We start from the raw sequence: 57,671 nt of genomic DNA, 5'->3' as shown, positions 1-57,671 counted from the left end.
AACGCATTTTCCAGTCACCCAAACGCAACTACTCACTCCCTTTCTACGACATCATCGTCCGCAATGGATACAGCCGCAGCGAGAAAATAGCCATCTCCTACTACAGAAGATTTCTCATTTTGAGAGACTTGGATACGAGCGGAGCAGGCAACGAAGCCTTATGCCAACTGATTGAATACTTGCCTATTCTGCCTGATTCCCTGAGGCTCGATGCCTATTATCGCATTCTTACTTACTACAATGTCATGGAAAATTGGGCAAAGCTGCTCCAGTATGCCAAGGAACTGCGTGCGATTGCGTTTGAGGAAGGACAAGATGATTACATTGCCGAGAGCTGGTTGTACGAGTCTGTCGCATTAATGGGAATGAAAAACTTTGAAGGCGCACTGCAAGTCACTCAGCAATATGCCGTTTATGGTGATCATTACGCGTGGCTCTCCAAGCTGAATGAGCGTTATATATACATTGAAATGAAGCAAACCGAGCCAATTGAAGAGCTCATGAGCCTCTTAAAGGATCACCAGTTTCTGATTGTTTTGCCTGTTGCACTAGAAAGCTATGTCAGTAACAGCCTGTTCCAAGACGCGGCCCGATTCCTCGAGAAATACAACAATCACGTCGACGATTTATTATCCAGAAAAGACCCTTTCCACGTGAAGCACAAATTACGCCTTTCACAAGCACTGGCACATTACTATTTCAAAACATCGCAGCACGAATTCGGGTTTGACTACAATGCCTTAACATTGGAATTAGCCCTTAAACTCAAAAATATGTCGTATGTCGGGATGGCTGTACTCACCTTTCAAGAGCATGAGAAGGACGCATCAATGGAGCAGAGGGATCGATTTACCAACATCCTATTAAATGAGGTGGATTCAAATGAAAAAAGTATTAATCACGATGTCTATGGCTCTTTTCTTGTTCGGTTCTACCGTTCCGTCTTTGGCAACGAGTTCGGATAATGCCGACTCAGGTTGGCAGATCAGCAACATTGGCACGGGGTGGTCCAAAACAAGCAATGATGCGGAAGCCGGCTATCTGCTGAGCAATATCGGAACAGGCTGGTCACCGAAGAGCAATATTGGCACAGGGTGGCAAGTGAGCAACATCGGCACGGGATGGAGCCCGTCAAGCGGCGATGTAGAAGTATAGTAAAGGTGTATAGATTCAAGGCAATACAGGAAAGCGACTCTTGAGTTCAAGGGTCGCTATTCTCTTTCGTTTAAGTGATCAAAGGTAATGTAGGAAAGAAAATAAACGCCTGAGGCCTTGTTATCGCGAACTGCGGCGTTTATGATAATCTCTTCATCAAACGAAGCTCCAATAACCTCTGCCACTTTGAATTACAGACAGAGAGAAACTTAAGTGGGAAAAATGACACCTAATATATAACCATCCTTCGTTTGGATAACAACTAGAAATTTATCGCCATCCTTTACCCTGAATATTTTATCGCCTTTGCGAATTTCATAGGTACGAGTGGCCTCTGGATACACCACATCTCCATCAGTTACGGGCTTCTCAACGATTTCATGAACCTCACCGATTTGTTCGCCTAAATTCTCTTTCGGGAAATTATCTCTGGTTTTAAGACTGTAGAGCCTATCGTCTATATATAAATAACCAATAACCTCATCAAATACCTTTGTAAAATCTACTCCTTCCACAGCATCTTTTTTAGAACAACTAATAAGTAATGTGCATAAAAGCATGATGATGAGAAGTTTTACTGACTTCATACATAGCCCTCCTTGATTAAATATCGAAATTCACTAAATAACTCAATTTTGGGATCTTTTATGATTTTAACAAATAGTTACATAAAACAATATCTTTCTGTTAGTTTTACTTAATTAACTCAAAACAAGCAACCCCCTCAAGCTTACGGATAAAGAGTTCAGCTTGAGAACTTTTTATCTCTATACTAAAAGAGGGGGGAAGGCTTAATTGCTTGCTATTCAATTAAAAAGTCTTTGATATCAGCAACTTCATTGTTGTAATCCATTCGAATATAATCTAGAATTTCAAACTGACCATCAATTTGTTCAACGGTAAACTTTAAGTCAATAACATCTCCTGGCTTAAATAATTGAGTCAAATCACCTTTAAACGGCCAAAAAACATTCTCGAATTTCGATGATTTAAACTCTAAATTCGTTACATCTTTCTCGGAATTATAATGAGCAGCTACTAAACTATCTTTGAAATGAACCGTATCTCCAACACCCAACCTTTTAAATTCATACACAAAATCGCCTAGTTGCTCATCCCATAATTCATCAAAAAGCTCATCTAATGTATAATAAGGTTTAACATTGAATGAATGTAACTCCTGCTTATGTGAATTTGAAGGTTTTATATACTTTTTATCATTAACATTTACGAATTCAATTGGTGCAATGCTTTGCCCAGGAAGCTGCTTATATCTATGACGATATGTGAAGAACAAATTCCATGAATTAGATTCTGTATTAGTCCATTTTATATACCAGCTTCCCATATCATTGGGATCAAATTGGAGCTGTGCTAGAGGTTCTAGTACTTTCTCTGCCTCTGTCTTATTAGTTTTTTGATTGATTATCTCAACAGCGATTTTCCCTGTGAACAACGGCGCCCTTGACCCCCATATCCAAGCGTCTTGGCCCGCATATTCGTCAAAAATCAAATCCTTTCTTACATATGTAGGCCCTCTGTCCTCTGTATTAAATTTAATTGTCCCCGAGCTTACAGTTGTTGTTCTTTCATGTTCTTCAATAATTGGATCCCTGTTAAAAACAAGCCAATCCCACGGAGCTGCCTTAAATGCATATTGAAACGCTTTTTTCACCCAGTTTACAACTGACAACTCTTGATAGTTTTCTGTCAATTCCTCGACGTTATTCTCACTGATAGGGTCTGCACTCGCGTTTTGGACAACTGGTGCTGTTGAGAGTAATAGCAGGGTACATGCAAAAATCAAAAAAAGCCTCTTTGCGAACACTTTGCATTCCTCCTTATAGTTGATTTCATTACATATGTTACCACATTAAAATATATTATCCATTATTTTCATTTTATTGGGAATTAATTACTATATAATTGAACCATTTTACCTATAATTTAAAATAAATTATTCATGTCCCCCCTTGAAGTTTCGATAAATTACTATATTGACGTAGAAAATTAGGCAAAGCTGCTCCAGTATGCCAAGGAATTGCGAGCTGTTGCGTTTAAGGAAGGGCAAAACAACTTCGTGGCAGAAGGCTGGTTGTATGAATCTTTTGCACTTAAGGGAATGAAAAACTTTGAAGGCGCTATAAAAGCAACACAGCAATATGCCTCATGTGGAGATCATTATGCATGGCTGTCTCAGTGTAACCGTCTATTGAAATGAAGCAAGAAGAGTCTATTGAGAAGCTCATGGCTATGCTCGAAGGTGACCACTGCTTCTTGTACTTTTGCCAAAATGAATTAGGCTTTGACTGCAATGCATTATCGTTGGAACTGGCAATTTCACTTTCTGAAGAACAAAACGTCGTTTCACACACATTCTATTAAATGAGGTGGATTCAAATGAAAAAAGTATTAATCACGATGTCCATGGCTCTTTTCTTGTTCGGTTCTACCGGAGCATCTTCGGCAGCGAATCTAGCTGACATCGGTTCGGGATGGTTTGTTAGCAACATTGGATCGGGGTGGTCTAAAACAAGCAGTGATACTGAATCAGGTTACCATGTGAGCAATATCGGTTCGGGATGGTCACCGAAGAGCAATATTGGTACAGGTTGGTCTCCATCAAACAGTGACATTGGCTCTGGATGGTCACCTTTGAGTAGCGATATTGGGACAGGGTGGAAAGTGAGTAACATCGGCTCTGGATGGAGTGCGTTGAGTAGTGATGTGCAAATTAATGAAAATGTATAGGTTCAAAACATACAGATAGCGACTCTTGAGTTCAAGGGTCGCTTTCTTAATTAGGATAATATCCAAAATATCAAGAGTATCTAGGGATTAGAATCCATCCAACGGAATAGCCGCATGGCATATCATCTTACTACAACAATTGGAACATCATCGTCATCGCTGAGAACGAATTGGCCAATCCGTGCATCATCCAGCTTGGAATAATCGACCCTCCTGCTAATTTCTCGTTTATGTATCCCATAAACCAGCCAATTAAAGCAGTAAATAACGTTATGATAACAGCATTGATAACTCTGGTTCTTGAAAAAAACATAACTCCGTGCAAACAACCAAACAAAAACGCCTGAACCGTGTTCCCTGTTGCAAATCCAAACGCAGAATTCAATCTTTTCCCGATAAAACCTCTAAATAATATTTCTTCAGATAAACCGGTTTGTATAAAAGCATACAGCAAAGCCGCGGCTATACCTGAAACGCCTACTCCATAAAATTACGAAGCAGCAACGTCAGCGTCATTGGTAAAAAACAACGTAATTATCAGCCCCAGAGATACGAACGAGAGAAGCGCTAAGAAGAACAGGATGAAAAAGCTGTTTCTTTTCTCGATAACAGGAAGTTTACATCCAATCCATTCAAAAAAAGACTGCTTCTTTCTGGCGAATAGGAACCAGCATACCAGAGGAATTACACTAAATAGAATTACTTGTATAAGGGATGAAACCAACATGGGAATAGTCATCTCTTATTACTCCTCTCTCTTGTACTCTAAAATGTCGCCAGGCTGGCAATCAAGCACTCTACAAATCGCATCAAGCGTAGAGAAACGAATCGCACTTATTTTCCCCGTTTTTATATTTGAGAGATTAACATTTGATATTCCTACCTTCTCCGCAAGCTCGTTCAGCGATATCTTACGGTCTGCCATCACACGGTCCAGCCTCAAAACAATAGCCATAATACACACATCCTTACAGAGTTTCATCGGATTGCTGTTGCAGCATTCTGCCATAATCGAATATTTGAGCTAGGCAAAAGAATACGACCGCAACAAAAATATAAAACAGCTCAAACGACACATTTACTTTGGCTGCTGGGGTGACCATTTATATCATTGCTATTTCAACAAACCCAGGAATAATGGCCATGCCGGCTATGAGCAAGGAGATCCGCTTCAATCGCTTCATATGCTTGGCAACAAACGGTGTATAGTCCTTACTAATATCCTTAAATATCCCCCCGGCAATAAATAGTATCACCATGATTAGACACAGCCTCACTACATCCCCAATGAATGTAATAATCAGATCGGATTTGGCGTAATCACTATGGTCGGTATGTAACAATATAGAGCTCATCGTGTTTATTGCTGCTGGAATTTCATCCCCTGACACCTGAGCAAGCCATAGGATTGCGACAATCTCCACAATCGTTACTAGCAACAGCATGATACACAGCATTTGCAAAGAAACAGCCAATATTTTGCTCGTTTTCTGAATTTTAAGGGTGCTCATATGATTACTGCTCCTTTATTATGATGACTAGAGCATAACAGGAAAATATATGTATTTCAATAATAAGTTAATGTTTATCATTAAATTATTAACGATAAATATCTGATCTAGATTTACCAGGTCTCAAATTAAACTAATTCTCTCGATACTATTTTCATTTCATTTGATGTCATAAAAACAAAAACCGCTTACGCGGTTTCTACTGTTGTATTGTATATCAAAGAGTGGATGTAATTAACGTAACACCATCTGGTTCTGACCTATATTTCATGTGTCTATTACAGACTCACTATAATTATTTTCAAGTCATTCTTTAACCACGATTAACTATCCTCTGTTATCACCCTATTTTTTGTGAACTAAACAAGGAGCAGATCATCCTCTAATGACTAGCTGCTCCTAAAAAAAATCTACTGAAAACACCCCAAATAATCAAACAGGCCAATATATTTTCTTTAAAGGTACCAATGCTCGCGTCTCCGAATCAAATTGATCATAGTATTGATTCACGAGCTTAACTAAAAAATCCAGATCTATTAAAGACAAAGGATGATTCGATCTATCCGCTTCATATTTAGCTTCTTTAGAAAAACCACCTGTAGAAACATAAATACCGCGATCTCCCGAACGAAGTCCTCCAGTAAAGCTGCGTATCTCATGTGAACCCATTTGACCCGTGCGGTGCTTCACCTCAACGATAATTCTCGGTTCTTCTAATCCTAAGCCATCTGGTGAGGCTAGAATATCTCTCCCTCGATCCGGGCCTTTGGGAGAAATATTCGTCTTATACCCCATTCCCCTAAGTATACCAGCGACTAACTCTTGCATCTCTTCCCAATCAAGGTTAACGATCTTATCCTTGATGAACTCTTTCGATTTCTCAATAACATCTTCTTTAATGAGATCCAATTCAGCTGCTTCTTCTTCCTTTCCCTCTTCCTGTGGACTCGGCTTCTTACCTAACTGATTGTATATCTCATTTCTCACTGTATCAGGTATCGCGAAAATCGTCATAATAGATCCTAGTGTGTTTCTAGCACTAGCAGATAATGAGTCCCGTGATACAGTACTTTGCCAAATGACTTTACGAACATGAGGTTTATCTGTAATAGTTCCTGAGTTATAGATATAATCTGATGTAATATCACCTACATAATAAAGACGCTCGTCAGGGTTGTAGGTAATTACCTCATCATTTATCTGAAACTCAGAGACAAATCTATAAATTTGCCCTGCTGTAATATTAATCTTACCGTCTTTATATTCTGGATAGTTAGATTTCAGCAACGTCTTGATGTCTTGAAGCGAGGTTACATTGCTAATATCCTTTAATTCCCCCCATCCAATCGCTACAGCTTGTTTGTCCTTGAATTCATTAATCAGATAGGCCCCCTCACCAGCACGAACCAACCACATTTTCTTAGTCATTTGTCACCTCTATGAATGGAGTAGTATATTTCTATATTGAAGTAATAAACAATATGATGGCCTCACCCAATTACAGTAATCGTGTTCTCCTTAACCCGAGTAACAACTTGTACAAGCTGCCTCAGCCTTGTTCCATCGAACAATTTGATGAAGCTTTGCGGTTTATCAAAGTCTCTAAATCGTACATGATACTATTACATCTTACGATCTCTGAATTAGCTACATCTAAGAATCCAATTAAGTCGTTGTAGGAACGGCACTTGCTGCCTCCTGCATACCAGATACGATTACTTTTATGCCCTCACGAGCAGCCTGATTTTGTTCAGCTTTATTTGCAGACTCTGTTACATTCCCCATCATCATTTCATAATGTCCATAATGATTAGTTTTAACAAATATCTCTCTAAATACTTCTTTATATCTATCTAGTGCCTCACCGTTACTTTCAATATATAGATCCTCATTAATAGAATGTGATCCATCATGTAACCATGACAATAATGAGCGGTATATTACTTTTTGCTCCATCTCAAAATATTTTTCTAAATCATTTATGTCCATGTTTCCAAAAAAATTGAAGTAATTCTCAAGAATTCTTCTCATTATATTTTGAATGGAAATTATATTTCGATTATGGGGATTTTTCAGTTCTTTCCACAGCAATTCATATGATGTTTTAATGGGATTCTTCGGGTACGGTTGGATAGATGTTACATTGTTAACCTTTCTTAATATCCAATATGTATCATCACCCAAATTCTTCTTATTCGGACTAAACGATACTTCCTTATGGAAATATATATTGTGCGTGAGAATAAATAGTTGTTTAATATCCGATTTGTTTTCTTTGCAATCAAACATTATTTCCCTAACCAGACTGCTAACCATGAATAGAACCGTACTATCTAGACTCGATATTGGATCATCTATAACAACAACTTTATTAGTTACTATCTCACTAATATCGTTACTTCCTTTTAGGAGTTGAATAAAATACAAAAATGTGATGAGTGTTTTTTCCCCTTCACTTAGTGTATCATTAGCCTCTTCTCCGTTCTCACGCACGATTTGATAATTCCCTTCCCCTGGGGCCGATGCAAGTTTGAAGTTATTGAATCCAAATGCTTTCAATATACTATTTATTTGATTGATGGAATGCTCCACATTTGTAATCTGTTGTTGATAAATACACAATTCCTTTTCAAATCCATCTTTATATTGTTTCTTCTTCGCAATGGCTTCTTCTAGACCACCTACAGTTTTCTCTATAGCTGCTTTCTTTGAATTGTAACTGTCTGAGCTTTCTCGATTTTCTTCTACAATATAACGCCACATGTCACGGATTAAATTTTCTTTTTCTAGGCGGCTATTTTCAATTAACCTGTTGAACTCATCGATCTCTTTATTAGATTTAATAATCTCCTCATTGATACTATCAACAAACGTAGATATTCCCGCCAGCTTAATACTCTTGCTAGGTTCTTTCTTTTTCTGTTCAATTAATAGTTTGTTCTCATCGACTTTAGATTGTATAAGAGTTAATAAGTTGTGCACTTTCACCTGATCAATAAACGTATTATTCTCATTCTCCAATGTGCTCTCAACTTGTGAAAATATATACAGAATGTGTTGAATATACTGTTCAGATACATCACTTAGTTCTTTAATTTGCGATTCATATGTATAATCAAAATAATTATTCAGTTTTTCCTCAAAAAATTTAGGGAGCGATTGCTGGCAAAATGGACATATACCGTTTGTCTTCTTAGTGATCATAATCCCTTGACTTACCCAGTCACTGATTTGCAAACTCGTGATTAGTCCAGCTAAATCAACGTCTTCTTTACCAATAATTTTGTTTAAAAATATAGGATTAGATTCAATATCCGATTCAAATTTAATCAACGACGGCTTAGTAATAGGTTCATCTTTACGATCATACAATCTTTGCTTTTTAGATTTAATCTCTTCTAATGATCTTAGTTCCCGTTTGTTCAAATTTGATTCTTCAATACATTTGGCCATAAATTTTTCTTTAGAATTTCGAACTCCCTTAAGCATCTCGTTGAAATCGACTTCTACTTTTTTCATTAGTCTCCAGCAATCTTCCTTAAACTTTTGATCTAATTCAGATAATTCCCTCTTTTTATCTTCTACAGATGCTAATCGAGTACTAATTTCTTCATCATGCTTTTTAATTTTTTCCTTTAAGTCACTAATTTTTGTTTGTGCATCCACAGAGTCTTTCCCTAGAGTGAAAATCCCCTTAATAGGATTACCTTGGAAAAAGTTCTCCTTCACAAAATTACGGTTATACACATAGGTTGCCATCTTTATATTACCTTGCCAATCAATAGAGCAGCTTGGAAAGTCGTTTGAATTTCGAATTAGTTCTGATAAAGTGGTTTTCCCTGAACCATTATTTCCATAAATAATATCTTTTTCAATTGATTTAGAGTGACACCTGTGCCATTATACGAAGCTACGTCTTTTAACAGAATCTTCTCAATCAATTAAACCTCTCCTCAGTTATTTAAAGTAATTATTGATAGGCCCATAAAGTTTTACTTTCAACAACAATTCCCCACAGTTATTTACATAATTCTACAGAACTATATATATCCCCTTCTAATGAACTACCATTTAACGAACTATGTTGCGTTTTCTATCAATTATATATAAAACTAGAATTCTCTTAAAATTCACTTGCGAATTTTAGACGATGTTTGCGGATTATGGGATTCTGAAAACGATACCATACTTGCTACAATGGAGACACAACGCAATGAACATTGCTTAAGGGGGAATAAACAAATGAAAAGGCTTTCTTTGATGCTAGCGGCTTGCATGCTGTTTGTCGGAGTGCTTAGCGGTTGTGGAGGTAGCGAATCGGATTCGGGTTCATCCAATAAATTGGTCATTTACAGTCCGAACAGCGAAGAAATCATCAAGACGATCATTCCCATGTTCGAAAAGAAAACAGGCATTACCGTTGAGCTTGTAACGGCTGGCACAGGCGAAATCGTTAAGCGCTTACAGTCTGAAAAGAAAAATCCGTACGCAGACGTTATGTTCGGCGGCTCCATGGCGGGCTACCGCGAGCATGCCGACCTGTATGAGCCTTACGTATCTCCAGAAGATGCGAACCTGATTGAAGGCCATCGCAATAAGACAGGCTTCGCAACTCCGTTTGTTTCTGACGGCAGCGTGCTGCTCGTGAACAAGAACTTGATCGGCGATATCAAAATTGAGGGCTATGAAGATTTGCTCAATCCGAAGCTAAAGGGCAAAATCGCATCCGCTGACCCGGCAAGCTCCAGCTCCGCCTTTGCTCAGCTTACGAACATGCTGAAAGCAATGGGCGGCGACTATGAAAATCAAAAGGGCTGGGATTATGTCGGCAAGCTGATTGAGAACCTCGACGGCAAAATTGCAAGCGGTTCCGGTGCAGTTCATAAGAGTGTCGCGGACGGCGAGTATATTGTTGGCTTAACCTACGAAGATCCTTCTAGCACGTATGTGAGAAACGGTGCACCAGTAGAAGTCGTGTATCCGAAGGAAGGCGCAGTATTCTTGGATGCGGCATCCGCCATTATTAAAGACGCACCGCATATGGAAAATGCGAAGAAATTCATCGACTTCATCCTGTCCAAGGAAGCACAAGACGCATTCGGCACACAATTGACGAACCGTCCGCTTCGCAAGGATACGCAGCTCGGCGATTACATGACGCCACTCGACAAGATCAACATGATCGACGAAGATACAGACTACGTAAGTGCGCATAAATCCGAAATCGTAGAGCGCTACATCTCTGTATTCACAAGCAAATAATCGGTTTTCAAAATCAAAATATGCGTGTCAAAAAGTCCGGTTTTCAGCACCACTTTTGATTAATCGGACTTTTTGACTACCTATAAAAAGGTTAGGTGACAACAACAATGAGCGTGACAATAAAAATCAAAGACCTAGTCAAAAAATACGGCGACACAACCGTCATTCCAGAGTTGTCCCTGGAGATCAAGAAAGGTGAATTTTTCACTCTTCTTGGACCTTCCGGGTGCGGCAAAACGACACTTCTGCGCATGATTGCCGGCTTCAACAGCATTGAAGGCGGAACAATCAACTTCAATGAGCGCGTTATAAATCAGGTTGAACCAGGCAAGCGAAACATCGGGATGGTGTTCCAAAGCTATGCGATCTTCCCTCACCTTACTGTTAAAGGAAATATCGCGTTCGGGCTGGAGAACCGGAAGCTGTCCAAAACCGAAATCAACGACAAAGTCGAAGAAATCCTCAAGGTCGTGCAAATTGAGCAATATAAAGATCGCATGCCGAAGAACCTGTCCGGCGGCCAGCAGCAGCGTGTCGCACTTGCCCGGGCAATCGTCATCCGTCCGGATGTTCTGCTCATGGACGAACCACTGTCCAACCTCGATGCGAAGCTGCGCGTCGATATGCGGAACGCGATTAAGGACATTCAACGCGAAGTCGGCATTACAACGGTGTATGTAACACACGATCAGGAAGAGGCCATGGCCGTATCCGATCGCATCGCGGTTATGAAATCAGGCGTCATTCAGCATTTGGGAACGCCGCAGGAAATCTATCAACGCCCAGCCAACGTGTTCGTTGCTACGTTCATCGGACGCACGAACATTATCGAAGGCAGCTTAACGCGTCAAGGCGGCAGCTATAAAGTGAATTTCGGTTCCGGCTATGCAGAGGAGCTTCCTAACATTCAGCTTCCAGCTTCAACACAGCAAAATGAGCTGAACGTCAAAATCTCGGTTCGCCCAGAGGAATTCGTCATGACTGAGGATCAAACTGGCATGAAGGCGACCATCGTGCACAGCGTCTTTTTGGGACAGAACACGCATTACTTCGTCGATTTGGAATCCGGTCAGCGCGTGGAAATTACGCAGGAATCAAAGACAACACAGATTCTCGATCCTGGCCAAGTCATTCATTTGAAGGTGAAAAAGGACAAAATCAACGTGTACGATGCTGCAGGTGAATTGAACTATACAAGGGGCGGTCAGCTATGAGGGGGACGCGCAAACGATTTGACGTCTGGACTAACATTTCGTTCCTGATATTTGCTTTCTACATGCTGTTTCTGGCATTGCCTTTGTTTACGATGCTGTTCAAAAGCTTTTTCAACGGTACAACAGGCGACTTCTCACTCGCCTACTTCGTAAAGTTTTTCAGCAAGCCGTATTACACCAATGCACTATTCAACAGTATTAAAGTTACTGTCTGCGTAACCGCCCTTGCGGCGCTCATCGCAACACCACTAGCTTATATTATGGCTACCGTAAAAATTAAAGGGAACTCGACTATTCGGATTTTGATCCTGCTTTCGTCCATGTCGGCCCCGTTCATCGGTGCTTACTCTTGGATTCTTCTACTCGGAAGAAACGGCGTCATTACCAAATTCGTCAGCAATACATTTGGCTTCCAAATGCCTGACATATATGGATTTACCGGCATTTTAGTTGTTTTGACCCTGCAAATGGTGCCTCTCATCTTCATGTACGTATCCGGGGCACTCAAAAATGTTGACCAATCGCTTATGGAAGCGGCAGAGAGCATGGGCTATAAGGGCATCAACAAGATGCGCAAGGTACTGCTCCCGCTTATCACACCTACATTGCTCGCAGGCGGGCTGCTCGTATTCATGCGCGCACTGGCCGACTTCGGTACGCCGATGCTGATCGGTGAAGGCTTCAAGACCGTTCCTGTCCTGATCTTTACCGAGTTCATCAGTGAGGTCGGCGGCGACGACGGCTTTGCTGCCGCAATCAGTGTAATCGTTGTATTGTTCGCAACGGCAGTCTTCCTTTTGCAAAAGTTCATCGCCAATCGCAAGTCCTTTACGATGAGTGCTTTGCACCCAATTGAAGCGAAGCAGAAAAAAGGCATTGGCAATATCGCGGCACATGCTGTCATCTATCTGTATACGTTAATCGCGCTGCTGCCGCAATTGTACGTTATCTATACGTCATTCCTGAAATCGAACGGCCGCGTCTTCGTTGACGGCTTCTCGCTGCAAAGCTATCAGAATGCCTTCAACAATATCGGCAGTGTCATTACGAACACGTTCATCCTAGCTATCGTGTCGCTCGTCGTTATTATCCTGCTTGCGATTCTGATTGCTTACGTAACGGTTCGCAGAAAGAATACATTAACGAACACGCTCGATATTTTCACGATGTTCCCATACATCGTTCCAGGCTCCATCTTAGGTATCGCTTTGCTGATTACGTTCAACGACAAGCCGCTGGCACTAAGCGGAACCGCATTCATTATGATTATCTCGTTCGTCATCCGGCGTTTGCCTTATACGATTCGCTCCAGTGCAGCCATTTTGCATCAAATTAACGGCGGTATTGAAGAAGCCGCAATCAGCTTGGGCGCTTCCCAGATGAAGACATTCTTTAAAATTACGCTGCCGATGATGCTCGCGGGCGTCGTCTCCGGTGCAATTCTAAGCTGGATTACAATCATTACTGAATTAAGTACCTCGATCATCTTGTATACAGGCAAAACGAAAACCGTTACGGTTGCCATTTATACCGAGGTTATTCGCGGCAACTATGGCGTGGCGGCAGCACTATCTACGATTCTGACGGTCATTACAGTCATCTCGCTGCTCGTCTTCCTGAAGCTATCTGGACAAAAAGAAGTCTCCCTATAAGAGAGAAAGTTCAAAAAGTCCGTCTTTGATCACGAAGTAACACAGGAAGGAACTCGGCATCGAATCTTGGGTTCACTCTCGAACAGCGTTTGATTTCGAAGCATGTTTCCTGCGGAAACATTGTAGCTGCTCATGCAGCCTCATCTACATTCCGCTGCTCCTTACAAGTTTTGCGACGCAAAATTCGCTACGAAAGTATAAGCTTCGAGTTCCCGCAACCTTCTCGGTGCTGAAAACCGAAATTTTTGAACAACATATTTGAGTTCATCATCCACACCAAGTCGGTACCTCGCAGAGGGCCGACTTGGTTTTATTTGGATGATCTGCTCTTGGGTTCCGACCAGTATAATAAGGAATGAAAGGCCTATCATTGGTGGAGGGAGACATGGAACAGAAAAAGATTCGCAATTTCAAGGAGTCAACCCGTCACTTATTTCGGCTGTATGCAGTGATTCCGTTTTCGATTATGATCGTGCTGTTTTTCATCTTTACGATCATTAATGGAAGGATGAATTTAACTCAAAAAACGACGGAGGCTGCCGAGTCTATCAGCAAGTCTATGATGGAGGTTTTTCAACAGTACCACGACGAAATCAATCGCATGGCTGTCTCACCTGCCGTATTGAATTATGTGACTACACGCTTAGGCAGCGATAAAGTGTACTCCGAATTTTATGATTTCAACAATCGGCAAAAGGTGAAGAGCATCTTCCATATCGTCGATAAAGACGGCATCTTCCGAGCCAGCTCCGATTCGCCGGATGCACTGTATAACAACTTTGCCTTCGGCAATCTCATCAACCGAATCGAGCACAAATCTGGCGGAATGCTTACCGAAATGAACAGCTTCCGCTATTCCCATGATCGCGACACAAGCTATACGTTCGGCAAAGCAATCGTCAAGGACAAGCAGACGATCGGCTATATCGTCTACCAGCTCTACGAATCCGACATGCAAAAGCTTATTTTTGAACAAAACAATGAAATCGCGATGATCACGGACGAACATAACTCGATCATTGCCACCACCAGCAATGTGACCAAGGGCGTACTGAATAAATTCAGCCCCAAGCTGGATAAGCAAGGACATGTTCAGTTGAACGACGGCACCTACTACATGTATACCAAGCGCATACCAGGCACACCCATTCAAGTAATCACGCTCAATTCCTATATGTCAGAGCAGTACACCTACTATACGGTGTCTATCTTTATTCTCGCTGCCAGCCTGCTGCTGTGGGTCATCATTCATTTCCTATCGAATAAAATGTCTGCCCGCAATTCCGAATCGATTGATAAATTAATTCTGGCCCTAGCCCAACTGCGTGAAGGAAACTTCAATGGCTATGTGGATATTCAGACGAATGACGAGTTCGAAATTCTCGGCGCTGAATACAATGCGATGCTGGATCGGTTAAAGGAATTGATGGCGAAAAATAAAGAGCTGTCCGAGCTCCGCACCATTATCGAGGTCAAGCAGCTGCAATCGCAATTCCATCCGCATTTCATTTTCAACGTATTAGAAACGCTGCGTTACGCCATTAAGATGGACGCCAATCAAGCGCAGCAAATCGTCATACTGCTGTCGCGACTGCTGCGTTACAGCATCGGCAACGATCGGAGCGTCCAACTGAAAGATGACATGAATTACGTGCGGGATTATTTGAAGCTGCAGCAAATCCGATTCAATGAGCGGCTGGAGTACCGCATTACCGTCGTGGAGGAGACCAATCATGTGTATGTTCCAAAGCTGTTGCTGCAGCCGCTAATTGAAAACGCTATCAAGTATGGCTATTTAAATCAATCCAATGTACTCATCGAAATTCGGATCTACCCTTCTGACGGGAAGTTAATGCTGGAGGTTTGTGACAACGGACAAGGCATGAATGCAGAAACGCTGCAGAAGGTAAACCAAATCCTGCAAAGCCAAAATAACACCACGCAGCATATCGGGCTGTACAACGTTCATCGCCGTTTGGTGCTGCTCTACGGCGAGGACTCCGGCATCCATATCGACAGTAATCAAGGAAAAGGCACCTGTGTGACACTAACAATTCCTTACGAATGGAGTGATAACGATGTTCAAGGTTCTGCTGGTTGAGGACGAAGATATGATTCGCAGAGGCATACGCTTCAGCATTGATTGGCTGCAATATGATTGCATCGTCGTGGAAGAAGGGCTGAACGGACAGGACGGCTATGAGAAAATTTGCGAGCTTAAGCCGGATATTGTCATTACGGATATCAATATGCCCATTATGGACGGTATCTCCATGATTCGCGAGGGACTGCAGCAGCATACGTTCAGCAGCATTATTATTTCCGGCTATAATGAGTTCCATCTCGCCAAGCAGGCGCTGCAATTGGGTGTAACCGAGTTCCTCGTGAAGCCGCTGGAGGATGATCAATTGATTGCTGCTCTGGAATCTGCCAAGAAGAATGTCGATTTACAGCGCAAATATGAGGTCATTTCGAATCATTCGCAAGAGACCGAAGAGATTTTGATCAGTAAATTTATGGAGAAAGAAACGAAAACTTCGAAGTATGTATCGCAAATGATCACCTATGTGCAGGAAAATTACGCAAAGAAAATTAGCATCCACGATCTCGTAGATCAGCTCGACTTGAGCGCCTATTACTTGAACCAAAAATTCAAAGCCGAGACGAGCTATACGTTCAACGAGTTCCTGAATCGCTATCGCATCCAAAAGTCGATCGACCTGCTGAAATCAGGCGACAACAAAGTCTACAACATTGCTCACGATATCGGCTTCAGCGACTACAAGTACTTCATCAGCATTTTCAAAAAGTACGCCCATGTCACGCCCAGCCAATATCAAGAATATTTCGCGGACAAGAATGCCTAGCATTACCGTTGCAAAAATGTTCAAAAACACCTCTTCCAGCCAACTCGGATTCCACGAACCGTTATAGGCAAAGGAGGTGTTTTTTCGTTTCTTTATTTTATACTGTGATCCTACTTTGGAAAATGTTACGTATCCTTCTGGCCAACTTATATTTCGGATTTCACGCCTTTATCCTTTATGATTGCTGTTGCTCTTTGCGCCATCCGACTTTGCGTTATTCGCTTTTTTAGTACCTTTGCTTGTATAAGGTTTGCTTTTCGCTCTCTTTGCACTAGCTTGCCATCTATTCCAACCTTTTTTGTCCGTTCCTCTGCCTGTTCCGCCTTTGCCTTTAGCTTTGCTCATATAATCACTCCATGATTGTTTGTATATAGAGTTCCCGATCCTTGGTTGGATTCAATCCGCAACATCCTTAATCTGCGGCTAAGAGCTTACTATATCAAAGCTAAGCACTAGAATCAAAGGCCTACCCTCTCCATAATATCTGGAAAGCGTACAAGATCATAACCTGTTTAGCTAGGAAAGGGGAATTTTGAATGAGCTTGGACAGTAACTCCCTTACTTCAATACAATGAAGTCAAGCTAGGGAAACGAGATGTGAAGTTACGGTAAAAATCCAAATGTTATTTCATTTCCTGCCAACTGTCGTAATCGTGAATGGCAAAGCTGGCATAGCTCATATAGCGCGTCAATTTGTTATGAGCGGCTTGAAGTTCCTTTTCCATTGCTTCATTGCCCATGGAATAGAAGGATGTGTGCGGGCCTTCCGAACTTTCTGCCGTCTCTACAGCCACAACGACTTGCTTCTTCAGTGTAGAGGCTTCTCTCATTATGGCCTGTGCGTTTTCTATAATTCCGCTTTTCCCTAACGCATAATTGCGGTAATCCATGATAACGAGGCGATCGAACTTCTCCAGCAGCCATGCGCTCATACTGTAATCCGTTCCCGGTACCTTGATCGTATTCAGCCAATATGGAACGTCCAGCGTAATGTTGATCCCGCTTCCTTTAGTTTCTTTTTCGATCCATCTCAAGTTATCCATCCAGCTTGTCACTATTGCTCTATTGTTCGTCTTCCATCCGCTCAGCCGATAGGGTTCGATATCAAAATGCAGTCCTGCAAAGCTTGCTTCCGCGCCAACAGAGGAATTGTAGGTTGTAACCCATGTAATAAACTTTGCAATTTCATTCCGCTTCTCTTTATACGCCCATTCAGGCCGTCCGCCTAATGCCTCGACTTGAATGCCATGAGCCTTAGCGCTGCGTATAAAGCTTTCATATTTCGCCGGAGCCATATCGGTATCGATTTGCAAGTAAAGCGCCGTCACATTGTGTTCTTTGGCAAAGCTGAAGACCTGATCGGCTTCCTTTACAATCATTTGGCTATCCCATATCCAGGTTCCCTTCGGAACATTGCTGACAGCAGTCATGATGCTGACCTGACTCTGCTTCGGCTGCCATTCCACTTGAGCACGAAAGGCCTCGCTAATGAAGCGCAGGGGAACCATCGTTCGCCCATTTTTAACTAGAGCGCCTCCACCGAATGTTACATTCTTCCCGTTTACTATGGCATGATTATCCCCAATCCCCAATGCAATCGTATCCTTCTTATAGGAAAATACGATCTGGTTCAACGCTCTGTTCCACTTTACAGTTGCGCCAAGCTTTTCGGACACAAATTTGGCAGGAACCATCGTAAGGTTGGTAGCAGCGTCCACATATGGCAGCTCGTCCGGGAAGGTCACTCCCCTCCCATCCACCTCGACTTGTACCTGGGAAGCATAGACGTTAGGAATATAGCAGCCAACACTTATACATATAGCTAACATGCACCAAAGCAATCTTTTCATATCGCGCTACCTCGGATTTCCCTTTTTTGTTCATACATACAAAGAGATTATAAAGTGTGAGATATTTGGTAACAAGACCCATTTCTATGGGAGACACATCACCTTAAGTCCTAGGATTGAAGTTGAATTTGTGCTTGGGATACAATGAGGGCAGCATCCATTACCTTGCTAGGGGTCCGTTGAGCAAATCAGACTAGCAGGTGCGCGAATTCTCCGCGAGCCCAGCGATGCCTTCTAAGGCGGAAGAACGAATTACTCTGCTGACCCGGAGAACAACTATTGGGAGGTTGGTTGGAACCCCGATTCCGTGTTTGACGAACGAGGAGCAAGGCTGTCATTTCACAAGAAGCAAGGAGTTCATCATTGGATGAACTCCTTGTTCCTATACCGGAGAGGATCGTGTCCGTTGTCATCAGAATGGAGTACCGTCTTATTCGTAATATCCTTCTGTTGACTTGCGAAACCCCTTAAACTGATTGGCATCATGCCCAAACCATACCTGGGACTTCGTTCGCTCCGCAAGCGCACGGATTCGCTCGACCGTATTCCGGTAGCCAAGCGAGTCATACAGATTGCCTGGCGGTCTCACCGGCGGACCGAAGCTATCAGCCGTATAAATGGTATCAGAAGCGAGAATAATTCCGCCCGTTTCTGGCATAACGACATGCAATCCCAGCATGCCCCAAGCATGCCCGCTTCCGAAGTTCAGCAGCGTAATGCCTTCAGCCAGCTCCAATTGATCCTCTGTCCGCTTTATCGTTTTCCACTGCAAGTTATTTTTGATCCAGGCATCAATGTCTGCCCAAATGTAGCCTCCTTCTTTTTCGTTGCGGGCATAAGATTGCAAAGCGCCGTTCAGTTCGTCCTCGTGAACGATAATGGTTGCGTTCGTGAACAGTTCCAGACATCCCGCATGATCCAAGTGCAAATGAGAGGCCACGACATACTTGATATCCTTCGGAGATACGTTCAACTGCTCCAGTCGATTATGCAGATAGCATTCCTCACCCGCTGCCCATGGAAAAAGAAGCTGTACCGTTTCGGACCATCGTCCCTCCTTGCCCATTCCGTTCGGGTTACAGGCCGTATCGAACAAAATCTTGCCTTCTGGATGATCAATCAACACCGTATAGACGGGAAATTCCACAAATTCGGTCGCTGCATTCGGATTCAGAACCGTTGCCGGATTATGCATGGCAATCAGCCAGTTCTTATCCATGCACATGCGGCCATTGTCCATCACATACAGCTTCGGACGTGCCTTCATCACATTCGTCATCTTCATTTCCTCCCATTGAACAGCATGGTTACTAGATGAAGATATGACAAAAGAGCAAGCATAATGACGCTCCACATCCTCGGAATGTCATTGCACTTGCTCTTTGTTAGCTGCCTTTACACTTTTTCAGCAGACATTTACGGAATCCTTTTAAGCAGTTGCTCTCGTTCCGTTTTTATAACTCTGTGTCCTTAATGAAAATAATCTTAACTCCCATGATCTGATTTTGCCCGTTGACGGCATAGTACGCTGCATAGGCTCCATCTCCAAATCCGGTACGAGAAACGACGCCGCCATCCAGCACACCAGCATCTTCATTGCTTTCTGTAATGTCGCAGCAGGCGAAATACCAGTCACTGTCCGCATTGTCGGACTCATTACCTTCTGCATCGGCATCCGGAATTCGATACTTGCTCACATCAAAGATTCCAGCCTGTCCGCTATCCACGCCTACAATGAAATTCCCTTTCACCCATTCTATGGCTTCCAACTTATCGGCAACCGAGCTATGGCAGGCAATAAGCTTGGCGCAGGCTTCTCCCCAATCTTGAACCTCCGTCTTGCTTACATAGGCGTCCCATGTCCCATTCAACGCATTGTCCAGCACGCCCATAATGATTGTATTTTCATTCAAGTCGTAGCATGGATCGGATACAACCAGTTTCCCAGTGGTAACTTCAAATTGACCTAATGAAATGAATATAGCAAACACTCCCTTCGTTGTTACTTTCCATACTTATTTCTTCTTTTTCCGCAATCTTGGTCTCCACTTATGACCACATCTCATACATGAATTAATCAGCTCGCTATTTCCTGAAAACCCTAATATTAAACCAAATAGCATAAAAAACATTGTAATTGTAGGGCCGCCAATCGCTTGACCAAGCAATGTACCTAGCAACGTAAAAAAAACACCGCCTAAAAAGGCAAGCCCCGCACTAAATCCTCTTTGCCCGCCTACAATTTGTACTGAACCACATTTTTCACAACTGACTGCATCATGATGCTCATTTATCAGGTTATTCGTGTTGCTGCTAGAACCTGTTATCTTGCCTGTATGATTACCCGTTCTCATCTGGCTGCTGGAAGTCCTTGTTTGTGTCGTCGCGACAGGCTTTCTCGCTCTATTGCTTGTTATCGTTCTAGTAGTTGGCTGCACGCTATTAACTCCTCTCGAACCTATAACGTTGTAGGAATAAAGTCGTATACATACTTAAAAGAAATCTAAATCTGTACACTGCTCCTATACTCCTATGTCGTGGATATTTTTAACTTTAAACAAAAGACCGTATTCTTTCCATCAAATATTTTCCATGATAGACATTTAAAGATTATATCCAAGGAGAAAATGCAGCGAACCCGAGTGAGGCACCTTTTAACGTGTCCACCACTCGGGTTCAGAGGCTTGCAGCTATCCTTTTCTGAAATACTATTGGAACGTCGTAATAATGAGCCAGATATTCAGAACAGTTAAGACAATGGAAGTAATCCAGGCTAGAATCACAACCCATAATTTGTTTTTAAATTCACCCATTAATTTCTCATCACTCGTAAATATCGTTAAAGGAATGATGGAAAATGGCAACGCAACACTTAAAAACACTTGTGAATATATCAATAATTTCTCGACAACAGATTCCGTACTCCCGAACACCAGGATGCATACAATGACCGGAATAATAGCCACTCCGCGAGTAATCATCCGTCTAGCCCACATCGGCATTTTCATGCGGATAAAGCCTTCCATGATGATTTGCCCGGATAGCGTTCCAGTTATCGTTGAATTTTGGCCCGATGCAAGCAAGGCAACTGCAAATAATACACTCAATACCGGACTGGCAATCGCACCTACAATCGAGCTGTCATTCAGTGCGCGGTATAATTGCCCAAGTGTCTCCAAAGAACCACTGTAGCCAAAGAACAAGGAAGCACCCAAAATAAGCAGTAAGCAATTTACCACAAACGCAACGGTTAACTGAATATTGGAATCGATAGTCGCAAATTTGATCGCTTCTTTAAGCGATTTGCGATTTCCACGATCATATTGGCGCGCCTGCACAATCGATGAATGCAAATATAAGTTGTGCGGCATTACCGTAGCGCCGACAATTCCTAGAGCGATGAACAAAGCTCCTTCATTAAATACAATCTCCGACCTTGGAATAAACCCGCCAAGCATGTGAGCCACATTAGGTTGCGCAATAATCACTTCATATAGGAAAACAACAAGAATCGTTGCAATCAACGTAACGACGATGGCTTCAATTTTCCGAAATCCAAACCGCGCCAAAATCAATAGTAAAAATACATCAAGTACGGTAATGAATACTCCGACGAGTAGAGGAATATTAAACAATAAATTAAGCGCAACCGCACTGCCGATAACCTCAGCTATATCTGTAGCCATTATGGCAAATTCGGTAATAATCCATAGGGCAAAGCCCCATTTTTTCCCCGTTTTCAATCGGGTCACTTGCGCCAGATCCATTCCGGTCACAATCCCTAGTTTCGCAGACATGCTCTGCAGCAGCATCGCAATTAGACTAGAAATAAGAATAACCGACAATAGCAAATAACCAAACTGCGATCCGCCTGCAATGGAGGTAACCCAGTTGCCAGGATCCATGTATCCAACTGCAACAAGCGCCCCTGGCCCTGAATATGCCCACAGCTTTCGCCAGAAACCCGCGTTGCTCGGTATAGGTACTGTGTTATTAATCTCCTCTAAACTTGAACCATTTTGAGTTTTGTGCAAGAATTTTCCTGATCCCATAATCAACCCACCTTTTTTCCATGCACAACAAAGTTTCACTACATCAACTTTCAATTATTTTATACCTTTTTCTGAAAAGATCAAGTGCTAGACAGGCTTTCCCCTACTTTTAAAAGGAAAGAGGCGACCTCCCCCCTTTCGCTCTTGGGAAACGACCGCCTCTTTATTATTCTTATTACCTTGAATATCATTACCTATTTTTCTAACCTATTCTCAATTATACGAGCATCCCCGCAATCGCGGCACTCATCAGATTCGCCAGTGTTGCAGCAATAATCGCGCGGAAGCCCAGCTCAGCGAGATCCTGTCTGCGGGAAGGGGCAATGCCGCCCAGTCCCCCTATGAGCAGCGCAATAGCTGCCAGATTGGCAAAGCCGCACAGTGCAAAGCTGATGATGACTACGCTCTTCGGAGACAGATTTACAATTTCAGGCGCGAACGAAGTGTACGCGACGAATTCGTTCAAAACGAACTTTTGCCCGATGAAGGAACCCGCTTGCAGCGCCTCGCTCCATGGAACGCCGATCAAGAAGGCAACCGGTGCGAACAGGTAGCCAAGAATTTGCTCCAGCGTCAGCGCTTCAATCCCGAACACACCGCCAACCCAGCCGATGATCATGTTCACTAAGAAAATAAGCGAGATGAACGCCAGCAGCATGGCTCCTACGCCGGCAGCGATCTTAAGACCGTCCGCCGCACCGCGAGCCGCTGCGTCGATAACGTTACGGGACTCTGTATCCTTCACGATCTGAACCCGTTCCACTCGAAGATGATGATCGGTTTCCGGCATCATGATTTTGGCCATCAGCAAGCCGCCCGGTGCGCCCATGAATGCTGCTGCAAGCAAGTACTCGATCGGCACGCCAAGCATCGCATATCCGCCCAGTACGGAGCCGGAGACGCACGCCAGTCCGCCGACCATAATTGCGAACAGCTCTGACTTGGTCATTTTCTCGATATAAGGCTTAACAACAAGCGGCGCTTCGGTTGGACCGAGGAAAATATTCGCTGCCGCCGACATCGATTCTGTTTCGCTCGTTTTGAGCACCTTTGCCAGAAATCCGCCGATAATTTTCGTTGCCCACTGCATAATGCCGAGGTAATACAGAACCGCGATTAACGAACAGAAGAAAATAATGATCGGCAGCACTTGCAGCGCGAACGTAAAGCCAGCTTTCTCTGCACCCAGTATCCCGCCGAACAAGAATTGAATCCCTGCATTCGTAGAATCAATGATGCTCTGAACAACTTTGGACAAGTAGTTCAGCATCGTCTTGCCGAATTCCCACTTCAGAACGATTAAGGCAAAAATGAATTGAATCGCAAATGCGCCAATGACCGTTCTTGGATTAATCGACTTGCGATTTTTAGATAACGCCAGTGCTATAACGAAAATACCTAAAATTCCTAGAAGCCCCCAAATGTATTGCATATACAGATCCTTTCTTCATCGAGTCTGTGACCAAGATTGTCATAGCGAAAGGGTCAGATAGACCACTTCAATTTCATTGGCCGTGAATTAGATTATATTATGTTAGTTAATGGATTTTAATACATCTACTAGCATTCCCTTAAATGCATCACGATTGATCGCTTCACAGACGCGAACATTGCGCGTGCGTTCCAAGCGATTGTTGATATCGACCAAGCTATAGCCTCTTGTCAGCTCGCCAACGGTTTCTACATCAACATGATACAGATGAGACTTCGTCATAATCGACTCATCCGCTGCAACTGCTGCCAGCAGGGTGTCTGGATGCGTGGTGCCATTTAGACGGTGAACCCTTTTGTTGAAGCGCATTACAACCTTGTTGACATCCTTGAAGAACTCTGCGCCCTTCGATCCAAGCTGCTCAATTTCCGCATGGTCGCTGTCGTCCATGATGGAATATTGCGTGCACATTTCCCAGCCAACCATCGTAATTGGAATGCCAGAGTGAAGCACAATCTTAGCGGCTTCCGGGTCAACGTAGAAGTTGTACTCTGCCGTCGGTGTTATGTTGCCGAGTGCATTGTTCGTGCCGCCCATAATGTACAAATGCGGAATTAACGGTACAATCGTCGGATCCTTTTTGATGGCCATCGCAATATTCGTCAGCGGTGCAATCGCCAGCAGATGAATTTCTCCTGGATTTTGGTGTACCGTTTCGATTAGGAAATCAACCGCATGTCCGGTTTCGGGAGATTGGATCGCCTTTTCGAAAAAGGAATCGCCCATTCCATCCTTGCCGTGCACATCCTCTACAGTACGATGCTCCTTGTGGCCAAGTCCCATAATCGGACCTTCATACCCTTTGTATACCGGAACCTTGCCGCTATGTCCTGCGACCTGAATCGTATAGAGTGCGTTTTCCACCTGCTGATCGAACTGAACATTACCGCCTGTAATCATAACGCCTTCCACTTGAAAATAATGAAGGGCTGTCAATATGGCGATTGTATCGTCTCCGGCTGTATCGGTATCAATAATGACGCGCTTTTTCTCTGACATTATGATTCCCTCTTCTCTGTTGCCTTTTTCGCCAGGTCTGTCATGTAATCGAAGAATGCATCGCGGTCTACGTCGTATACGACCTGTACCGGACGACCGTCAGCCGTTTCTACCGTACGTCCTTGGCTGGCGCCTTCGGTAATGACTTTGCTGTTCACCGTTTGCACCTTCACAAGCTCGCTCTTGCCAACGAATGCAGTCGTTAATACATCCCACAGATAGTACGTCGAGTTCGTGGAAAAATGAACGAGCGGCGGCACCATAGCGTAGCATTGGCCGAGGAAATCAACCCCGATATGCTTGCGCTCAGCAGCCCAGCGTTCACGAACGTCCAGCGTAAGCGGCACTTGGTTCGTGCTTTCGAGTGCAACCAAGTCAATCTCGATTCCGCTCTCCCATACGCGAGCAGCAGCATCCGGATCCCAGAATACGTTCCATTCTGCCGTTCCGTCATGCTCAGGCTCATGCACGTTGCCCGCTTCGCGGAATGTACCGCCCATCCATACGAGGCGTTCTACTTTTTCTTCAATTGTTGGATCCATATCTAAAGCGCGAGCAAGGTCAGTAAGCGGACCTGTGAACAACAGGGTCGTCTTGCCTTCCGTTGCACGCAGCGTATCTATAATATGTTCATGTGCCGGCTTGTCCGCAACTGGAGTTACGACCTTGCCAGATTCATTCAAGAGCGGCAGTGCATCCACATAGAATGCATGCATGCGCCAGTCATTCGGGAAAGGATTTTTCCCGCGCGAATTGGATGCAGCTACATCCAGCCCGCCTGTACCGAAGCGATCAATGATTTTGCGGCTTGCGAACATAGCCGGTTCTAAATAACAATCCGCTGGAATGACCGATACACCTGTCAACTCAACGTTGTCCATTTGCAATAACAAAAACAAAGAAATCAAATCATCAACGCCGCCATCGTGGTTAAAATAAATCTTTTTCTTCATCTTGTCTCCATTCCATACATCAACACTTCTTATGAAGGAAATGTATTCTGTGTTGTGTTTATACAAAGTGCTGTAAAACCGAACAAATAAATACATTTTAAACTCATCATTCGGATTCCGTTATCGATCATACTAAATTTTCGCTAAAAAATATATAGTTTGAATAAAAATTATTTGATTTGAAATGAATTATGAGAGAGAAATACATATTAGAAATGGTTAATCGTGTGGTCTTGCCAAAGTTTCTTCCTTATTATGCCGAATAAGTAGTATATACTTATTTTATATTCATTTCTCTTTGTTAGAAAGGAGAACCTATCGTGCAGCAGCGCACAACCCCAAGAACAAGGGTGCATTCAACGAACAACTCAGCTGTATCCCCTCGCAATCGTCGGGAACAGCCCAAGCCAAATCGCCCTGCTCCTGCTTCAAATCAACGGACAGCAGGTAGTCAAGTGAAAAATACACGACCGAAGGAGACATCGGCTAGCAAGCCTGTCGCTAGTCAATCGCCTCCTGCTCCGAAGACTGCCGTAAATAGACAGGGACAAGCTGTCGCTTCCCTTCTATTTGGCTCACTTGGTATTCTGACTTTTCTATACATATTGAGTAATTTGAGCACAGCACTCAAGTTTAATACGTTGTTCTCTTCCGAGCAGAAGCAGGTTATGATAACTTCTTTTATTTTGAACCTAATCGGATTTATATTAGGAATCAGCGGCAAACGATCTTCGCGAGGCAGCGGCATAGCAGTCGTGGGCATGACGCTCTCTTCCATCCCCCTAGGGATCTGCCTGGTGATCTTGATTGTATGGGTGATGATGAAGCTTTCCATACAGATTTGAGTGTCTGGTCTACAAATGTAAAAAGGCAGAGAGATTTATGACTACCTCTCTGCCTGCGTTTTATACGTTATTTTCAAATGATATGAGACCATTTGCATGCCTTCCTGTGCGATGCCTCAAGAACCTACAACTGTTAACAGCATAATCGAAGTTTGGAATCGACCGCTTTCGGGAACGATGCACAGCACCTGCTGCCCTTCGGCGAGATGCCCTTCATACATGAGTTCCTCCAGCATAATGAAGATCGAAGCCGAGGCAGTATTTCCCTTTGTGTATAAGTTCGTGAACCACTTTTCCTCTGGAATGATGACCCCGCCCTGCTCCAACAACCGGAATATCTCATCTCTGAAAAAATGCGATGAGTAGTGGCAAACCATCCAATCGATGGTCTCCGGTTCAATCCGGCCTTCCTGCACCAGCTCCAAAAATCGACGAACGCCCACCTTCGTGATTTCGTTAACCAGTCTGACATCCTGCTTTAGATTCAGCGCACCTTGATCCGCCGCTTCATGAATAGATGCATAATCCAGCCACGAAGAAATTCCACTCTCCTTGTCCATGCCCGAATACATGCACACGTCATACTCATTTGCATATGACTTGTTATCGACCCATTCAATGCGCAGCGATAACCCCTTTGCGGAGGGTTTGTCCTGCATTATCGCCGCGCCTGCACCATCCGACAGCATAAACCGCAAAAAGTCCGTATCGAACGGCACACGTCCATTGCTATGTACAGACTGCGCCTCAAACTTCGTATGCTTAAACTCACGGCTCAGGAACTCACTAGCACAAGCAATTGCCGCCTCATGCTCCCCCGATTTAATTTGCAAATAGGCGTACTTAAACGCCTGCATTCCGCTTGCACATAAGCCGTTGTGCGAGGATATCTCCATTACTGGCAAGCCCGCCTCAGCATGCACCATGCTCGCAAAGCCAGGAAGAAGCAAATCGGCTCTCGTCGACCCTGTCGCCAGGAAGCCAATATCCTTCTCTTCTATATTTCCATTACGTTCTAATGCATTTCGTATAGCTAGCGCAGCCATTTCTGCGTTCGTATATAAGCTCTTTTGCTCTTTATTCATTGCATAGTAGCGATATTTTATCTGATTCTTTTCAAGGATGATCCGCTTGGTCTTTGAAGTCTTCCCACTAATTTTACCAAGATAATCTTCAATTTCATCATTACTAACCGGAGAGCCAGGAAGAAACTTACCTATACTCGTAATATAGACGTGATTCATAAAGCACCTCCACAAAATATGACATATTTCTTCATTATCATAGAATTTAATTAAATTGTAAAGTATTGGATATAAAAAGAACGCCCAGATACCTATATCCGAGCGCTCTTTTTCCTTTTCTATGTTGATGTCTATTCTATCAATCCTTATACGGATCGAACTCGTCCGCTCCGGCCATACATACTCCGATCGGCTTTAATGTGTGCATCACCTCGATCGTTTCTGCATGTGCATCCAATACCTCCTGCAGCTTCCGATACACAAACGGACTCTCGTCCGTACCCGCTCCGCGCAGCTCAACGCCGAATGTGCGCACGGCCTCCATCATTTGCTCTGTCGTAATCTTGCCGCCGCTTCGAGTACGGGTTTTCCAATTCATTTTGCCTGCCGCTTGCGTTCGGCTCATGATCCGTCCCGCCCCATGAACGGTGCTGTAATAGGCTTCCCGATTCTCTGCACTATCCTTGCCTTTTACAATTACCGATATGTCGCCCATACTGCCGCCGATAAATCCGACCTGCCCCGGTGCGGAAGGAGTCGCCCCTTTGCGGACAACTACGACTTCCTTGCCGTTATGCGTTTCTTTCCAAGCGTAGTTATGGTGATTGTGCATCTCAAGATCAGCGTCAGTACCCAGAATCGCCAGCACTTGCTCAATGACGTAATCACGTCCCGCATAGGCATACCGCCCGGCCAGCTTCATGGCACGATAATACATATCTCCAACCTCGCTGCTCAGATCAAGAAGGATGGGCGGCTGATCCATCTTCTCTCCTGGAGCACTGGCTAGGAACTCCCGCCCGACAGCCAGATTCATGAATCCGCTCGCCGTCTTATGCCCAAATCCCCTGCTCCCAAAATGATTCGCGACCCACAGACGTCCTGTCCCTACCTCCTCGAACAAGTCTACAAAATGGTTGCCGCTTCCGACAGTACCTAGCTGATTGCGAGCCAGTGCTTTCAGCTTGTCATGCTCCTGCTTGCCAATCGCTTGATAGACGCTCCAATCCGGATCATCAAAGAGATCGTGATCCACTTTCTCATTATTGACTCTCCCCATCCCGAAGGAGATTTTGCGAGCAATTTCGTCCATGATTTTCGATAATCTGGGCTTGATATCATCTGCTGACAAAAGAGTACGAACTGCTTTATTCCCGCAGGCAATGTCATACCCGACGCCGGAAGGCGAGATTTGCCCGTCATAGACCACAACCCCGCCAATCGGCTGACTGTACCCCTTATGATGATCCGCCATCAACAGAGCCTGAACTACATTGCCAGTCTTAGCGCACATTTTCGCTTGCGCGACAGCACTCTCCTCCGGGCTGCCCCAGACTCGTACGCCGTCTATTTGTTGATAAGCCATGTCCTTCTTCAACTCCAGTAACGTATAATTTCTATTCGAATATTCAAATGCCTTTTGCTTCTCGCAGCGCCAGAATTCGTTCTTTTACCGCTTCTTCAGTCTCTATTTCCGACAAATGAATGACCGCCCCAATGAGCTGCTCGCTCCACAAAGCAGCGTCCCAGCCCTCCAATGCCCGCAGCGCCATATTCCGATTGCAAACGACAGGGCTGTTCAAGCCGACAATAATGAGTCTTTCTCCGATTCCATTAAATCGATCTAAACTTTGCAAAATGCTATCCAGACATTGATGTGCAATATACGCTTTCCCAAGCCCCATCTCATCACCAGGGCCCGTCGCGATATGCTGCAGCGGCAGGTGCTCCTCCGCAAACTGAACTAGCTTCTGAATTCTGCCCGAGTTCTCTGATTTCATGAGCTGCAGGTAATGGGAATTCTGAAGCGGATCCTCCGCAAGCTGCTGATAAAGAATTTCCCATATATCTATCCCAATCTTCTCTGCACTTGCAATGCCATAATAGTGATTCGCTGTATCACCGGATTCAATCACATCCATTACGATACGATTCCATCTCGGCTGAGCGATAACCGCTTGAACTGCTACCAACGTATTGATCCGAAGCTGCTCCGTCCACCCTGCGGCCATCCGCTCACTCCATCTTTCCTCATCCTGGGTCAAAAAATCTTGCAGCTTGAACATGACTGACAGGTGCTTGACCGTGAAACACATCTCGTGTGCCGCTCTTACGTAATTGGCCAGCACTTGCGGCGCATGCTCATAATCATCAATATCTTCTGCCGGGCCTCCATTTAACAAGGCCTCGATTATATCGGTCGCTCCATCAAACAGTTCTCGATCTACCTGCCCAGCAGAAAGCGCCTCCTGCAAGCCTCCATTTCTCGCACAGATGCAAGCCAAATATTCATTCATAACATGGTTCTGACAACCATGCCGCAGCAGCCAATCTCGAATTTCCTGAGTCGATGGCTCCAATCTCTCCACAAGATGGATCTTCCCCCAACCATGAACCTGCTTGGCTAATGCAAACAGCACCTCATTGCTGTTTTCCATCCCATTCTGAATCGCAACTGCCGTGTACAGTGTGAACTCATCATGTTTGCCAAGGGTTAGAAGCAGTTCCTTAACATGTTCATTATGGAACAGGCCAAGCAGCGCGATACCGAACTTGACGACATTGCGATGTGCCCCATGCTCCGCAAACCATACCGCTTCCTGAAATACAGGTTCCGGTCGTATGCCGGGATAAATGCGTACCTGCTCCAATATATTATCAATCATGCTGCTTATTTCAGCCGTAACGAGCTTCATGTACAACGCCTTCCGCGTGGCATGCTTCGGCTTCCTCGATTGCTGCCCCAAGAGCTGGACGATCTCATCCACCTCTCCCTTTCGATCACTGCCCGCGCCATGGTGACTGCATACTCCGTCTAGGCCGCCTGCTACCCACCGGATCTTACTGTCGGCCCAGAATTCTTCATCATCCGGCAAAGAGCCGTCTATTAATTCTCCTTGATCTCGTATGTATGCATAAATGGAAGTTCTCCCCTTCCAAGGCGCCGCTTGGTCAAAAGAAATAATCATCGTGCTTCTCCCCTTCCACGATACTTTCTTCTGCCTCTATCCTCGCTTATTTTCAATACAATGAACATGGTAAAAGTATTACGAAACATCTATACTCCTGTTTTTTATACGATCCAAACCTGCGACCAACGCAATGTTTACAAAGTTCTCTTTCTCAATTCGTGGTAAAATTTATCTATTATCGCGTAAGTGAGGTGACTAGGCATGAACATTCGTGCTGTGAGAGCGTCCGATTATACCAGCGTGATTTCTGTTCTTAACGATTGGTGGGGCGGCAGAAATATGTCTGATATGCTGCCGAAATTGTTTTTTGTCCATTTTCAACAAACGAGCTTTATTGCAGAACAAGACGGGGAAATGATCGCCTTCTTAATTGGGTTCGTGTCGCAAACCAATCCGAACGAGGCGTATATCCATTTTATCGGTGTTCACCCGAATTATCGAAAGTCCGGGATCGCGAAAAGGCTGTACAAAACGTTCTTCGAAACCGTACGGCAATACGATTGCGACACCGTCCGCTGTGTGACTTCGCCGGTTAATGCGACTTCGATCGCTTTCCATAGCCGAATGGGCTTCCGGATCGAAGAAGGCGACAGCGAGGTAAATGGGATTCCCGTACATACGAACTACGACGGAAGAGGCGGAAGCAGAGTGCTATTTGTTACCTCTATCAAGTAGAAGACTTCGGATAAAAGAAGCAGCCGTTTCCCGGCAAAATAGCGAGAAACGGTCGCCTACTTTTGGCATCTTGTACGCTTACTTCTTACTCCTCCGAAGTCCCATACCTCGGCGGTGCCGGAATCCCCTGTTCAGCCGCTCTGCTCACCGATTCCCACGCCTCCCAAGTCGCAATGCGCTCCTTATAAGTGTTTCTGGCTATATCAAAAATTGCGCTGCCCAAAATAAGCCGCAAAGGCGGGTTCTCGCTATCCACCAGCTTCATAAGCGCTTCGGCGGCCAATGCAGGATCGCTATCTATCGAACCTTCCGCATACTGCTTGACCAGTTCCTCGCGCAAGGAATCGTAGGCCTCTAATGGCTGGCTATAGCGCATAGTTGCATACAAATCCGTCCAGTACCCGCCCGGCTCTACGAGTGTCAGCTTCACTCCAAAATGGGCTGCTTCTTGTGCTAACGCTTCGCTTAACCCTTCTAACGCGAATTTGCTTGCACTATACATGCCTGTCATCGGCCCTGAGATTACTCCTCCTATGCTGGAGATTTGAATCAAATGTCCTGCCCGCTGCTCACGCAAGTAAGGGAATACCGCCTGAGAAACCCATAGAGCCCCGAAAAAATTCGTTTCCATGAGATCTCTTGCGTCGTCCTCGCTCAGTTCCTCGACCATGCCTAACGTCATTGTGCCTGCGTTATTCACGACAATATCAAGACGCCCGAAATGCTCAATCGCCGCCTTTACGGTTGCAAATACAGATTCCCGCTCCCGGATATCAAGCCGTAAAAATAACAGCGTATCTTGGTATTGTTCTTTCAGTGTTTCTAACTTCCCGACGGTTCTGGCGACGGCTACAACCTGATCCCCTGCCTCTAGCGCGGCATTGGCAAATGCATATCCAAGCCCCTTGCTGGCGCCCGTAATCAACCACACGCGTCTCTTCTTCATATTTCGTTCTCCAGACTTAAACAGCTCTTGCGTTGTCATAGGAAACCCTCCTATCCAAAATAAAAAAACACAGACAAATGCTCTGCCTGTGCCAACCATAATCGGATAGGAATATCCCTGTATGAGTCCATGTTCGAACAGAACAGCGCCAAAGAAGCCCTCGATCAAATAACGTAGGCAGATCCTTACGACACTTTCCAAGACATGAACTAGACGGCATATGGACAGACTTATCCCGATTACTCTGCTGACAGGCAGAGAAACAAAGAACCAATGAATGCAAATGGCATAGTTGGCTTATCGGGAACAATCTATCACACATAACCCTCCGTTCCTGTTAGATACCAATACTGTAACAATGCCGCCCAGTAATTTCAACCAAAATTTAATGACATCAAAATTGCCTTTATCTTGATCATAGTCTTCATGTTCGTTTGCTAGGGCAGCTATCGTTGAAGTTTTATTTACCAGCAAATGCTGAATGTTTACTAGCTTTCCACGCTTTATAACGCTTTGAAATCGTCGGCTCAATCATCAGATAGTTGTTGATCGTATCTTCCACATGATAGATCGTCGGCAAGCCGTCCGCCAAAATATTTGTAAAATCCACTGCTGTATAGATATCGTTTTGAATGTTGAGGTATTCGCGGGCAAATGCGTCCGCTTCATCTGACAACTCTTTCGAACTCAATACGCCGCCCCAGTTTTGACGGTAGAATTCAGCGCCTGTCATTTCATCTCGTTTGACAAGCTCAATATCCCGAGCATCCTCTTTGCGACTGTGCCTGCCCGCCAGATCATTCTTGATCAGCCACGCAACGAACATGCCCGTCGGGACGTAGGCTTGAGCGGTACTTAGTTTCTGCGGAAACTCGCCTTCATCAAGCCATTTGGCTTTATCGAATATGTAGATTTCTTTCTCTGGAATTTGAAACAGGACATCTCTAGGGGCGGCTTCCATGTAACCTTTATTAGTCAGTTCATCGGCCAACTCCTTCATCCGATCGATAGCTTCCTGCTTCGTAGGATACGGCTCGTATGTTGGATCCGCCGTCTTCTTATCGGGATATAACCGCCCTTTAATGACATTCAGAATACATACCTCCGCAGCCTCCGTAATCATCAAATGCCGATAATCGGTAAACGTTTTGCGCTGATTGGTTAATACGATCTCTAGTGTAAGAGATCCAAACAACAGCGCAAATGAAAAAACCGGCTCCTTTTGTTAAAAAGGAGTCGGTTTCGTCCAGCTCAAACGCAACTGATTTCATTCATATTGAAGTAAGGTCACTAAGTCTTACCTTTTCCCAGGATCGTATGTTTCCCCAAGTGCGCTTGGCCCGCTTGTACGTCCAACTGCAAAAAGCAGCACCAGCAGGGTTAACAGATATGGAAGCATGTAAAAGACTTCGGTCGGGATACTTTTAGCCCAATCATAAATAACAACCTGATCCTTGAGCGCTTGCGCAAATCCGAAGAAAATCGCCGCGCCAAACGCACCTACCGGGTTCCATTTCCCGAAGATTACCGCAGCAAGGGCAATAAAGCCTTGACCGGAAATCGTGTTTTGCGCGAAGCTGCTGTTCGCTGTTAAAGCCACCGTAGCGCCACCTAAGGAAGCGATCGATCCCCCAACCAGAATGGACAGCGTACGAAGGCGATTAACCTTCACGCCTGCCGTATCAGCAGCCCCTGGGTGTTCTCCAACCGCACGCATCCGCAAACCAAGCGGCGTCTTATACATGACGAACCATACTACAAATACGCAAATATAAGCGATATAGGTCGTAGGATATGCCGTAAAGAATGCATTTCCGAGGAATGGAATGTCACTCAAAAATGGAATCGACCATTTAAAAAACACGTGATCGATAATCGGCGTCTCCGCAGATCCTTCGAACAAGAGCTTTACCATGAAGAATGTGGAGCTTGCCGCCAGCAAGTTGACGACAATACCGCTGATTACTTGATTTGCTTTAAATTTTATCGAAGCGATTGCATGAATGCCAGAGAAAATCAAAGTGAAAATCATTGCACCGAGGAGGCCTAACCAAGGCGATGCACCGCCAAGCCCCGCATTCTCCGCATAATGCGTCGTAATCGCAGCAGCAAAGGCTCCCGATACCATAAACCCTTCTAGTCCCAGGTTAATGACACCGGTTCGTTCGACGATCACCCCGCCGAGTGCGGCAAAGATCAATGCCGTGGCAAACACGAATGTTCCATTCAATAAATTCGCTAGAATATCCATGGTTTACCCCTCCTCTCGCTTCGATTTGCGTTTGAACATCTTGATGAACATGCGGATGGCTCCCGGAGCTGCCGCGAAGAAGATGATGATACTGATAACCATCTTAATAACTTCTGGAGGCACATCAGCACCGAAGCTCATCCCTTGAGCACCGTAATACAATCCGCCGATTAAGGCGGCAGATAAGGTTACCCCGACTGCTGTGTTCATGCCGAGCAGGGCTACCGCGATCCCATCGAACCCGATCCCTGACGTATTCGGTGCAATCGCCATGTATTTGAATACACCGAGTACTTCGAAAGTACCAATCAAACCGCCAAGCGCGCCGGAAATAAAGAATGTGCGAATCGCAATTCTTGACACTTTCATCCCTGCATACTCCGCAGCATGCTTATTGTGTCCTACTGCACGAAGCTCATAGCCCTGCTGTGTGCGATTCATATAGTAGTAATAACCGATAAGAATGAAGATGACGATGAAGAATCCCCAGTGAATGCGAGCGCCGCTGAGCAGATCCGATAACCACTGAATCTGGATGTCCGCAGATTCATGAATCATTTGCGAGCGGGACGTGCCTGCTTCCGCCATGTACGATTTGATCGTAATATGACTAAGATACAAGGCAATCCAGTTCAGCATGATGCACGAGATTACCTCATTCAATCCTCGTTTTACTTTGAATATGGCAACTAATGACCCCCATACCCCGCCGAACAAGGTTCCAACGAGTATCGCTACGATCCCATGGATGATTGGCGGCAATTCCAGCAGATTTCCGACCATCAGGGCCCCGAGAGCGCCCATCACGATCTGCCCTTCAACGCCGATATTGAACATTCCGCCACGGAAGGCAATCGCAACCGCGAGACCTGATAGAATCAATGGTACAATGGAACGCAGGGTCTCACCGATATCATAGACACTTCCGAAAATTTTATCGATCAACGAAGAGTAAGCAAGCAATGGATCATATCCGCCAACCAACATGACAATCGCGCCGATGACAATCCCGATGACAATCGAGATGACCGGAATCCAAATCGATTCTTGACGCAGAAGCTTTTTCACCGTGTTCAATTCGAGTCGCCTCCTTGTCGTCTGCCTGCCATCATCAATCCAAGCTCTTGATCATTCGTCTCTTCCGGATAAGCTTCACCTACGATTTGACCATTGAAGAGCACGATAATCCGATCAGCCACATTCATGATTTCTTCCAATTCGAAGGATACGAGAAGTATGCCTTTGCCATTGTCTCGTTCTGCAATGAGCTCCTTATGCACAAACTCAATCGCCCCGACATCCAACCCGCGTGTCGGTTGTGCAGCAATCAGCAGCTTAGGATGCCGATCGATTTCGCGCGCAATAATCAATTTCTGCTGATTTCCTCCGGACATCGCGCGTACCGGCACATCATATCCGGGAATGCGAATATCGAATGATTTCACGTATTTCTCGGCGAGCGTTAATGCTGCCTTATGGTCCATTAGACCGCCTTTCGTCAATTCAGGCTTATAGTAGGTCTGCAAGATTGCATTTTCCGGCACCGTAAAGTCCAACACCAGACCATGCTTATGGCGATCCTGCGGAATATGCGACATTCCAGCTTGGCCAACCTCGCGCGGTGTCTTGTTCAAGACATCGACACCATCCAAATGAATCTCGCCCGACTCAACACGCCGCATTCCTGTTAACGCTTCGATTAACTCGGTTTGGCCATTCCCGTCAACTCCCGCGATGCCGACAATTTCACCCGCGCGAACCTGGAAGGAGAGACTGTCCACCGCGAGCTGCCCATTATCCCCGCGAACCTTTAGGTTGTTTACGTTCAGAACTGGCTGCATCGGATTGGCTTCCGCCTTCTCCGTCTTGAACCGCACTTCACGGCCCACCATCTTCTCAGCCAGTTCCTGAGGACTGGAATCCTTGACAACGACAGAGTCGATCACGCGGCCCCGGCGAATAATGGTGCAAGTATCCGCAACCTCCATGATCTCCTTCAGCTTGTGCGTAATAATAATAATGGACTTTCCTTCACTCGCAAGGCGTTTCATAATGGTAAGCAAATCCGTAATCTCTTGAGGTGTCAGCACAGCTGTAGGCTCGTCCAGGATAACGATATCCGCGCCACGGTACAGCGTTTTCAAGATTTCTACCCGCTGCTGCATTCCTACTGAAATATTCTCAATCTTTGCAGAAGGATCCACATTGAGGCCATACTGCTCCGATAATTGCCGTATTTTAGCTGAAGCACTTTTCAAATCGGTTCTCAGACCGGATTTCGGTTCCATGCCGAGAATAATATTTTCGGTTACGGTAAAAGGCTGTACGAGCTTAAAATGTTGATGCACCATCCCGATCCCCAGCTCAATCGCCCGGTTCGGGGTATCCATGATCACTTCTTGTCCATTGACCCAGATAGAACCTTCTGTTGGTTGATACAATCCGAATACGATATTCATTAATGTCGATTTTCCGGCACCATTCTCACCAAGTAATGCATGAATTTCGCCCTTTTTCAAAGCAAAGCTAATATCTTCATTCGCGACGACTTCACCAAAACGCTTTGTGATTCCCTTTAGCTCCAATACCGTTTCAGTATCCACCATGAAACGTCTCTCCTTCCTCCTCCAGAAACAACCCCCCGCTGATTAAGCGAGGGGAGCTTTTTGGTTCCAATCGGTTCTAATTGGTTCTAGTTCTCTACTTTTCTGGTACGACGATTTCACCGTCAACAATTTTTTTGCGGTACTCTTCTACTTTCGCCAATACATCTGCAGGGACATTTTTGGAGGATGTTGACGCAATGTCTACACCGTTTTCTTTTAGACCCATGTTCGTTACTTTACCGCCAGGGAAATTGCCTTCTGCCAATTGCTTCGTAATTTCATAGACAGCGATATCAACTTTTTTGATCATGGACGTCAATGTTACTTCATCGCCGAACGTTAAGGATTGATCTTTATCAACCCCGATAACCCATACTTTTTGCCCTTTGGAAACGCGCTCTTTGGCCTCGTTGAATACACCGTTGCCTGTCAATCCAGAAGCATGGAAAATGATATCTGCCCCGTCATTGTACATGGTCGCAGCTGCGGATTTACCCATATCAACGCGCGTAAATTGCCCTGTATAGTTCACAATCAATTGTGCTTTTGGATTTACAGCCTTGATCCCTTCACGGAAACCGGCTGCAAAGCGTTGAATTGGAGGAATTTCCATTCCGCCGACAAAACCAATTTTATTCGATTTGGTCATCAAGCCAGCGATTACCCCAACTAAGTAGGCCCCTTCTTGCTCTTTGAAGGATACAGCCGCAACGTTCGGCACAACAATGGAGGAATCAATGATGCCAAGCTTTGCTTCCGGGTTTTCTTTGGCAATTTGTGTGATGGCACTATCCAATGTATAAGCTGTCGCCCATGTGAGGTCATAACCGCCTTTTACGAATTGGTTCAAGCTAGGAATGACATCAGAGTCTTGTTTTGGTTCCGCGTATTTTACATCATAGCCAAAATCAGCTTTCAGCTTTTGTAGACCTTCCCAAGCATTCTGGTTAAAGGATTTGTCATTTACGCTGCCCAAGTCGGTAACCATACCGATTTTCAATTTTTTGTCGCCAGATTCTCCTGCTGCTCCAGCCCCGTTTTTGGATTCATTTTTCCCGCCGCATGCGGTTAACACCATGGAAACCATCAATACGAATACAAGCAAAAGATTCATCTTTTTCTTCATCTGTAAGACCCTCCGATATATTTTTGTAAACTAATTTTCTTCCTTAGATTCACGTCTTAAGACGGTAAATCACATATATGACTTGTACTGCAGCCTCGGACGGAAAGCGGATGGTGAATCCGCTTACATTAAATCCCCCGAACCAACACTAGCGGTGTTCGAAAGCTGGGGACATCTCGATTATAGTTGGAGCTTAGAAGAACTTCAGTTAAGCGCTGCACTGTTTTTTTGTAATCTACTTCACAGAAAAGCGATAGCTTGCATTACTGAATTTATGCGTATACGTATGATAGGGTAATAGAGTAAAACGTTTTCATAAGTCAAGCGCTTGAAAATTAACCAAGGGGGTACGTTCCATTGAGTGTACATTTAGAAGCTAAAAAAGGTGAAATCGCACCAGTATCCTTAATGCCTGGAGATCCGCTGCGTGCGAAATATATTGCTGAGACATTCTTGGAAAATGCGAAATGCCACAACCAAGTTCGCGGGATGCTTGGATTCACAGGAACATACAAAGGCAAGCCTGTTTCTGTACAGGGTTCCGGGATGGGTGTTCCTTCTTTCGCGATTTACGCGACAGAATTGATTCAGGATTATGATGTTAAAACGATAATTCGAATCGGAACATGCGGCGCCATTCAGCATGAGGTGAAGCTTCGTGATGTTCTTATCGCGCAAGCAGTATGTACGGATTCTTCCATTAATACGAACCGTTTCCCTGGTTATTCATTCGCGCCGATCGGAAACTTCGATTTGATCAAAACAGCTTATGATATCGGCATGGAAAAGAATTTGAACCTGCGTGTAGGAAACATTTTGTGCTCGGACATCTTCTATACAGAAGACAATAGCAAGGAAACGATGATGAGGCTCGGCGCATACGGCGTGCTGGCTGTAGAAATGGAGACTGCCGCCTTGTATACGCTGGCTGCGAAGCATCAAATCAACGGACTAGCCATGTTCACGGTAAGTGATCATATCCTGACAGGTGAAGCTACAACAGCGGAAGAACGCCAATTGACGTTCAACGATATGATTGAAGTGGCATTGGAGACAGCAATCCGTCAGGGATAAGTATTGTTCATAGTAACAGTAACAAGCCCGAATATAGGCGCACGGCAGAAATATACGCCATGCGTCATATTCGGGTTTCGACAATAAACCCCACAACGATTCACCCTCTCCAATCGTCCTTTCTACTCAGTTTACCATATTTAGACAAAATATTACACAATTTCTTTTACTGTCCCAATAGAAAATAGATCAAGAACAATACCGCGATCCCATACATTGCGGCCGTAATTTCAGAACGTCGTCCTGTGACGATTTTGACAATCGGGTAAGCAATGAAGCCGAATGCAATTCCATTCACGATGCTGAAAGATAACGGCATCATAAGCATCATCAGAAATGCTGGAAAAGCCTCCGTCAAGTCATCCCACTGAATATCTTTAACACCTTGTATCATGAAACAGCCCACGATGATCAGCACAGGCGCAATCGCAGCATTCGGGATCATTTTCAAAATCGGAACAACGAATAATGCCGGAATAAACAATAGTCCTGCAATAAATGGCGTTAAGCCGGATCTTCCCCCTGCCGCGATGCCTGTTGCGGACTCAGCAACCGTTGTCGTCGGACTGCACCCCAGCATAGATGCCGCTACAATGGATAGCGCGTTAGCTTGAAACGAACGCCGGAACTTCGAATTGTCCGGCAGCATGCCTAACTGTGCCCCCATATTGGAAAAGAGAATGACCATCAATAAGGAAAACACCGCGATCCAGAAATGAAAGCTGCTAAATTGGCTGAAATCAAAAGCAAACAGCAGGCTGTCATACCCTGCCATGGAAAACGTAAAGTTGTCCATATTTGAGAAATCGACGATTCCAAGACATCCCCCAATGAGCGTTCCTGCAATGATTCCAATCAGGAAGTTCCCCTTCACCCTGCGCAAGAACAGCGGCACGACAATGGCAAGTGTCAAAATGGTCGTTAACGCATGCGGATCACGCAAGCTCGCTAATTGGACGAATGTACTCTCGCTCGGTACGATCACACCGCCATTTTTCAACCCTAAAAATCCAATAAACAACCCGATTCCTGCCGTCAGGGCTCGTATCATCGATACAGGTATCGTCTGCGATAAATAGGTAACGCCCTTCGTCAACGAAATGCAGAAGAACATAACTCCTGCGATACATGCGGCTGTCAATGCCTGCTGCCACGTAAGACCGAAGGAAGCCACCAACGTAAATACAAAAAACGCGTTATCCCCCATGCCGGGCGCCAGAATGAGCGGTGATTTCGCCCAGAATGCCATCAGCATGCATCCGACTATCGAAGAGAGTACGGTTGCAATCGTCGCGACTTCATACGGCATGCCCGCAATGCTGAGAATAGCTCCATTAACAGCAATAATATAGGCGATCGTAATAAATGAGGTCAGACCTGCCAGCATTTCCGTACGTATTGTAGTCTCGTTGTCTCGAATCTGAAACAAATCCTTTACTCGTGCATTCAATCCCTTTGCCTCCATCCAATTATTCCTCATTATTACTCGCAGCAAAACCATGGTACAATAGTGCTGATCTCACTATGAAAGGATATGGAAGTATGATAGATATTACTCAAATCCCACTTTTCTCTGAGATTCCAGCAGGTGATTTAGCTAACCGCGTCGCGCCGATGCTTAAAGAACGTCATTATAAAAAAAATCATGTATTTATGTTCGAAAATGACCAAAGCGATGAGATTTTCATTCTTCGGACAGGAAAAGTCAAAATATATCGTATTCAAGATGGGAAAGAAGTTGTGCTCAGCATTCAACTCCCAGGTGAAATTTTCGGCGAAGCTGAGGCCATTTCTGGCGACAACCATCGGATTTGTACCATTGAGGCACTGGAATCGCTTATCGCATGGCAGATCAGTAAGCAAGATTTTTTGCAAATCATTGAAGAGTACCCATCTGTTCTCCACAAAGCATACGGTATAATGTTCCAAAGAGTTCGTGTTTTAAACCGCATGATTCGTTATATGACGTTCTGTGATGTGCGAGCGAAGGTCGCAAATCAAATTATGGATCTCTATTATAATTTTGGTCAAGAACATGGAACCGCTTACAAAGTTGATATGAAAATCAATCATGCCCTGCTCGGCAATATGGTTGGCATTACACGCGAATCCATTTCCAAAACCCTTAGTGACTTTCAGAGTGAAGGGCTGATTGATATTCGTCAGAAATATATCTATATCCTAAATTTAAAGAAGCTGGAACAGATGTGCGAAGGAACGGAAGAGGTTCCTGCACTTCGGAAATGGTAGATTCCTCGTCAGCTAACAGCCTAACTATATCAAAAGAACGAAACCGTATCAGTTACGCCAGTAACGTTTATTTTGTGAACTGGATCATACTATTGATATCGTAGTCCATTCATGAAAAGACGCCTAGATCCTTGGATCTAAGCGTCTTTCTAGACAATTTGGCCTTCATCATGTAATTGGATCAACCTGTCAGACGATTTCCATTGATGGCTGCCTTCAGCGGCCATGGCAATTTCTTTGGTTTGATGAACGGTGCCAAATGGATGCTTGGGAGGGCCATAGATCGTATACAGCTTAAGCGGTTTATATCCTGTGTTGATTACATTGTGCCATGTACCCGCCGGGATCATAATCGCATAATTATCATCGACCCGCTGCTCGATATCTAATTTATCCTTACTCTCTCCCATCCTTACAAGCCCATGCCCTTCTTCAATGCGTATGAACTGATCGGTTGTTGGATGCACCTCCAAGCCAATATCACTTCCAACCGGAATGCTCATCAGCGTCACTTGCAAATGATCTCCAGTCCATAAGGCCGTACGGTACATTTGGTTTTGCTCGGCTGTCTGCTCAATATTGACAACAAACGGCTGGCCCCCATAATCCTTCAGTGCAATATGATTTCTCCTTGAAAAAAGCCCCTCGGGATTATACCAGCTGTAATCATATGGATTCCAACTATAGCACCGATTCATGCCGCTCGGGGGATAATGAACGGGATAATGCCATGGTTGGTAATAGTACGGATACATATTCATTCTCCTCGCACAGATATTATTCACCACCGTATAGACTATGCAGATGCCTATATAAAGGTTAGCAGATCCTGTTTGAATCATTACTCATTCGAATTCCACCCTCACCAAACCACGTCTCTGAAGGATAATTACAGACAAAACATTTCAAATGGTGTGACCTTTTTGATTGCTGTGAATTCCGAATTGTTGCTACCATAGTTCAACGTAGCGGTAAATAATAGCCAATGAAATGGTAGAGGAGTTACTCATGATGAAAAGAATTGTCACACTGAGCACACGCAAACTGATGGACACTGCAAAACATGGAGGATGCGGCGCATGCCAGACATCTTGCCAGTCTGCTTGCAAAACTTCCTGCGGCGTTGCCAATCAGCGTTGTGAGAACGCAATGAACAAATAACAAATAGGCAATGAAACTTACCGCCGTCCTTCCAAGGACGGCGAAGTTGTTTCTATGGATACCACCTGCAATTTGTAGACAAAAGGAGCTTGATTCGCAGTATGATTCATCAATATCAACTGAACGGATACAACATCGTGATCGACACCTATAGTGGCTCAGTGCATGTTGTTGATGACCTGGCGTATGAGATCATTGCGCTTTATGAACAGGAAACACCCGAACGAATCCTAGCATTAATGAAGGAAAAACAATATACAGAAGAAAGCATTCGAGGGACAATCTCAGAGGTCGAGGAACTTATAAAGAATGAGCAGCTTTTTACAGAGGATGCTTATGAGGAACTGTCTATTCATTTAAAAGCACGAAAAACGTATGTGAAGGCGCTCTGTCTCAATGTCGCGCATACTTGCAATCTGTCATGCGAGTATTGCTTCGCCAGCCAAGGGAAATACAATGGCGATCGCGCAATTATGAGCGTGGAGGTTGGACAAAGAGCTATTGATTACTTACTCGAAAATTCAGGCCACCACCGGAACCTTGACATCGACTTCTTCGGCGGAGAACCGCTTATGGCTTGGAAAGTCGTCAAAGAGATTGTAAAGTACGCCCGAAGCAAAGAGAAGGAATGGAAGAAAAAATTCCGCTTTACCTTTACAACGAACGGGATGCTGCTAAACGATGAGGTCACCGAGTTTTTAAATCAGGAAATGTACAATGTCGTCTTAAGTCTGGATGGACGAAAAGAGGTTCATGATCGGCTGCGCACAACCGTTACGGGCAAAGGCAGCTATGATTCTATCGTGCCGAAGTTCCAGGAATTCGTCCAAAAGCGCGGAGACCAGGAATACTATGTACGGGGAACGTATACGCGAAACAATGTCGATTTCACCAATGACATCTTCCATATCGCAGATCTTGGCTTTGATAAAATCTCGATGGAGCCTGTCATCTGTGATCCAAGGGAACCCTATGCCCTTACCGAGAAGGATCTCCTGGAGATCTACAATCAGTACGAAATTCTCGCCAAGGAAATGATTAAGCGCAGCGAACAAGGCAAAGGATTTACATTCTATCATTACATGCTCGATCTCTCAGAAGGCCCTTGCATCCAGAAAAGAATCACGGGCTGTGGATCAGGCACCGAATATCTTGCTGTCACGCCCTGGGGCGAACTGTTCCCTTGCCACCAGTTTGTCGGGGATGAAGCGTATAGCATGGGCAACATCTGGGAAGGCATCACGCGGCCTGAGCTGCAATGCCAATTCAAAGAGAGCAACTGCTATACGAAGCCGGAGTGCCAGGATTGCTGGGCTAAGCTCTACTGCAGCGGCGGCTGCCCCGCCAATGCCTTGCATGCGACAGGCTCCATCAACGGAACCTACGAGTTTAGTTGTGACGTGTTCCGCAAACGGATCGAATGTTCCATGATGGCCAAGGTCGCCGAGTCTATTCGAGAGATGGAAGAGAGTGAAATGTAGATAGATGAAAGAGGGGCAACAGGCCCCTCTTTGCTATTTTCGTCCGTACTTGTCTGCCATATGTATCTGAATCATTTTGCGAAACATACGCATGTAGAAAGATTTGTATTGCTTTCATAATACGAAAAAGTGATCTATTGCCTACGATTTTCATGAATACGCTTGCAAAATTCTAAAAATGAAGGTGCAACAACTACTGCATCATCGGGGTTGTAGCTTTCTTCGTAATCCATATATTTAATTTCCCCGGTTTGGATATCAATCCAAAAATCATTATCCGCATGATTGTCGGCAAAAGGGATATGAAATAGAATGAAATTCTCAAAATCCTCAGAATAATCTGCCCTTCTATCTTTCGCTCTTTCAATGGACATTGTGTAATAAGAATCCTCTTCATCTTCGTTTAACGGAATATGAATTCAGAAATCTATTATTGTTCCCTTTAGAATGGTTGTTCATGTAAGTTCCACATCCTACTTTTCTATTTAATTTACATTCCAAAAGCGAGATGTTTGCAAATCCTGAAAGCTGATTTCTTTATATGCGGAGATCGCTTCCTATAACTACGTCTTTATTATAGTTCATACCATACCAGGTGCACATAAAAAAAAGAACGAATCCCTATAGTGTGGAATTCGTTCTTTCATGCTTGAATTTATTTAACGTCAACGGGTTGCAAAGTCTCACTTGGTTCTTTCTTTAGAGTCAACATGACGATAAGGGAAATGCAGTATAAGGCAGCTAAGTAGATCATTGCGACCGTCATATCATAACTTTGAAGAATATAGCCGACAAAGATTGGTGAAAATCCTCCAATTGCTCTACCGAAGTTAAAAATTGTGTTTGTCGCTGTGCTTCGAATCTGCACAGGATAGAAGCTGCTAATTAAAGCTCCATACCCGGCAAACATGCCATTCGAGAAGAAGCCGACAATCGCGCCACCGATTAAAATAGCGACACTTCCAGCAGCATAGGAGTATAAAAACACAGCACATGAAGAGGCAAGCAAGAAGATGCCGAAAGCACGCTTTGCGCCAAACCGATCCATAAACAGGCCGAACGTTAGCATCCCAACAATCATGCCAACCGCTGTACTAATCGTCCAAAGAGCAGAGCTTGAAACGGATAAGCCTTGCGATTTCTGCAGCATGGATGGCAGCCAAATCATTAAGCCATTGTAGCCGGCAATTTGCACCGTGGCCATAATAATCAAGGAAATTGTCGTCATCGTTGTTCTAGGCGTTTCAAATAGTTGAGCCAGCTTGCCTTTTTCACGTTGCTTGTTAATTTCTTTATTCTTCTGGGCAGCCAGCCATTCTGGAGATTCCTCAAGGTTTTTTCGCACAATAAAGGCGAAAATGACAGGTAACACGCCAACAAAGAATAAAGCTCTCCATCCGAAAAGCGGAAGAATAACAGCACTTAGTAACGCTGCTAAAATAACGCCGTACTGTGCACCCACACTCACATATGAGGATGCCCTTCCTTGTTTGTTCTTCGGCCAAGCCTCGGCAACGAGAGCCATGCCAATTCCATATTCTCCACCTGCGCCAAGACCTGCGATAAATCTGAACACATAAACTTGTTCAATATTCGTTGCTAGTCCAGTTAAAGCCGTCCCAATTGCAAACAACAAGACGGTATTCGTAAATACTTTTACCCGCCCATACTTATCAGCTAAAACCCCAAAAATAATGCCGCCTAGCAGCATGCCAATATTCGTTATAGAAGAAATCAGTCCACCCGTTGCGAAATCAATGTTAAATTCCGAAATAATCATTGTCATCGCAAAGGAAATAAACATAATGTCCATTCCTTCCAACGTTAATCCAGCTACTGAAGCTGCCACTGTTTTCTTACGATAATCCATTCTAACGATCCTCCAGTTTCTTGTTGATCTTTCTGCGTGTTTGAGGGAATGGATTACACAAGACTTTTCCATTCTCTTTTGAAGCCTCACAGGACTCCCTTTAAAAGAGGTACTAAAAATGCCCTTCTGCACAAAGGGCAAAAAGGGCATGCGAAAACATAGATATTATTAGCCTTACAATATCACGTCGCCCTTTTCAGCCTCTCTGGACTGCATTAAAGGAAATTTATTTCGTGATACATACTAGCAAAATAGAGCAGATACTGTCAACATCCATTTCATGCTATAAGTGTGAATTAATATTTATATGGTACATATTAACAAAAACCTCTATTTTCGATATTATAAAGGCATTATCCCAGCGATAGGGTGAATTTTGCACATGAAGAAGATTTTCAAAACTTTTGGAGTGGTTCTTCTTGGTTTGCTTACAGTGTTCTTCATTGGCAGATTTTTTATAATGATTTTGCTTTTATTGGGAGCTTTCCGTCAAAACTGAAATCTATTGATGGAGACTCTTAGGGCTTTTCACTATTTGCTCAATAGGGACTAATTAAGCCGCTTTAACCCTCTCTAGTGAGAAGGGATTGAGGTTGCTGAATTTATCTTGTATCAAACTTGAGAAAAGGCTTTTATAATTAAAGTCGCTCCTCCCATATCCAAATCGGCTGCTGAAGAACGATGGATGTAAGATTACGGTTGATTCTTTTGGAATTCACCGTCATCTCATTGCTAAGAACGATCACTGTTAATTCCTCGTCAATTAGCCGTGTAACATAATGACGGAAACCATTTGGTATCCTTCTGGATGCCCAACTGCTTTTTTTCCCATGACATCTTGCGTATACCATCCATATCCATAATCACCTTGCAATAACCAGATCCAAACACAACATTTTTCAAAAAGAAATCCAATTCTCCAAAATCATTCATCGTCGTTCCGTCTTCATCCAATCTATAAACAATCCCATCAAATCTGTTCATGATTAAGGGTTCATAAAGAATCTGGCCTATTGATAACCATGATTCTTTGTCGTCTTGCATATCTGAAAGAACATATTGATTACGCTCTAATTCACTGTAACTCCATAAATCAATGTCACCGCACCGCGCTCCATTTGTTACTTTTAATAAGTTCGTAATATTTTCCTAGCTTTAGAGAATCAGCTTCTTCATGAATCCCCGTGATCCCGTCATTTAATTTTCCAAAAACAATCGTTGAAGGATCTTCTTTTAAAGCTCCTTTTAGGCAATCAATCATTTTTGTAATGTCTTCGTTCATTTAAAATCAACCTCGCTACACTTTTTAGGACATGCATGTAATAATTACTTTTAGGAATATTGCCAATAACTTTGTATGGGGTTCTCAATCGAACCTTCTACCATTTGTGCATATAAATAGATAGCACCGAACGAAAAAGGATAACTTTTTCTTGGCTTTAAGAGTGTATCTGGATACCCATCCTCATCGACCTGAAATAGAAAATCAAAACCGTCATCATGCAACTCCTTATAGTAATACTCTTCTCCCTGAATATGCCTTGGAGTTCCCCCGAATTTGATAAGAAAACGTTCTTCTAATGACGCTTTATCACTTACCATATTGGCTTCCGAAATAAAGTGCTTTACTAAATCAGGATCGGTAAAAGTATCAAATTTACTCTCATCTGTCTTAGGATGTTTCATTGTTAATAAAGAACAATTTGGATATCTATTTTTAGAAATACGATCTTCAAAATGTTTAGGAGCAAAAATGGAGATCATCTCAGTTTCATCAAAAGGGTTAACGATAGACAAATAAAAATACCTCTCCATATCCTTATTTACCATGCCTTCTCGTTCATCAAAATAAGCCGGTGCGTTCCCTCCGATCCATCCATTACGGCTATCCTTTTCACTCGTTTGAAAAAGCACACACTCTTTTCGTTCTTTAAGAATTTTTAAATCTTTCATTGTTTTCTCCCTTCTCTATTTACATTGCGAGTAACACCGTCCTGCTCATCTTCTCACCATACTTCGACATTTATCGAGTTAAACCCTACCAAAATATTTGCGACTACCGCTTTTACAAAACAAAGCAACAAGCGATACATAAATGGGAAACATCCCCATGTCTGAGGGAACGACAATTGACTCAGGCAGAAGTTATAAAGGATTGGGAAAAGTTCGATAGAAGGAAATAAGCTCAAGCGTCGGTCTGGGAAGCCCGGCGCCTGAGTTTTTACTTATAAGGGATTATTGCTGCTACTCGTTTAATCTAATTTGAAACGTCAATTCACATTAAACTGAACCTGATACGATATTGCCTCTGAACATCGTAGCGACACGGTCCGAACTTCTTGCGATAGCTTCCGCCGAACAAGAAGCTTCGACTAGCACCATATTTGCATCGTCTCCAACTTCGGGCCACACTCTTTCGCCATTATCATGTAATGGTGTCTTGCCATCAGTAATAAATTGCAGCGTCCGGGCTAATGACCGCTCATCGGACCATCCGTACATTTCCGCCAGACGACCAGCGCGTTTCAAAATATCTCCATCTCCAAAAGGCGACCACACATCAAAAATATTATCGCATCCGACGGCAACGTTAACACCTTTCCGGTGTAATAGACCGACTGGCGGAAACTTGCGGTTTATCGGTACACTGGTAATGATGGAGATCCCTGCATCTTCCAGAAGCTCTCCCATGACTTCCGCTTGAGCTTGAGAGACATCCCCCAGCCCAAAGGCATGGCTAACGGCAACCTTGCCTTGCAATCCTGCTTCTTTCGTTAGCTGGGCCAATCGTTTGATCGTAAACACACCAAGATGATCGGCGTCATGCAAGTGCAGGTCAATGCCCGCATTTCCTTCTACGGCTAGCTCCACCATTTCCTGCAAGGAAGCTTCGAGATCACCATCCACCGTGGCCGGATCGACCCCGCCCACGAAGCTTGCTCCTTGGCGAAGGGCTTCCCTGACCAACTGTTTCGACTTGGAACGCAATAAACCGTGCTGAGGAAAAGCAACGATTTCGTAGGACAGTTTCCCTTCAAATGTTTGCAGTGCTCGCTTCACTTGTTCCAAATTCTCCAATCCAACCTCAGGATAAACATCGACATGCGTGCGCACATGCGTTACACCAGACTTCACATACATATCAAGCAGTTGTTCCGCGCGTTCTTGCGTCGTAGTTTGCAAAGAAGGAAGTACTTGCTTCTCGATGTCAAACCGTTCAAAAATGTTGCTAGCAGGTGTTACCGCACGCCATCGATCACCAAGCAATGTTTTATCCAAATGACAATGTTTTTCGATGAATGAAGGCAGCATCAGAAGCCGTTTCGCATCTTTCTTAGGAAGTTCATCCGGTACGGACTCAACCGCTGGGACGATCTTCGCCACTTTCCCGTCCTCAATTAAGAGATGATAGCATTCCGTTTTGGTACCCGTAATCACACCGTTATCTTCCTGAAATCCCGTTTCCAACAGGACATTGGTTAACCAATAAGCAGTATTCAATGAAGCTCATCCTTTCAACGTTCTATGATTAAAGTTCTCCTGCTGCCAGATTCCCCTGGAAAACAACAGCGACCCTTCTTGCTCTTCGTGCAACCGCTTCGGCTGAACAACTTGCATCAACGAGAACGAGGTCGGCAGCATCTCCGACATTAGGCCAGATGCGTTGTCCATCCACATTTAGAGGTGTTACGCCGCCTGTAATATACCCCAGTGTTTGTCCAAGGGAACGTTCGTCCTTCAGGCCGAATCGTTCCGCTAATGTACCTGCTTTTTCAAGACTGTCTCCTTTGCCAAAAGGAGACCAGTGATCCGTGATGCTGTCATCACCGAGGGAGATTTGCACACCCTTTTCGCTTAAGAGCGGTATCGGAAGTGTCCTTCCAAGCGGAACGGTGGATGTAATCGTAATCCGCTGCTCAGCTAACAGGTCTGCAACTTGAGCTGCCTCTTCCAGAGAAATATCAGCCAACGCCAGAGCATGGCTGATGTTGACTCTTCCTTGCCACCCGGCTTCCTCTGTTAACGCAGCCAATCGTTGAAAGGTAAAAATGCCAAGATGGCCTGGATCATGGATATGAAGATCAATACCCGCATCCGCTTCCACGGCTAGTTCCATTACCGTTTGCAGCGACTTCTCAATATTGCCGTCGATGGTTGCAGGGTCAACGCCGCCAACGAGAGCAGCACCGCTTCTCAATGCTTCTCTTACGAGAGAAACAGATTCACTGCGCAATAATCCATGCTGCGGGAACGCCACAATTTCAACCGAAGCTTTTCCTTTGTAAGCTTCTACGGCTTGAAGCGTAGCTTCCAAATTCCGCAGTCCTATATATGGATCGACGTTACAATGGGTCCGAATATGGGTCGAACCGGCATGGGTCAGCAATCCCAGCAAGTTTTCTGCTCTTTCCTTGGCTACAGGTAACAAACGCGGGAGTAATTCCTGTTCTTCCTCCAGCCTAGTCAAAAGTCCTTTACGTGGAATCGTTGGCGCCTTCCATGGGCCACTGTAGTATGTCTTATCAAGATGGATATGCATATCGCGGAAAGAGGGTAGCATGAGATATCGATTTGCATCCCGTTTCGGCATATTCGTTTCTAAAGGTTGATCTGCGGGAACGATTTCACTGATTTCCCCATCTGAAATCTGTACATGAAAAAGCATGGTTTCTGTCCCCGTTACGGTACCATTCTCAACCTGATAGCCGGTCTCCAACCGAACATTCGTTAACCAGTAAGCATTGTCCGCCACTTCATTCTCCTCCTTCGCTGCAACTGTTCACGCTTATTTATGGTTTAATTCGCTCCAGCGCTCATATACCTTAATCGCATCTTCGTCTTTATGCTGAACCATAGGCAGCCTGCGTTGCTCCATCGGTTTGGAGTATTCATCATAGAACGTTTCCAATTCAAAATACTTGCGATTATCTTTATAAAATGGAGCATAATCTTCTCGTGTTGTAATATAAACCACTTTTTTAGGACTGCAATAATAAAGAGCCCCCAAACACATTGGACACGGACTCGCAAGAATATAAATTTCACAATCAGTCAAATGCTCGGTTTGCAGTTTTCTACATGCTTCTCTGATGGCAAGCACCTCTGCATGAGCTGTCGGATCATTGGTTTGCGCCACTAGATTCGGACTCTCCGCAATGATTTCTCCATCTCTAACGATCACAGTAGCAAAGGGTCTGCCGCCTTCTTCAACATTTGTAAGAGCCAATTGTATGGTACGTTTTACAAAATCCATGATAATCACCTCATGTTTTATCGTTCATTTCCAAACCCTCTTTAAGCACGATAAAGCATAAGAGGGTTACGCCCCCGCTTCGATTAATAGGTCAGCAATTTCTTGGAATCCTTTTTGCTGTGCATGCATTAAGGGGGTGATCCCATTTCCATCCCCAATATTCACATCGGCGCCATGGTTAACTAACAGTTGTACGATTTTTCGATGCTTCTCTCCGCCGTCGCCTAGAATGACCGCTTCCAACAATGCCGTCCAGTGCAAGTTATTGATGTGGTTGACGTCGATGCCTGAACGACTAAGCAGTTCTTGAACAACCTCGACATGTCCGCGTTCCGAAGCAGGAATCAGCGCTGTTCCCCCGAACCGGTTCGTAAGTTTCGGATCGGCACCGGCATCAAGCGCGAGTTTGACGATTTCGAGAAGTCCTTCCGCTCCAGCATATAGGAGGACATTATTTAAGTTGGCGTCGCGAATGTTAATGTCCGCACCCTTTTGAATAAGCGCCTTTACCGTATCTGCTTTATTGTTATAAGTTGCTGCCACGACAGCCGTTCTTCCGCGTCCATCCGTTGCATTGATGTCTGCTCCGTCTTGAAGCAGCTTCAGAACGTTATCGGTATCCCCTTCCTCTGCTGAAAAAATCAATTTCTGGTTCATCCATTCCACCTTCTTTTCATCAGACTTTGATTCCTTTGATAAACGCTTTGAAGAGCCGGAATCGGTTTGACACCCAGCCAGTAAGACAACCATTACAATCAGCAAGAGACGGGACATCGTTCGGCCTCCTTTATCGTTCTTTGCCAATATGCTAACATGAAGGGGATCAAACGAAAAATATATAATAAATAAGTTATATATATGTTTTTCATATATGAGAAAGGAGTCTTTGCAACGATGGATATCAGACAGCTTCGCTATTTTATTGCGATTGTGGAGGAAAGAAGCATATCAGCCGCAGCGAGAAGACTCCATATTTCTCAACCGCCTTTAAGCCAACAATTGAGGGCAATGGAAGAGGAGCTTGGCGCGATATTGTTGGAAAGAAACGGGAAATACATGGAAGTAACGGATGCAGGAAGAACCTTATATTCCTATGCCTTGCAAATGGATCAATTAATGCAAGAGGCTAAAATGGAAGTGACTGAGGTCGAAAATGGGGTAAACGGCAAATTGACGATGGGTGTAAATACGTTTTCGGTTGCTGATTTGCCTGAAATCCTACATCAATTTCAAAAGCACTATCCAAAGGTAACGTACAAAATCCAACAAAATGAGTCCGCTCATCTTTGTCAGTTAGTCCGAGATCGGGCTATCGAATTGGCATTCATACGATTGCCGCTTGAATTGGACGATTTCTCAGTTCTTCATCTGTATACCGAACCGTTTTATTTGATTACATCCCAGAAACAGAAACGGTTTGAACATGAAGTAACGCTCGCGGACATAACTAACGAGCGGCTCCTATTGCCAAGCACACAGGGATTAGGTGTACACTATTTAATTTTGGAGGCATACTCAAGGCTTAATATGCATCCCCCCGTTGTCGGCGAATGTTCCGACATAGCGCTTTTGATGGAGTTGGTTTCCACTGACTTTTGTTCGTCGATCGTTCCGGAAACATTGCTTCATCGGCATAAAGGGGTTCCGATTCATGCGCACAAAATTTCTTCTACAGTTGGGATGTCTTCTCCGCTTGGGTTAATATGGCTGAAAAATCACCGCTTATCCAACACGGCCCGGAATTTTATCGATTTATTCAAAAAAGAAGGAAGGTATCTGCAGCATCATGCGCATAAGGAAATGGATTGATTGATTCAAGCCCTATTATAGAGTCCAATTTTTTGTGGAATGCGGAAATCAAAAAAAAGACCCTCGGATCCTAACGATCCGGGATCTTTTTGATCATTTTCAAACGAATGAATTCACTTCATTGAGGCAAATCGTACTGCATCATTTAAAAAGTAAATGCAGGGTTAAAATCTCCTTTATATGGCTCATGTTCAACGAATACGGTTATATCTTTGCCGTCTTTGTCTTTACCTGTTCTTTTATACGTAAATTTATTATTGTTAAGCTCGGTAATTTCAACAGCGATACCATACTTGTTCTTTCCAATAGAAACATGGGCTCTGACTTTATTGTCATGCAAAATATCAAAGTAGCCATAATCGCCACGACTTTCACCCGTATTCACATTGAAGAACTCATATTTATTCGTCTTATCGTCAAATTTAGCTAGGCTGATAAAGTTGGAATTGTATTCTGTGATCTCATTTCCCTCTTCGTCCAGAACCTTTGTTCCATGCCAAAGTGTGCTGCCCAAAATTTGATCTCCATCAACGTTTTTAACAATATCGCCAGTCGTTGTATTCCATGATTTGTCCGGCTCTGTGAAAGCAAGTTTTTTTCCTTTATACGGAACATGCTCGACGAATATTTCTACGTCGTTACCTTGAGCATCTTTACCCATTCTTTTATAGGTGAAGACATTCTTATTCAGTTCTGTCATATCGACAACTGCTTGATAATTCATCGATTCCGAGATCAGGATTCTCTTCTCTCCATCGTTAGTAAGGAAGAAGGTTCCTCTATCACCGCGGCTTGCACCGGTTTTTGCATCGAAGAATTCATATCTTCCGGTTTTTGCTTCATATTTGGCCAGGCCAATGAAGTTGGCATTTTCCTTAGTCAGGTCATGATGATCTTTATCATATACTCTTGTACCCTGCCAGTCCGTGCCGCTCAGAATGTCAGCCATTTCCTGACCTTTGGTAAGCTTGGCGTTTGGTGCGAGAACTGCTTTATGCGCTTTGTTCAACAGATATGCGACTTCACCACGCTTTGCTTTGCCGCCTTCATAACCTTGCATGACACGAAGATTGGAAAATTCGATCATAGCCTGTTGGATTTCTTCTGTAGAGAGTTTCACAGAAGCAGCATCTGCTTGCAACACGCCAAATGGAAGAGCTGTTACTCCCAACGACGCCGCCAGCATCAGAGAAGCCAGCTTTGTAGAATATTTATTCATAATTTTTTCCTCCTTTACCTTTCTTGATCAATATGCTATCACCAAGAAAACCAAATGGAAAATATATTATTAATTAGTTTTCTATATGTTTTCCATATAGGATAAAGGAGTTTATATAGCAATGGATCGTAGACAGCTTTTCTATTTTATTGCGATTATGGAGGAAAGGAGCACATCAGACGTGTTGAGAAGACTTTATATTTCTCAATCGACTCCCCGTGAAGATACTGCTCACGAGCAGTACGAGTCCGCCAAACAGATAGGGCAATTTGAAGTGGACTTCAAACAAAATACCTGCCAACATCGGTCCAAATATCGTACCGAGACTCGTATACGCATTATTCATCCCTGCCACAAACCCTTGCTCATTCCCAGCCACTCTCGACAGCAGCGTATTGATCGTAGGGCGCAAAATATTATTGAACGTAAAGAATAACATCGTGAATGCCATGACATAGAAGAAATGACCAGAGAATAATAGGAATACAAGGGATACCGCTGATAACAACAACATGGCAACAATAACCTGCTTTTCCCCAAAACGTCGTGTAATCCGGTCGGTCAGTAACAGTTGATTTAGCGTACCGATGAGCGAACATACCGTTAGTAGTATAGCGATTTGAGCCGTCGTGAATCCGTACACCTGTACGACAAAGAGCGGAAAAATCGCTTCAAAATGCGTCAGACCGAAGGTCATCGTGAAAACAATGAGTAGCATGACAAAATAGCGAGACCGAACCGAAAGCACGATTTGACGGAACACATTGTCCCTCTTTTCCTCCACTTGACGACGCATCTGGCGAATGTTCGCCGACACCGATTCAGGCAATCCCCAGAGGCTGCAAACCATTGCCAGCACTCCTACACATGCGGATACATAGAACGGCATCTTGATTCCCCATTCCGCAAGCAATCCACCGACACCCGGTCCGATAATAAACCCAGATGTCATCGACGCACCTAACCATGACATCGACTTGCTGCGCTGATCATCTGCTGTAATGTCAGCAATATACGCAATAATGGACGGGATTAAGGCTGCTGAGCCTATTCCACCAATCAATCGCGATGCGAATAATAAAGTTAGATCACTTGCAAACGCTGCAAGCAGATTAGAGAGTGCGAACAAGACCAAACCTATGAGAATCATTGGTTTACGGCCGTATCGATCTGACAAATTGCCTGCAATGGGTGAGAATAGAAACTGGGTCAGGCCGAAGCAGGAGACCAAATATCCTGCGGCCTGTCCGCTTGCCGAAAACTCCTCAAGAAGTTCCGGCACGATCGGAATGACAAGTCCCATACTTAAATTAGCGAGAAACATGTTCAACAGCAGTAGTGGAAACGCAGACTTAGTTAACATTGATGACCACCTATATCGAATTGATAAAAATTACGAGTCGGGAACCCTGAATGCTACCCTTCTCTATTTGCATTTGTATATGTTAGCATGCGGCTATCGTCAATAAAAATATGAAAAACATATAGGGACTTAATATTTTCGATATACATAACATCCTTTGTGGATTTTGACAGTTCATCATTGTTTGATTGATGTAATTCGAGGGAACATGCCAGCCTACCAGTATGTCGATCAAAGTTAATTATTTACAACCGCAATCATATAGGTTACTTTCAATCTATGTTACTTATAACTTAGTGTAGTTATGTCAATCCAATCAGCAATATCAGGCTTACTGAGTAGGAAGCCCTCAACAGGTGATCAACCAAACAAGATTTTGAGGATTCAAAATAGAAAGAAAGGAGAGATATCATGGAGAATATATATAAGTCAGAAGTAGGCAAACGAGAAGTTTTAGGACAGTACCGAAAAATACTTGCTAGCTGGCCAGTGGAAAACCACCAATACGAAGTTGGGACTAGTTTCGGATCGACTTTTGTCATTGAGTCAGGGTCAAAAGACAATCCCCCACTGATTCTCCTGCATGGAAGCGTATCGAATTCTTTCACTTGGTATGATGATGTAGCCTCTCTTTTACAAACACACAATGTTTATGCAATCGACATTATTGGAGAAGCAGGATTATCAGCAGCAAGCCGACCAAGCTACGAAAGCGGTGCGTATGCGCTATGGTTGAATGAAACCATACATGCACTTGGATTAAGCTCCTGTTCCATTATAGCTATGTCATTAGGCGGCTGGATGGCATTGAGCTTCGCTACCACTTATCCGGAGAAGGTAGATAAGTTGGTTTTGCTTTGTCCCGGAGGGCTTGCACATGAAAAAGCCAGTTTCCTATGGAGAGCAATCTTTTTCTCTCTTCTTGGAAAATGGGGGCAGTTGCAAACACTTAAATTAGTGGGTGCCGGTCATATTTTTTCATCATCGTTATCCGGATTGGAAGTAGATCTTACATTCATATCACTAATATTCAAAAATTTCAAACCGCGAACTGCAAAAATGCCGCTATTTAGTAATCAGTCCCTTTCACAATTAACGATGCCGATTCTGATGCTTTTTGGCGATTCTGATCAATTAATACCTGCCAGCAAAAGTATGAATCGAATTAAACAATTTGCACCACAAGCTGAGATCGAGCTCCTGCCGGATACGGGCCACCTCATTGTCAACCAAACAGATAGGATACTACAATTCTTGAACCTCCAAGACAGTTGATAGGTTATGCAAACAATAAAAGGGTTTCCCGACATCAGTACCTCCCGCCTAACAGCCGAGAAACTCTATGTCTGGAAACCCTTTGTTTATAGGCATTTTCAGCCTTCTATTTAGCTACCTTTGACATCAATACTGCGCACAGCGTTGAAGAAGAAACTATAAAAAGCCATTCATTCCACCAAATATCCTACCGAGAACATTAAAATATATGAAAAAAAGAGATAATCCAATCGTTATAAAAAGCGTCAAAAACAAATGTGTGCCTTTTTTTACGATAGAGAGAAACAAAATTTCTTCGTACTTGATTTAATAGGAGCTCTAATCCTTGCTAACTTGTTGGATATCTCCATGATCTGATATTATACCTCCCAATTATATTCGAACTGCAAAAAGCTTTAGAAGCAAGAAAAGACCTGAACGAAAAGTTTCAAGTCTTTAAGGTTTATCCAAAAATTGAAGTGTTCGAGGTAGATAGATTAGTCATTATAATCT

The 57,671-nt window shown here is 44.0% G+C and carries 53 protein-coding genes and 1 pseudogene (1 of these 54 only partly in view); 16 read left to right on the top strand and 38 right to left on the bottom strand.

What is annotated here, in order from left to right; all coding sequences use genetic code 11:
- Positions 1-965, top strand: partial view of a helix-turn-helix domain-containing protein gene (locus ACQ5BJ_RS23090; protein WP_268620094.1) — the 3' portion only. 391 nt of this gene lie to the left of the window's left edge; only the last 965 of its 1,356 coding nucleotides appear in the window; the start codon falls outside the window, past its left edge; it ends in the stop codon at positions 963-965.
- The gene (locus tag ACQ5BJ_RS23085) at positions 883-1,155 is read left to right on the top strand and encodes a hypothetical protein (protein WP_268599353.1); all 273 of its coding nucleotides are present in this window, start codon (positions 883-885) and stop codon (positions 1,153-1,155) included. Before ACQ5BJ_RS23090 ends, ACQ5BJ_RS23085 begins: the two co-directional genes overlap by 83 nt.
- Positions 1,156-1,364: 209 nt before the next feature.
- On the opposite strand, the gene ACQ5BJ_RS23080 is transcribed toward ACQ5BJ_RS23085, so the two are convergent.
- Both ACQ5BJ_RS23080 and ACQ5BJ_RS23075 read right to left on the bottom strand, forming a co-directional pair.
- A complete protein-coding gene (locus ACQ5BJ_RS23080; RefSeq protein WP_268599354.1) occupies positions 1,365-1,742 on the bottom strand; it encodes a hypothetical protein in 378 nt (125 codons plus the stop codon).
- 215 nt (positions 1,743-1,957) lie between these two features.
- Positions 1,958-2,983 (bottom strand): hypothetical protein, encoded by a 1,026-nt coding sequence (locus tag ACQ5BJ_RS23075; protein WP_430112556.1) that lies wholly within the window; start codon positions 2,981-2,983, stop codon positions 1,958-1,960.
- Positions 2,984-3,555: 572 nt separating this feature from the next.
- Here ACQ5BJ_RS23075 and ACQ5BJ_RS23070 point away from each other — a divergent pair.
- On the top strand, positions 3,556-3,906 hold the full coding sequence (locus ACQ5BJ_RS23070) for a hypothetical protein (RefSeq protein WP_430112554.1): 351 nt from the start codon (positions 3,556-3,558) through the stop codon (positions 3,904-3,906).
- A gap of 130 nt (positions 3,907-4,036) precedes the next feature.
- Here the strand turns inward: ACQ5BJ_RS23070 and ACQ5BJ_RS23065 are convergent, their stop codons facing one another.
- The 5 genes from ACQ5BJ_RS23065 to ACQ5BJ_RS23045 all read right to left on the bottom strand — a co-directional run bounded on the left by ACQ5BJ_RS23065 (position 4,037) and on the right by ACQ5BJ_RS23045 (position 9,278).
- The gene (locus tag ACQ5BJ_RS23065) at positions 4,037-4,360 is read right to left on the bottom strand and encodes a CPBP family intramembrane glutamic endopeptidase (protein ID WP_430112552.1); all 324 of its coding nucleotides are present in this window, start codon (positions 4,358-4,360) and stop codon (positions 4,037-4,039) included.
- 291 nt (positions 4,361-4,651) lie between these two features.
- Entirely contained in the window at positions 4,652-4,861 is a 210-nt protein-coding gene (locus ACQ5BJ_RS23060; protein ID WP_430112550.1) for a helix-turn-helix domain-containing protein, read from the bottom strand.
- Positions 4,862-5,009: 148 nt separating this feature from the next.
- Positions 5,010-5,417 (bottom strand): hypothetical protein, encoded by a 408-nt coding sequence (locus ACQ5BJ_RS23055; protein WP_430112548.1) that lies wholly within the window; start codon positions 5,415-5,417, stop codon positions 5,010-5,012.
- A gap of 432 nt (positions 5,418-5,849) precedes the next feature.
- Entirely contained in the window at positions 5,850-6,845 is a 996-nt protein-coding gene (locus tag ACQ5BJ_RS23050) for a restriction endonuclease (protein WP_430112546.1), read from the bottom strand.
- A gap of 237 nt (positions 6,846-7,082) precedes the next feature.
- Positions 7,083-9,278, bottom strand: a complete 2,196-nt coding sequence (locus ACQ5BJ_RS23045; RefSeq protein WP_430112686.1) for an AAA family ATPase — start codon at positions 9,276-9,278, stop codon at positions 7,083-7,085.
- 381 nt (positions 9,279-9,659) lie between these two features.
- On the opposite strand from ACQ5BJ_RS23045, the gene ACQ5BJ_RS23040 reads away from it, so the two are divergent.
- The 5 genes from ACQ5BJ_RS23040 (at position 9,660) to ACQ5BJ_RS23020 (ending at position 16,412) form a co-directional block, all read left to right on the top strand.
- Positions 9,660-10,679, top strand: coding sequence for an ABC transporter substrate-binding protein (locus ACQ5BJ_RS23040; RefSeq protein WP_005542986.1), 1,020 nt, complete (start codon positions 9,660-9,662; stop codon positions 10,677-10,679).
- Positions 10,680-10,786: 107 nt separating this feature from the next.
- Entirely contained in the window at positions 10,787-11,893 is a 1,107-nt protein-coding gene (locus ACQ5BJ_RS23035) for an ABC transporter ATP-binding protein (protein WP_262866355.1), read from the top strand.
- Entirely contained in the window at positions 11,890-13,545 is a 1,656-nt protein-coding gene (locus tag ACQ5BJ_RS23030; protein WP_430112544.1) for an ABC transporter permease, read from the top strand. The genes ACQ5BJ_RS23035 and ACQ5BJ_RS23030 overlap by 4 nt, the downstream gene beginning before the upstream one ends.
- A gap of 385 nt (positions 13,546-13,930) precedes the next feature.
- Positions 13,931-15,646, top strand: a complete 1,716-nt coding sequence (locus tag ACQ5BJ_RS23025) for a sensor histidine kinase (RefSeq protein ID WP_005542991.1) — start codon at positions 13,931-13,933, stop codon at positions 15,644-15,646.
- Positions 15,624-16,412, top strand: a complete 789-nt coding sequence (locus ACQ5BJ_RS23020) for a response regulator transcription factor (RefSeq protein ID WP_430112542.1) — start codon at positions 15,624-15,626, stop codon at positions 16,410-16,412. Before ACQ5BJ_RS23025 ends, ACQ5BJ_RS23020 begins: the two co-directional genes overlap by 23 nt.
- Positions 16,413-16,580: 168 nt before the next feature.
- Here the strand turns inward: ACQ5BJ_RS23020 and ACQ5BJ_RS23015 are convergent, their stop codons facing one another.
- The 9 genes from ACQ5BJ_RS23015 to ACQ5BJ_RS22975 all read right to left on the bottom strand — a co-directional run bounded on the left by ACQ5BJ_RS23015 (position 16,581) and on the right by ACQ5BJ_RS22975 (position 25,758).
- Positions 16,581-16,757 carry a DUF3934 family protein gene (locus ACQ5BJ_RS23015; RefSeq protein ID WP_268620101.1) on the bottom strand — a complete coding sequence of 59 codons (177 nt, stop codon included), beginning with the start codon at positions 16,755-16,757 and terminating at the stop codon, positions 16,581-16,583.
- 278 nt (positions 16,758-17,035) lie between these two features.
- Positions 17,036-18,262 carry a copper amine oxidase N-terminal domain-containing protein gene (locus ACQ5BJ_RS23010; protein WP_430112540.1) on the bottom strand — a complete coding sequence of 409 codons (1,227 nt, stop codon included), beginning with the start codon at positions 18,260-18,262 and terminating at the stop codon, positions 17,036-17,038.
- A 430-nt stretch (positions 18,263-18,692) separates the two neighbouring features.
- On the bottom strand, positions 18,693-19,541 hold the full coding sequence (ahlS, locus tag ACQ5BJ_RS23005) for an AhlS family quorum-quenching N-acyl homoserine lactonase (RefSeq protein WP_430112538.1): 849 nt from the start codon (positions 19,539-19,541) through the stop codon (positions 18,693-18,695).
- Positions 19,542-19,716: 175 nt separating this feature from the next.
- The gene (locus ACQ5BJ_RS23000) at positions 19,717-20,244 is read right to left on the bottom strand and encodes a DUF4241 domain-containing protein (RefSeq protein ID WP_163976958.1); all 528 of its coding nucleotides are present in this window, start codon (positions 20,242-20,244) and stop codon (positions 19,717-19,719) included.
- 33 nt (positions 20,245-20,277) lie between these two features.
- The gene (locus ACQ5BJ_RS22995) at positions 20,278-20,700 is read right to left on the bottom strand and encodes a hypothetical protein (RefSeq protein WP_430112536.1); all 423 of its coding nucleotides are present in this window, start codon (positions 20,698-20,700) and stop codon (positions 20,278-20,280) included.
- A 270-nt stretch (positions 20,701-20,970) separates the two neighbouring features.
- The gene (locus ACQ5BJ_RS22990) at positions 20,971-22,314 is read right to left on the bottom strand and encodes an Nramp family divalent metal transporter (protein WP_005543004.1); all 1,344 of its coding nucleotides are present in this window, start codon (positions 22,312-22,314) and stop codon (positions 20,971-20,973) included.
- Positions 22,315-22,531: 217 nt separating this feature from the next.
- Positions 22,532-23,746, bottom strand: coding sequence for a NupC/NupG family nucleoside CNT transporter (locus tag ACQ5BJ_RS22985; RefSeq protein ID WP_005543006.1), 1,215 nt, complete (start codon positions 23,744-23,746; stop codon positions 22,532-22,534).
- A gap of 102 nt (positions 23,747-23,848) precedes the next feature.
- Entirely contained in the window at positions 23,849-24,805 is a 957-nt protein-coding gene (locus ACQ5BJ_RS22980; protein WP_289354693.1) for a nucleoside hydrolase, read from the bottom strand.
- Positions 24,805-25,758 carry a nucleoside hydrolase gene (locus ACQ5BJ_RS22975; RefSeq protein WP_430112533.1) on the bottom strand — a complete coding sequence of 318 codons (954 nt, stop codon included), beginning with the start codon at positions 25,756-25,758 and terminating at the stop codon, positions 24,805-24,807. The genes ACQ5BJ_RS22980 and ACQ5BJ_RS22975 overlap by 1 nt, the downstream gene beginning before the upstream one ends.
- Before the next feature lie 320 nt (positions 25,759-26,078).
- Between ACQ5BJ_RS22975 and ACQ5BJ_RS22970 the strand changes: the two genes are divergently transcribed.
- Positions 26,079-26,603: a hypothetical protein gene (locus tag ACQ5BJ_RS22970; RefSeq protein WP_197267366.1), complete on the top strand. Its 525-nt coding sequence runs from the start codon at positions 26,079-26,081 to the stop codon at positions 26,601-26,603.
- 116 nt (positions 26,604-26,719) lie between these two features.
- Here the strand turns inward: ACQ5BJ_RS22970 and ACQ5BJ_RS22965 are convergent, their stop codons facing one another.
- From ACQ5BJ_RS22965 to ACQ5BJ_RS22955, 3 genes are all read right to left on the bottom strand, one after another.
- On the bottom strand, positions 26,720-27,847 hold the full coding sequence (locus tag ACQ5BJ_RS22965) for a beta-ketoacyl-ACP synthase III (protein WP_005543013.1): 1,128 nt from the start codon (positions 27,845-27,847) through the stop codon (positions 26,720-26,722).
- Positions 27,848-27,986: 139 nt separating this feature from the next.
- A complete protein-coding gene (locus ACQ5BJ_RS22960) occupies positions 27,987-29,213 on the bottom strand; it encodes an RtcB family protein (RefSeq protein ID WP_430112531.1) in 1,227 nt (408 codons plus the stop codon).
- Positions 29,214-29,256: 43 nt separating this feature from the next.
- Positions 29,257-30,816, bottom strand: coding sequence for a limonene hydroxylase (locus ACQ5BJ_RS22955; protein WP_430112529.1), 1,560 nt, complete (start codon positions 30,814-30,816; stop codon positions 29,257-29,259).
- 204 nt (positions 30,817-31,020) lie between these two features.
- Between ACQ5BJ_RS22955 and ACQ5BJ_RS22950 the strand changes: the two genes are divergently transcribed.
- Positions 31,021-31,494: a GNAT family N-acetyltransferase gene (locus ACQ5BJ_RS22950; RefSeq protein ID WP_268620109.1), complete on the top strand. Its 474-nt coding sequence runs from the start codon at positions 31,021-31,023 to the stop codon at positions 31,492-31,494.
- 85 nt (positions 31,495-31,579) lie between these two features.
- On the opposite strand, the gene ACQ5BJ_RS22945 is transcribed toward ACQ5BJ_RS22950, so the two are convergent.
- The 6 genes from ACQ5BJ_RS22945 to ACQ5BJ_RS22920 all read right to left on the bottom strand — a co-directional run bounded on the left by ACQ5BJ_RS22945 (position 31,580) and on the right by ACQ5BJ_RS22920 (position 38,423).
- On the bottom strand, positions 31,580-32,479 hold the full coding sequence (locus ACQ5BJ_RS22945) for an SDR family oxidoreductase (protein ID WP_430112527.1): 900 nt from the start codon (positions 32,477-32,479) through the stop codon (positions 31,580-31,582).
- Between the two features lie 421 nt (positions 32,480-32,900).
- Entirely contained in the window at positions 32,901-33,635 is a 735-nt protein-coding gene (locus ACQ5BJ_RS22940; RefSeq protein WP_430112525.1) for a hypothetical protein, read from the bottom strand.
- Between the two features lie 102 nt (positions 33,636-33,737).
- Entirely contained in the window at positions 33,738-34,691 is a 954-nt protein-coding gene (locus tag ACQ5BJ_RS22935; protein ID WP_005543020.1) for an ABC transporter permease, read from the bottom strand.
- A gap of 3 nt (positions 34,692-34,694) precedes the next feature.
- Positions 34,695-35,768, bottom strand: coding sequence for an ABC transporter permease (locus ACQ5BJ_RS22930; protein WP_005543021.1), 1,074 nt, complete (start codon positions 35,766-35,768; stop codon positions 34,695-34,697).
- Positions 35,765-37,297: an ABC transporter ATP-binding protein gene (locus tag ACQ5BJ_RS22925; RefSeq protein ID WP_430112523.1), complete on the bottom strand. Its 1,533-nt coding sequence runs from the start codon at positions 37,295-37,297 to the stop codon at positions 35,765-35,767. The genes ACQ5BJ_RS22930 and ACQ5BJ_RS22925 overlap by 4 nt, the downstream gene beginning before the upstream one ends.
- Positions 37,298-37,391: 94 nt before the next feature.
- Positions 37,392-38,423 carry a BMP family lipoprotein gene (locus ACQ5BJ_RS22920; protein WP_163976923.1) on the bottom strand — a complete coding sequence of 344 codons (1,032 nt, stop codon included), beginning with the start codon at positions 38,421-38,423 and terminating at the stop codon, positions 37,392-37,394.
- A 357-nt stretch (positions 38,424-38,780) separates the two neighbouring features.
- Between ACQ5BJ_RS22920 and deoD the strand changes: the two genes are divergently transcribed.
- Positions 38,781-39,497: a purine-nucleoside phosphorylase gene (gene deoD / locus ACQ5BJ_RS22915; RefSeq protein WP_005543024.1), complete on the top strand. Its 717-nt coding sequence runs from the start codon at positions 38,781-38,783 to the stop codon at positions 39,495-39,497.
- Positions 39,498-39,663: 166 nt separating this feature from the next.
- On the opposite strand, the gene ACQ5BJ_RS22910 is transcribed toward deoD, so the two are convergent.
- Positions 39,664-40,947, bottom strand: a complete 1,284-nt coding sequence (locus ACQ5BJ_RS22910; protein WP_430112520.1) for an NCS2 family permease — start codon at positions 40,945-40,947, stop codon at positions 39,664-39,666.
- Positions 40,948-41,021: 74 nt separating this feature from the next.
- Here ACQ5BJ_RS22910 and ACQ5BJ_RS22905 point away from each other — a divergent pair, with 74 nt between their 5' ends.
- Positions 41,022-41,747 (top strand): Crp/Fnr family transcriptional regulator, encoded by a 726-nt coding sequence (locus tag ACQ5BJ_RS22905; protein WP_430112518.1) that lies wholly within the window; start codon positions 41,022-41,024, stop codon positions 41,745-41,747.
- 149 nt (positions 41,748-41,896) lie between these two features.
- On the opposite strand, the gene ACQ5BJ_RS22900 is transcribed toward ACQ5BJ_RS22905, so the two are convergent.
- Positions 41,897-42,502, bottom strand: coding sequence for a cupin domain-containing protein (locus ACQ5BJ_RS22900; RefSeq protein ID WP_430112683.1), 606 nt, complete (start codon positions 42,500-42,502; stop codon positions 41,897-41,899).
- A 256-nt stretch (positions 42,503-42,758) separates the two neighbouring features.
- On the opposite strand from ACQ5BJ_RS22900, the gene scfA reads away from it, so the two are divergent.
- Both scfA and scfB read left to right on the top strand, forming a co-directional pair.
- Positions 42,759-42,908: a six-cysteine ranthipeptide SCIFF gene (scfA, locus tag ACQ5BJ_RS22895; RefSeq protein ID WP_076321126.1), complete on the top strand. Its 150-nt coding sequence runs from the start codon at positions 42,759-42,761 to the stop codon at positions 42,906-42,908.
- 101 nt (positions 42,909-43,009) lie between these two features.
- Positions 43,010-44,389 carry a thioether cross-link-forming SCIFF peptide maturase gene (gene scfB, locus ACQ5BJ_RS22890; protein ID WP_430112516.1) on the top strand — a complete coding sequence of 460 codons (1,380 nt, stop codon included), beginning with the start codon at positions 43,010-43,012 and terminating at the stop codon, positions 44,387-44,389.
- A 134-nt stretch (positions 44,390-44,523) separates the two neighbouring features.
- Here scfB and ACQ5BJ_RS22885 read toward each other — a convergent pair whose 3' ends face one another.
- The 9 genes from ACQ5BJ_RS22885 to ACQ5BJ_RS22845 form a co-directional block, all read right to left on the bottom strand.
- The gene (locus ACQ5BJ_RS22885; RefSeq protein WP_187698640.1) at positions 44,524-44,763 is read right to left on the bottom strand and encodes a hypothetical protein; all 240 of its coding nucleotides are present in this window, start codon (positions 44,761-44,763) and stop codon (positions 44,524-44,526) included.
- 281 nt (positions 44,764-45,044) lie between these two features.
- Entirely contained in the window at positions 45,045-46,259 is a 1,215-nt protein-coding gene (locus tag ACQ5BJ_RS22880) for an MFS transporter (RefSeq protein ID WP_163976928.1), read from the bottom strand.
- A 759-nt stretch (positions 46,260-47,018) separates the two neighbouring features.
- Positions 47,019-47,243 carry a hypothetical protein gene (locus ACQ5BJ_RS22875; protein WP_040734848.1) on the bottom strand — a complete coding sequence of 75 codons (225 nt, stop codon included), beginning with the start codon at positions 47,241-47,243 and terminating at the stop codon, positions 47,019-47,021.
- Positions 47,244-47,358: 115 nt separating this feature from the next.
- A complete protein-coding gene (locus tag ACQ5BJ_RS22870; RefSeq protein ID WP_005543035.1) occupies positions 47,359-47,541 on the bottom strand; it encodes a hypothetical protein in 183 nt (60 codons plus the stop codon).
- 50 nt (positions 47,542-47,591) lie between these two features.
- Positions 47,592-48,212, bottom strand: a complete 621-nt coding sequence (locus ACQ5BJ_RS22865) for a hypothetical protein (RefSeq protein WP_430112513.1) — start codon at positions 48,210-48,212, stop codon at positions 47,592-47,594.
- 327 nt (positions 48,213-48,539) lie between these two features.
- Positions 48,540-49,760: an amidohydrolase gene (locus ACQ5BJ_RS22860; RefSeq protein ID WP_430112511.1), complete on the bottom strand. Its 1,221-nt coding sequence runs from the start codon at positions 49,758-49,760 to the stop codon at positions 48,540-48,542.
- 28 nt (positions 49,761-49,788) lie between these two features.
- Positions 49,789-51,012: an amidohydrolase family protein gene (locus ACQ5BJ_RS22855; protein ID WP_430112509.1), complete on the bottom strand. Its 1,224-nt coding sequence runs from the start codon at positions 51,010-51,012 to the stop codon at positions 49,789-49,791.
- Positions 51,013-51,045: 33 nt separating this feature from the next.
- Entirely contained in the window at positions 51,046-51,513 is a 468-nt protein-coding gene (locus tag ACQ5BJ_RS22850; protein ID WP_430112507.1) for a nucleoside deaminase, read from the bottom strand.
- Positions 51,514-51,579: 66 nt separating this feature from the next.
- On the bottom strand, positions 51,580-52,287 hold the full coding sequence (locus ACQ5BJ_RS22845; RefSeq protein WP_268600535.1) for an ankyrin repeat domain-containing protein: 708 nt from the start codon (positions 52,285-52,287) through the stop codon (positions 51,580-51,582).
- 120 nt (positions 52,288-52,407) lie between these two features.
- Here ACQ5BJ_RS22845 and ACQ5BJ_RS22840 point away from each other — a divergent pair, with 120 nt between their 5' ends.
- A complete protein-coding gene (locus tag ACQ5BJ_RS22840; protein ID WP_005543041.1) occupies positions 52,408-53,322 on the top strand; it encodes a LysR family transcriptional regulator in 915 nt (304 codons plus the stop codon).
- A gap of 145 nt (positions 53,323-53,467) precedes the next feature.
- On the opposite strand, the pseudogene ACQ5BJ_RS22835 reads toward ACQ5BJ_RS22840, so the two are convergent.
- Both ACQ5BJ_RS22835 and ACQ5BJ_RS22830 read right to left on the bottom strand, forming a co-directional pair.
- Positions 53,468-54,292, bottom strand: a pseudogene (locus ACQ5BJ_RS22835) (DUF4822 domain-containing protein); the annotation flags it as partial.
- A gap of 424 nt (positions 54,293-54,716) precedes the next feature.
- The gene (locus tag ACQ5BJ_RS22830) at positions 54,717-55,904 is read right to left on the bottom strand and encodes an MFS transporter (RefSeq protein ID WP_430112504.1); all 1,188 of its coding nucleotides are present in this window, start codon (positions 55,902-55,904) and stop codon (positions 54,717-54,719) included.
- A gap of 411 nt (positions 55,905-56,315) precedes the next feature.
- On the opposite strand from ACQ5BJ_RS22830, the gene ACQ5BJ_RS22825 reads away from it, so the two are divergent.
- Entirely contained in the window at positions 56,316-57,179 is an 864-nt protein-coding gene (locus tag ACQ5BJ_RS22825) for an alpha/beta fold hydrolase (RefSeq protein WP_430112502.1), read from the top strand.
- The last annotated feature ends 492 nt before the right edge of the window (positions 57,180-57,671 follow it).

It is taken from the genome of Paenibacillus sp. B1-35, assembly GCF_050474385.1.
In the GTDB taxonomy this organism is placed as follows: Bacteria; Bacillota; Bacilli; order Paenibacillales; family Paenibacillaceae; genus Paenibacillus_B; species Paenibacillus_B alvei.
This window is presented reverse-complemented; position numbering and strand designations above follow the sequence as displayed.

What these genes read in the sequence shown, in the direction of transcription:
- ACQ5BJ_RS23010 (WP_430112540.1), bottom strand. Translation starts at nt 18,262, where the DNA reads ATGAAAAGATTGCTTTGGTGCATGTTAGCTATATGTATAAGTGTTGGC.
- ACQ5BJ_RS22870 (WP_005543035.1), bottom strand. Translation starts at nt 47,541, where the DNA reads ATGAACGAAGACATTACAAAAATGATTGATTGCCTAAAAGGAGCTTTA.
- ACQ5BJ_RS23040 (WP_005542986.1), top strand. Translation starts at nt 9,660, where the DNA reads ATGAAAAGGCTTTCTTTGATGCTAGCGGCTTGCATGCTGTTTGTCGGA.
- ACQ5BJ_RS23030 (WP_430112544.1), top strand. Translation starts at nt 11,890, where the DNA reads ATGAGGGGGACGCGCAAACGATTTGACGTCTGGACTAACATTTCGTTC.
- ACQ5BJ_RS22905 (WP_430112518.1), top strand. Translation starts at nt 41,022, where the DNA reads ATGAAAGGATATGGAAGTATGATAGATATTACTCAAATCCCACTTTTC.
- ACQ5BJ_RS23080 (WP_268599354.1), bottom strand. Translation starts at nt 1,742, where the DNA reads ATGAAGTCAGTAAAACTTCTCATCATCATGCTTTTATGCACATTACTT.
- ACQ5BJ_RS23085 (WP_268599353.1), top strand. Translation starts at nt 883, where the DNA reads ATGAAAAAAGTATTAATCACGATGTCTATGGCTCTTTTCTTGTTCGGT.
- ACQ5BJ_RS22945 (WP_430112527.1), bottom strand. Translation starts at nt 32,479, where the DNA reads ATGACAACGCAAGAGCTGTTTAAGTCTGGAGAACGAAATATGAAGAAG.
- ACQ5BJ_RS23035 (WP_262866355.1), top strand. Translation starts at nt 10,787, where the DNA reads ATGAGCGTGACAATAAAAATCAAAGACCTAGTCAAAAAATACGGCGAC.
- ACQ5BJ_RS22865 (WP_430112513.1), bottom strand. Translation starts at nt 48,212, where the DNA reads ATGAAAGATTTAAAAATTCTTAAAGAACGAAAAGAGTGTGTGCTTTTT.
- ACQ5BJ_RS23015 (WP_268620101.1), bottom strand. Translation starts at nt 16,757, where the DNA reads ATGAGCAAAGCTAAAGGCAAAGGCGGAACAGGCAGAGGAACGGACAAA.
- ACQ5BJ_RS22980 (WP_289354693.1), bottom strand. Translation starts at nt 24,805, where the DNA reads ATGTCAGAGAAAAAGCGCGTCATTATTGATACCGATACAGCCGGAGAC.
- ACQ5BJ_RS22950 (WP_268620109.1), top strand. Translation starts at nt 31,021, where the DNA reads ATGAACATTCGTGCTGTGAGAGCGTCCGATTATACCAGCGTGATTTCT.
- ACQ5BJ_RS23050 (WP_430112546.1), bottom strand. Translation starts at nt 6,845, where the DNA reads ATGACTAAGAAAATGTGGTTGGTTCGTGCTGGTGAGGGGGCCTATCTG.
- ACQ5BJ_RS22880 (WP_163976928.1), bottom strand. Translation starts at nt 46,259, where the DNA reads ATGGATTATCGTAAGAAAACAGTGGCAGCTTCAGTAGCTGGATTAACG.
- ACQ5BJ_RS22965 (WP_005543013.1), bottom strand. Translation starts at nt 27,847, where the DNA reads ATGAATCACGTCTATATTACGAGTATAGGTAAGTTTCTTCCTGGCTCT.
- ACQ5BJ_RS22975 (WP_430112533.1), bottom strand. Translation starts at nt 25,758, where the DNA reads ATGAAGAAAAAGATTTATTTTAACCACGATGGCGGCGTTGATGATTTG.
- ACQ5BJ_RS22845 (WP_268600535.1), bottom strand. Translation starts at nt 52,287, where the DNA reads ATGTCCCGTCTCTTGCTGATTGTAATGGTTGTCTTACTGGCTGGGTGT.
- ACQ5BJ_RS23025 (WP_005542991.1), top strand. Translation starts at nt 13,931, where the DNA reads ATGGAACAGAAAAAGATTCGCAATTTCAAGGAGTCAACCCGTCACTTA.
- ACQ5BJ_RS22830 (WP_430112504.1), bottom strand. Translation starts at nt 55,904, where the DNA reads ATGTTAACTAAGTCTGCGTTTCCACTACTGCTGTTGAACATGTTTCTC.
- ACQ5BJ_RS22925 (WP_430112523.1), bottom strand. Translation starts at nt 37,297, where the DNA reads ATGGTGGATACTGAAACGGTATTGGAGCTAAAGGGAATCACAAAGCGT.
- ACQ5BJ_RS23070 (WP_430112554.1), top strand. Translation starts at nt 3,556, where the DNA reads ATGAAAAAAGTATTAATCACGATGTCCATGGCTCTTTTCTTGTTCGGT.
- ACQ5BJ_RS23020 (WP_430112542.1), top strand. Translation starts at nt 15,624, where the DNA reads ATGTTCAAGGTTCTGCTGGTTGAGGACGAAGATATGATTCGCAGAGGC.
- ACQ5BJ_RS22840 (WP_005543041.1), top strand. Translation starts at nt 52,408, where the DNA reads ATGGATATCAGACAGCTTCGCTATTTTATTGCGATTGTGGAGGAAAGA.
- ACQ5BJ_RS22990 (WP_005543004.1), bottom strand. Translation starts at nt 22,314, where the DNA reads ATGGGATCAGGAAAATTCTTGCACAAAACTCAAAATGGTTCAAGTTTA.
- ACQ5BJ_RS22900 (WP_430112683.1), bottom strand. Translation starts at nt 42,502, where the DNA reads ATGTATCCGTACTATTACCAACCATGGCATTATCCCGTTCATTATCCC.
- ACQ5BJ_RS22850 (WP_430112507.1), bottom strand. Translation starts at nt 51,513, where the DNA reads ATGGATTTTGTAAAACGTACCATACAATTGGCTCTTACAAATGTTGAA.
- ACQ5BJ_RS22985 (WP_005543006.1), bottom strand. Translation starts at nt 23,746, where the DNA reads ATGCAATACATTTGGGGGCTTCTAGGAATTTTAGGTATTTTCGTTATA.
- ACQ5BJ_RS22955 (WP_430112529.1), bottom strand. Translation starts at nt 30,816, where the DNA reads ATGATTATTTCTTTTGACCAAGCGGCGCCTTGGAAGGGGAGAACTTCC.
- ACQ5BJ_RS22885 (WP_187698640.1), bottom strand. Translation starts at nt 44,763, where the DNA reads ATGTCCATTGAAAGAGCGAAAGATAGAAGGGCAGATTATTCTGAGGAT.
- ACQ5BJ_RS22875 (WP_040734848.1), bottom strand. Translation starts at nt 47,243, where the DNA reads ATGAACAGATTTGATGGGATTGTTTATAGATTGGATGAAGACGGAACG.
- ACQ5BJ_RS23060 (WP_430112550.1), bottom strand. Translation starts at nt 4,861, where the DNA reads ATGGCTATTGTTTTGAGGCTGGACCGTGTGATGGCAGACCGTAAGATA.
- ACQ5BJ_RS22825 (WP_430112502.1), top strand. Translation starts at nt 56,316, where the DNA reads ATGGAGAATATATATAAGTCAGAAGTAGGCAAACGAGAAGTTTTAGGA.
- ACQ5BJ_RS22935 (WP_005543020.1), bottom strand. Translation starts at nt 34,691, where the DNA reads ATGGATATTCTAGCGAATTTATTGAATGGAACATTCGTGTTTGCCACG.
- scfA (WP_076321126.1), top strand. Translation starts at nt 42,759, where the DNA reads ATGAAAAGAATTGTCACACTGAGCACACGCAAACTGATGGACACTGCA.
- ACQ5BJ_RS22960 (WP_430112531.1), bottom strand. Translation starts at nt 29,213, where the DNA reads ATGGCTTATCAACAAATAGACGGCGTACGAGTCTGGGGCAGCCCGGAG.
- scfB (WP_430112516.1), top strand. Translation starts at nt 43,010, where the DNA reads ATGATTCATCAATATCAACTGAACGGATACAACATCGTGATCGACACC.
- ACQ5BJ_RS23055 (WP_430112548.1), bottom strand. Translation starts at nt 5,417, where the DNA reads ATGAGCACCCTTAAAATTCAGAAAACGAGCAAAATATTGGCTGTTTCT.
- ahlS (WP_430112538.1), bottom strand. Translation starts at nt 19,541, where the DNA reads ATGACGAATGTGATGAAGGCACGTCCGAAGCTGTATGTGATGGACAAT.
- ACQ5BJ_RS22920 (WP_163976923.1), bottom strand. Translation starts at nt 38,423, where the DNA reads ATGAAGAAAAAGATGAATCTTTTGCTTGTATTCGTATTGATGGTTTCC.